The organism is Bacteroides sp. HMSC067B03, from assembly GCF_001811315.1.
GTDB lineage: Bacteria > Bacteroidota > Bacteroidia > Bacteroidales > Bacteroidaceae > Bacteroides > Bacteroides faecis.
This window is the reverse complement of sequence record NZ_KV804471.1, coordinates 1-57671: the sequence shown is the minus strand read 5'-3', so window position 1 is coordinate 57671 and position 57671 is coordinate 1. Positions and strand designations below refer to the sequence as shown.

44 protein-coding genes and 3 tRNA genes (1 of these 47 running past the window's edge) are annotated in these 57671 nt (G+C 40.9%); 16 read left to right on the top strand and 31 right to left on the bottom strand.

The features are described 5' to 3' along the window. Positions 1–741, bottom strand: the 5' portion of a protein-coding gene (locus HMPREF2794_RS24185; RefSeq protein ID WP_022302163.1) for a tetratricopeptide repeat protein. It extends 477 nt beyond the left edge of the window; the window shows 741 of its 1218 coding nt (coding positions 1–741); the start codon lies at positions 739–741; its stop codon lies beyond the left edge, outside the window. Between the two features lie 32 nt (positions 742–773). Next, complete coding sequence (gene gyrA, locus HMPREF2794_RS24180) at positions 774–3353, bottom strand: DNA gyrase subunit A (protein WP_010538010.1); 2580 nt, start codon at positions 3351–3353, stop codon at positions 774–776. 405 nt (positions 3354–3758) lie between these two features. Here gyrA and HMPREF2794_RS24175 point away from each other — a divergent pair, with 405 nt between their 5' ends. From HMPREF2794_RS24175 to HMPREF2794_RS24155, 5 genes are all read left to right on the top strand, one after another. Then, positions 3759–6284: an ATP-dependent Clp protease ATP-binding subunit gene (locus HMPREF2794_RS24175; protein WP_010538011.1), complete on the top strand. Its 2526-nt coding sequence runs from the start codon at positions 3759–3761 to the stop codon at positions 6282–6284. Between the two features lie 139 nt (positions 6285–6423). After that, positions 6424–8469, top strand: coding sequence for a molecular chaperone HtpG (gene htpG / locus HMPREF2794_RS24170; RefSeq protein ID WP_022300912.1), 2046 nt, complete (start codon positions 6424–6426; stop codon positions 8467–8469). Positions 8470–8638: 169 nt separating this feature from the next. Then, the gene (locus HMPREF2794_RS24165) at positions 8639–10939 is read left to right on the top strand and encodes a patatin-like phospholipase family protein (protein WP_055268881.1); all 2301 of its coding nucleotides are present in this window, start codon (positions 8639–8641) and stop codon (positions 10937–10939) included. A gap of 78 nt (positions 10940–11017) precedes the next feature. Further along, a tRNA-Arg gene (locus HMPREF2794_RS24160) sits at positions 11018–11091 on the top strand. Between the two features lie 19 nt (positions 11092–11110). Then, positions 11111–11187, top strand: a tRNA-Arg gene (locus tag HMPREF2794_RS24155). A gap of 302 nt (positions 11188–11489) precedes the next feature. On the opposite strand, the gene dapA is transcribed toward HMPREF2794_RS24155, so the two are convergent. Then, the gene (gene dapA / locus HMPREF2794_RS24150; protein WP_010538014.1) at positions 11490–12383 is read right to left on the bottom strand and encodes a 4-hydroxy-tetrahydrodipicolinate synthase; all 894 of its coding nucleotides are present in this window, start codon (positions 12381–12383) and stop codon (positions 11490–11492) included. Positions 12384–12442: 59 nt separating this feature from the next. Continuing rightward, the gene (gene ligA, locus HMPREF2794_RS24145; protein WP_010538015.1) at positions 12443–14443 is read right to left on the bottom strand and encodes an NAD-dependent DNA ligase LigA; all 2001 of its coding nucleotides are present in this window, start codon (positions 14441–14443) and stop codon (positions 12443–12445) included. A 76-nt stretch (positions 14444–14519) separates the two neighbouring features. On the opposite strand from ligA, the gene trmD reads away from it, so the two are divergent. Then, entirely contained in the window at positions 14520–15197 is a 678-nt protein-coding gene (gene trmD, locus HMPREF2794_RS24140; RefSeq protein WP_010538016.1) for a tRNA (guanosine(37)-N1)-methyltransferase TrmD, read from the top strand. A gap of 218 nt (positions 15198–15415) precedes the next feature. Here the strand turns inward: trmD and HMPREF2794_RS24135 are convergent, their stop codons facing one another. From HMPREF2794_RS24135 to HMPREF2794_RS24115, 5 genes are all read right to left on the bottom strand, one after another. Then, on the bottom strand, positions 15416–16327 hold the full coding sequence (locus HMPREF2794_RS24135) for a dihydroorotate dehydrogenase (protein WP_010538017.1): 912 nt from the start codon (positions 16325–16327) through the stop codon (positions 15416–15418). Further along, on the bottom strand, positions 16315–17091 hold the full coding sequence (locus HMPREF2794_RS24130; RefSeq protein WP_010538018.1) for a dihydroorotate dehydrogenase electron transfer subunit: 777 nt from the start codon (positions 17089–17091) through the stop codon (positions 16315–16317). The genes HMPREF2794_RS24135 and HMPREF2794_RS24130 overlap by 13 nt, the downstream gene beginning before the upstream one ends. Before the next feature lie 76 nt (positions 17092–17167). Further along, positions 17168–17638 (bottom strand): helix-turn-helix domain-containing protein, encoded by a 471-nt coding sequence (locus HMPREF2794_RS24125; RefSeq protein WP_029425551.1) that lies wholly within the window; start codon positions 17636–17638, stop codon positions 17168–17170. A gap of 1220 nt (positions 17639–18858) precedes the next feature. After that, complete coding sequence (holA, locus tag HMPREF2794_RS24120; protein ID WP_010538020.1) at positions 18859–19878, bottom strand: DNA polymerase III subunit delta; 1020 nt, start codon at positions 19876–19878, stop codon at positions 18859–18861. Positions 19879–19902: 24 nt separating this feature from the next. Further along, positions 19903–20679 carry an AMP nucleosidase gene (locus HMPREF2794_RS24115; RefSeq protein WP_010538021.1) on the bottom strand — a complete coding sequence of 259 codons (777 nt, stop codon included), beginning with the start codon at positions 20677–20679 and terminating at the stop codon, positions 19903–19905. 63 nt (positions 20680–20742) lie between these two features. Between HMPREF2794_RS24115 and HMPREF2794_RS24110 the strand changes: the two genes are divergently transcribed. Beyond that, a complete protein-coding gene (locus HMPREF2794_RS24110; protein WP_010538022.1) occupies positions 20743–21192 on the top strand; it encodes a type I restriction enzyme HsdR N-terminal domain-containing protein in 450 nt (149 codons plus the stop codon). A 123-nt stretch (positions 21193–21315) separates the two neighbouring features. On the opposite strand, the gene HMPREF2794_RS24105 is transcribed toward HMPREF2794_RS24110, so the two are convergent. From HMPREF2794_RS24105 to HMPREF2794_RS24085, 5 genes are all read right to left on the bottom strand, one after another. Then, entirely contained in the window at positions 21316–24462 is a 3147-nt protein-coding gene (locus tag HMPREF2794_RS24105) for an efflux RND transporter permease subunit (protein ID WP_083312180.1), read from the bottom strand. Positions 24463–24548: 86 nt separating this feature from the next. Then, on the bottom strand, positions 24549–25658 hold the full coding sequence (locus HMPREF2794_RS24100; protein ID WP_022301771.1) for an efflux RND transporter periplasmic adaptor subunit: 1110 nt from the start codon (positions 25656–25658) through the stop codon (positions 24549–24551). Between the two features lie 33 nt (positions 25659–25691). Next, positions 25692–27089 carry an efflux transporter outer membrane subunit gene (locus tag HMPREF2794_RS24095; protein WP_010538025.1) on the bottom strand — a complete coding sequence of 466 codons (1398 nt, stop codon included), beginning with the start codon at positions 27087–27089 and terminating at the stop codon, positions 25692–25694. 137 nt (positions 27090–27226) lie between these two features. Further along, the gene (locus tag HMPREF2794_RS24090) at positions 27227–28057 is read right to left on the bottom strand and encodes a zinc ribbon domain-containing protein (protein ID WP_010538026.1); all 831 of its coding nucleotides are present in this window, start codon (positions 28055–28057) and stop codon (positions 27227–27229) included. Positions 28058–28062: 5 nt separating this feature from the next. Beyond that, positions 28063–29157 carry a Nif3-like dinuclear metal center hexameric protein gene (locus HMPREF2794_RS24085; protein ID WP_010538027.1) on the bottom strand — a complete coding sequence of 365 codons (1095 nt, stop codon included), beginning with the start codon at positions 29155–29157 and terminating at the stop codon, positions 28063–28065. Between the two features lie 106 nt (positions 29158–29263). On the opposite strand from HMPREF2794_RS24085, the gene HMPREF2794_RS24080 reads away from it, so the two are divergent. Continuing rightward, positions 29264–29683, top strand: coding sequence for a DUF4891 domain-containing protein (locus HMPREF2794_RS24080; RefSeq protein ID WP_022301770.1), 420 nt, complete (start codon positions 29264–29266; stop codon positions 29681–29683). A gap of 37 nt (positions 29684–29720) precedes the next feature. Here the strand turns inward: HMPREF2794_RS24080 and HMPREF2794_RS24075 are convergent, their stop codons facing one another. The 3 genes from HMPREF2794_RS24075 to HMPREF2794_RS24065 are packed head-to-tail and all read right to left on the bottom strand — an operon-like array spanning position 29721 to position 31445. Next, the gene (locus tag HMPREF2794_RS24075; protein ID WP_010538029.1) at positions 29721–29999 is read right to left on the bottom strand and encodes a hypothetical protein; all 279 of its coding nucleotides are present in this window, start codon (positions 29997–29999) and stop codon (positions 29721–29723) included. Continuing rightward, positions 29996–30790 (bottom strand): ABC transporter permease, encoded by a 795-nt coding sequence (locus HMPREF2794_RS24070; protein WP_010538030.1) that lies wholly within the window; start codon positions 30788–30790, stop codon positions 29996–29998. Before HMPREF2794_RS24070 ends, HMPREF2794_RS24075 begins: the two co-directional genes overlap by 4 nt. A gap of 34 nt (positions 30791–30824) precedes the next feature. Further along, positions 30825–31445, bottom strand: coding sequence for an ABC transporter ATP-binding protein (locus HMPREF2794_RS24065; protein ID WP_070752918.1), 621 nt, complete (start codon positions 31443–31445; stop codon positions 30825–30827). An 86-nt stretch (positions 31446–31531) separates the two neighbouring features. On the opposite strand from HMPREF2794_RS24065, the gene HMPREF2794_RS24060 reads away from it, so the two are divergent. The 3 genes from HMPREF2794_RS24060 to HMPREF2794_RS24050 all read left to right on the top strand — a co-directional run bounded on the left by HMPREF2794_RS24060 (position 31532) and on the right by HMPREF2794_RS24050 (position 34185). Beyond that, the gene (locus tag HMPREF2794_RS24060; RefSeq protein WP_010538032.1) at positions 31532–32074 is read left to right on the top strand and encodes a ferredoxin domain-containing protein; all 543 of its coding nucleotides are present in this window, start codon (positions 31532–31534) and stop codon (positions 32072–32074) included. Positions 32075–32144: 70 nt separating this feature from the next. After that, entirely contained in the window at positions 32145–33260 is a 1116-nt protein-coding gene (locus HMPREF2794_RS24055; RefSeq protein WP_010538033.1) for an agmatine deiminase family protein, read from the top strand. Positions 33261–33300: 40 nt separating this feature from the next. Continuing rightward, positions 33301–34185: a carbon-nitrogen hydrolase gene (locus HMPREF2794_RS24050; protein WP_010538034.1), complete on the top strand. Its 885-nt coding sequence runs from the start codon at positions 33301–33303 to the stop codon at positions 34183–34185. 98 nt (positions 34186–34283) lie between these two features. Here the strand turns inward: HMPREF2794_RS24050 and HMPREF2794_RS24045 are convergent, their stop codons facing one another. The 4 genes from HMPREF2794_RS24045 to HMPREF2794_RS24030 all read right to left on the bottom strand — a co-directional run bounded on the left by HMPREF2794_RS24045 (position 34284) and on the right by HMPREF2794_RS24030 (position 39475). Beyond that, a complete protein-coding gene (locus HMPREF2794_RS24045) occupies positions 34284–34673 on the bottom strand; it encodes a GtrA family protein (protein ID WP_010538035.1) in 390 nt (129 codons plus the stop codon). Continuing rightward, positions 34670–36607: an LTA synthase family protein gene (locus HMPREF2794_RS24040; protein WP_070752916.1), complete on the bottom strand. Its 1938-nt coding sequence runs from the start codon at positions 36605–36607 to the stop codon at positions 34670–34672. Before HMPREF2794_RS24040 ends, HMPREF2794_RS24045 begins: the two co-directional genes overlap by 4 nt. A gap of 3 nt (positions 36608–36610) precedes the next feature. After that, positions 36611–38374, bottom strand: a complete 1764-nt coding sequence (gene aspS / locus HMPREF2794_RS24035; protein WP_010538037.1) for an aspartate--tRNA ligase — start codon at positions 38372–38374, stop codon at positions 36611–36613. Positions 38375–38449: 75 nt separating this feature from the next. Continuing rightward, a complete protein-coding gene (locus tag HMPREF2794_RS24030) occupies positions 38450–39475 on the bottom strand; it encodes a diacylglycerol/lipid kinase family protein (RefSeq protein WP_010538038.1) in 1026 nt (341 codons plus the stop codon). Positions 39476–39695: 220 nt separating this feature from the next. Here HMPREF2794_RS24030 and HMPREF2794_RS24025 point away from each other — a divergent pair, with 220 nt between their 5' ends. Next, entirely contained in the window at positions 39696–40880 is a 1185-nt protein-coding gene (locus HMPREF2794_RS24025) for a serine palmitoyltransferase (protein WP_010538039.1), read from the top strand. 109 nt (positions 40881–40989) lie between these two features. Here HMPREF2794_RS24025 and HMPREF2794_RS24020 read toward each other — a convergent pair whose 3' ends face one another. The 9 genes from HMPREF2794_RS24020 to HMPREF2794_RS23985 form a co-directional block, all read right to left on the bottom strand. Continuing rightward, positions 40990–41337 carry a lipocalin-like domain-containing protein gene (locus tag HMPREF2794_RS24020; protein WP_010538040.1) on the bottom strand — a complete coding sequence of 116 codons (348 nt, stop codon included), beginning with the start codon at positions 41335–41337 and terminating at the stop codon, positions 40990–40992. A gap of 31 nt (positions 41338–41368) precedes the next feature. Continuing rightward, positions 41369–41737, bottom strand: coding sequence for a hypothetical protein (locus HMPREF2794_RS24015; RefSeq protein ID WP_010538041.1), 369 nt, complete (start codon positions 41735–41737; stop codon positions 41369–41371). 394 nt (positions 41738–42131) lie between these two features. Further along, the gene (locus tag HMPREF2794_RS29830; protein ID WP_256375882.1) at positions 42132–42260 is read right to left on the bottom strand and encodes a hypothetical protein; all 129 of its coding nucleotides are present in this window, start codon (positions 42258–42260) and stop codon (positions 42132–42134) included. A gap of 83 nt (positions 42261–42343) precedes the next feature. Continuing rightward, positions 42344–44752 (bottom strand): ABC transporter permease, encoded by a 2409-nt coding sequence (locus HMPREF2794_RS24010; protein WP_070752914.1) that lies wholly within the window; start codon positions 44750–44752, stop codon positions 42344–42346. Between the two features lie 23 nt (positions 44753–44775). Then, positions 44776–47106: an ABC transporter permease gene (locus tag HMPREF2794_RS24005; RefSeq protein ID WP_010538043.1), complete on the bottom strand. Its 2331-nt coding sequence runs from the start codon at positions 47104–47106 to the stop codon at positions 44776–44778. 15 nt (positions 47107–47121) lie between these two features. After that, the gene (locus tag HMPREF2794_RS24000) at positions 47122–49467 is read right to left on the bottom strand and encodes an ABC transporter permease (RefSeq protein WP_070752912.1); all 2346 of its coding nucleotides are present in this window, start codon (positions 49465–49467) and stop codon (positions 47122–47124) included. 18 nt (positions 49468–49485) lie between these two features. Further along, on the bottom strand, positions 49486–50160 hold the full coding sequence (locus tag HMPREF2794_RS23995; RefSeq protein WP_070752910.1) for an ABC transporter ATP-binding protein: 675 nt from the start codon (positions 50158–50160) through the stop codon (positions 49486–49488). Positions 50161–50275: 115 nt separating this feature from the next. Further along, positions 50276–51526 carry an efflux RND transporter periplasmic adaptor subunit gene (locus tag HMPREF2794_RS23990; RefSeq protein ID WP_070752908.1) on the bottom strand — a complete coding sequence of 417 codons (1251 nt, stop codon included), beginning with the start codon at positions 51524–51526 and terminating at the stop codon, positions 50276–50278. 54 nt (positions 51527–51580) lie between these two features. Beyond that, positions 51581–53053, bottom strand: a complete 1473-nt coding sequence (locus tag HMPREF2794_RS23985) for a TolC family protein (protein WP_010538047.1) — start codon at positions 53051–53053, stop codon at positions 51581–51583. Between the two features lie 229 nt (positions 53054–53282). Between HMPREF2794_RS23985 and HMPREF2794_RS23980 the strand changes: the two genes are divergently transcribed. Together HMPREF2794_RS23980 and HMPREF2794_RS23975 are read left to right on the top strand one after the other, a co-directional pair. Continuing rightward, positions 53283–54659, top strand: coding sequence for a sigma-54-dependent transcriptional regulator (locus HMPREF2794_RS23980; RefSeq protein WP_070752906.1), 1377 nt, complete (start codon positions 53283–53285; stop codon positions 54657–54659). Further along, positions 54656–55933, top strand: coding sequence for a sensor histidine kinase (locus HMPREF2794_RS23975; protein ID WP_055268873.1), 1278 nt, complete (start codon positions 54656–54658; stop codon positions 55931–55933). Before HMPREF2794_RS23980 ends, HMPREF2794_RS23975 begins: the two co-directional genes overlap by 4 nt. 358 nt (positions 55934–56291) lie before the next feature. On the opposite strand, the gene HMPREF2794_RS23970 is transcribed toward HMPREF2794_RS23975, so the two are convergent. Beyond that, positions 56292–56486 (bottom strand): hypothetical protein, encoded by a 195-nt coding sequence (locus tag HMPREF2794_RS23970; protein WP_010538050.1) that lies wholly within the window; start codon positions 56484–56486, stop codon positions 56292–56294. Positions 56487–56633: 147 nt separating this feature from the next. Between HMPREF2794_RS23970 and HMPREF2794_RS23965 the strand changes: the two genes are divergently transcribed. Both HMPREF2794_RS23965 and HMPREF2794_RS23960 read left to right on the top strand, forming a co-directional pair. Next, entirely contained in the window at positions 56634–57371 is a 738-nt protein-coding gene (locus tag HMPREF2794_RS23965; protein ID WP_070752904.1) for a class I SAM-dependent methyltransferase, read from the top strand. A gap of 127 nt (positions 57372–57498) precedes the next feature. Then, a tRNA-Pro gene (locus HMPREF2794_RS23960) sits at positions 57499–57573 on the top strand. Positions 57574–57671: the final 98 nt, after the last annotated feature.

The window sequence follows — 57671 nt, the reverse complement described above, 5'->3', positions numbered from 1 at the left end:
CGGGAACTTTAAAATACCCTCTTCCAATGATTTAACCCATGCAGCTGTATCACCTTTAGCTTTATAAGCATCTGCCATCAATTGCATTGCAAATTTACCTCCATCCTTATCTTCCAAAGCAGCAGGAGCATACTTAATAATTGCATCTTTGTCTCCTACTCTGTCAGCAGCTAATGTTGCGTAATATGCAATTTGTGCCAGAAGAGTATCTGTTTTAGCTAAATTTTGTTCTGCTAACATAGGATAAGAAGCTGACTCTACGTATGTTGCAAAGAACTGCAAAGCTTCCTTATTCTTATCAAGGTTGAAGTATTGAATACCACCGTTAATCAAATTAGGACGCTCAACTAATATAGTTGAAGCATTTGCTTTTCTGTATTTGTTTTTAATTTTACCTTTTTCATTAGGTACTTGAGCTAAATCATCACATTTAGTATAATACTCAAACATTTTCAAAATGCTATTGTATGCCTTTAATGTGTCAAACGGCTGTTTCAAAACGCCTTTCTTGTCACGTTCTTCTTCGATAAAGCGTTTCTGAATAAATCCAGCAACGTCCCATGTGTCAGGAAGATCTTTAGTCTCAGGATTCTTAATAGCTTCATTAATCAGCTTTTCAGCCTGACCAAAATTCGGTTTTACATCACTGGCAATGCTTTTGGCTTCTTTTACATTCTTCATTTGAGCGAATGATAAGCTAACGGCCATCAATAAAACCATTGAAAATAATACTCTTTTCATGATTGTTGTTTGATTAATTATTAATATTATGTCTATTCCTCAATTTCGTTATTGTTTTCATCAATATCTGTGTCAACATCTGCATTGTCGACCTCCGGAGCGTCATTAGACAGATCGCTTACAATAGTACCTTCTGTTTCTTCTGTAGGAATTTCATCCTCAAGGCTTTCTGTCATGACTTTACATACAGAACCAATCTGGTCATTACGTTTTTCAAGATTAATCAGACGAACACCTTGAGTAGCACGTCCCATAATGCGAACATCAGCCACTTTCAGACGGATAGTAATTCCGGATTTATTGATAATCATTAAATCGTTCTCATCGGTCACTGACTTGATTGTTACCAACTTACCTGTTTTCTCGGTAATGTTCATGGTCTTTACACCCTTACCACCGCGATTAGTCTTACGATAATCTTCGATTTCAGAACGCTTGCCATATCCCTGTTCAGAAACAACCATTACAGATTCTGTTTCTAAATCTTTGATGCAAATCATTCCTATTACTTCGTCCTGGCCATCATTATCTAGTGTAATACCACGCACACCTGTTGCTGTACGCCCCATTACACGGACTGCAGCCTCATGGAAACGAATAGCCCGACCATTGCGATTAGCAATAATAATTTCATTATTACCATTCGTCATTCGAACTTCAATTACACTGTCATCCTCACGAATTGTAATAGCATTTACACCATTCTGACGTGGGCGTGAATATTGTTCAAGTAATGTCTTCTTGATAACACCTTTCTTTGTACAGAATAATACATAATGACTATTGATATATTCAGAATCATCCAGACTCTTAACACGCAAATATGCAGTTACACTATCATCAGAGTCGATATTTAACAAGTTTTGTATAGCACGTCCTTTGGAGTTCTTCGTTCCTTCTGGTATTTCGTATACTTTCAGCCAGTAACATTTCCCCTTCTGTGTGAAGAACATCATAGTATTGTGCATAGTAGCCGGATAAATATGCTCTACAAAGTCCGCATCACGGGTCTCTGTTCCTTTAGAACCTACTCCACCACGATTCTGTGCACGAAATTCAGTTAATGGTGTACGTTTGATATAACCCATGTGAGAAATCGTAATAATCATCTGATCATCGGCATAGAAGTCTTCCGGATTGAATTCTTCGGAAGAATATACGATTTCAGAACGACGTTCGTCACCATATTTCGCTTTAACTTCTAATAATTCATCCTTCATCACCTTACGACATACCTCATCATCAGCCAAAATGCTTTCCAAATAAGCAATCTGTTTCATGATTTCTTCGTATTCAGCATGAAGCTGATCTTGCATCAGACCAGTCAACTGCCGCAAACGCATCTCTACAATTGCACGTGACTGTATTTCTGTCAGATTAAAACGTTCTATCAAACCAGCTATTGCATCATTTGGAGTCTTGGCTGCACGAATGATACGGATAACTTCATCAATATTATCAGAAGCGATAATCAAACCTTCAAGGATATGGGCACGCTCTTTTGCTTTACGCAAATCGAACTGAGTACGACGAATAACCACCTCGTGTCTGTGTTCCACGAAGTATTTAATCATATCCCTCAGATTCAGCGTTTTCGGACGTCCATGAACTAATGCTACATTATTCACACCGAAAGAAGTCTGCAAAGCTGTCATCTTATACAACTTATTCAGTACTACGCTCGCATTGGCATCACGTTTTACATCAATAACGATACGCATTCCGTCACGGTCAGACTCATCATTTGCATTCGAGATACCTTCTATTCTCTTATCATTAACAAGATCAGCTATATATTTAATCAGTTCAGCCTTATTGACATTGTAAGGGATCTCAGTCACTACGATTTTATCATGTGTCTGTCCGGTTTCAATTTCCGCTTTCGCACGCATAACCACTCGGCCACGACCTGTCAGATACCCTTCGCGCACCCCACTTATACCATATATATAACCGCCTGTAGGGAAATCCGGAGCCTTGACATAATTCATCAATTCTTCCACTGTGATTTCCTGATTATCAATATATGCTTCACAAGCATCAATCACTTCCGAAAGGTTATGAGGAGGCATATTAGTCGCCATACCTACAGCAATACCAGAGGCACCGTTAACCAAAAGATTAGGGATACGGGTTGGCATAACTTTCGGTTCCGTCAACGTATTATCAAAGTTAGGTTCGAAGTCTACAGTTTCCTTATACAGGTCATCCATCATCGCTTCACCCAACTTGTTTAGACGAGCCTCCGTATAACGCATAGCAGCGGGGCTATCACCATCTACAGAACCAAAGTTACCTTGGCCATCTACTAAAGGATAACGCATTGCCCATTCCTGAGCCATACGCACCATAGCATAATAAACTGAAGAGTCTCCATGCGGGTGGTACTTACCCAGTACTTCACCCACAATTCTTGCAGATTTTTTATAAGGTTTGTCTGAAGTATTACCCAATTCCATCATTCCGTATAAAATTCTACGGTGAACGGGCTTAAATCCATCTCTAACATCCGGAAGGGCACGTGAAACAATGACCGACATGGAGTAGTCAATGTACGATGACTTCATTTCCTCCTCGATGTTAATCTTTATAATTCTGTCTTGTTCAAGCATTTAAAATGATTATTAATTATACATTGTATGGTCTGTGAAAAACCACGCTAAAGTACTACTTTTCCACGATATACGAAAGTTTTTCCGAAGAAAGTTTTTTTCTGCTTGAAGGACAGTCTATTTGTTCATATTTAGTTATTAAAATTAAAAATTCCAGTGAACGAATTGACTTCCAACCATTAATATTAGAAAAAGAAAAGAGAAAAAGAATAAATGCCATCATAAAAAAACATATTCACGAAAAACAGGGGACAATATTTGTTATACCTTATATATATAACTAAAAACATGGCATTTTATGGCACGCCATTTGTAGAGATAAGAAATAAAGCAAATATGCAATACAAACTTGATTAAATGCGTATATTTGCCAGTAAATAACCCCTTAGAAGAAAAGGAAAAAGTATGAATAATCAATTCTCACAAAGAGTTTCCGACATTATCGTCTATAGCAAGGAAGAAGCTAACCGATTGAGGAGTAGGCATATCGGACCTGAGCATCTACTTCTGGGAATGCTTCGTGACGGTGAAGGAAAAGCTATCGAGATATTGTCAAAACTCAACACCAATTTAGCTGCAGTAAAGCAGCAGATTGAAGCTCGGCTGAAGACAGAAGCTGATGATATGCTATTGCCTGACGCAGAGATACCGTTGTCTAACGACGCGGCCAAAATATTGAAAATGTGTATTTTAGAGGCACGTGGAATGAAAAGTAATATAGCTGATACAGAGCATGTTTTGTTAGCGATCCTAAGAGAAAAAAACAATATGGCAGCTTCCGTGCTCGAAGCTAATGACATTAATTATGTGAAAGTGTTGGAACAAGCTACATTACAGCCAGATGTAAATTCCGGCATGGGATTCACAGAGGACGATGATGACGAAGAAATGTCTTCTCCCCGATCCGGTGGAAGCGGTTCTGAAGAACGCCAGCAACAGGCGCAAACAGCTTCGAAAAAGCCTTCTAATGACACTCCTGTGCTTGACAATTTCGGTACAGATATGACAAAAGCGGCAGAAGAAGGACGTTTGGACCCGGTAGTAGGCAGAGAAAAGGAAATCGAACGTTTGGCTCAAATCCTCAGTCGGCGCAAAAAAAATAATCCAATTTTGATTGGTGAGCCTGGCGTAGGAAAATCGGCAATCGTTGAAGGACTTGCTTTGAGAATCATTCAAAAGAAAGTATCGCGTATCTTGTTTGATAAACGGGTGGTAGCTCTTGACATGACCGCGGTTGTGGCAGGAACAAAATACCGTGGTCAATTCGAAGAGCGTATCCGTTCCATTCTCAACGAGTTACAGAGGAATCCGAATGTGATTTTATTCATTGATGAGATCCATACAATTGTAGGTGCAGGGTCTGCTGCCGGCTCAATGGATGCGGCCAATATGCTGAAACCTGCATTGGCACGGGGCGAAATACAATGTATCGGTGCCACTACTCTTGATGAATATCGCAAGAATATAGAAAAAGACGGGGCCTTGGAACGTCGTTTCCAGAAAGTAATGGTAGAACCTACTACTGCTGATGAAACTCTTCAGATTCTGCGTAATATCAAGGATAAATATGAAGACCATCATAATGTAAACTATACGGATGAAGCCTTAGAAGCTTGTGTCAAGTTGACAGACCGCTATATTACGGACCGTAACTTCCCCGACAAGGCTATTGATGCTTTGGATGAAGCAGGATCACGTGTACATCTAACCAACGTCAACGTACCTAAAGAAATTGAAGAACAGGAAAAGCTCATTGAAGAAGCCAAAAGCAAGAAAAATGAAGCTGTGAAATCACAGAATTTCGAACTCGCTGCCAGCTTCCGCGATAAGGAGAAGGAACTTACTATTCAGTTGGATGAAATGAAACGGGAATGGGAAAACAGCCTGAAAGAGAACAGACAGACTGTTGATGCAGAAGAAATTGCTAATGTTATTTCTATGATGTCCGGTATTCCAGTACAACGTATGGCACAAGCTGAAGGAATCAAGTTAGCCGGCATGAAGGAGGACCTGCAATCAAAAGTCATCGCACAGGATCCGGCTATAGAAAAACTAGTCAAGGCTATTTTAAGAAGCCGTGTGGGATTGAAAGATCCTAATAAGCCCATTGGGACCTTTATGTTTTTAGGTCCGACTGGTGTAGGTAAAACCCATTTAGCTAAAGAATTGGCTAAATACATGTTTGGTTCTTCCGATGCGCTAATCCGAATAGATATGAGTGAATTCATGGAGAAATTTACGGTCTCACGTCTGGTTGGAGCACCTCCGGGATATGTAGGATATGAAGAAGGCGGACAATTAACAGAGAAAGTGCGTCGCAAACCTTATTCTATTGTCCTACTTGATGAAATTGAAAAAGCACATCCTGATGTGTTCAACCTCCTTCTTCAAGTGATGGATGAGGGTCGTTTGACTGACAGTTATGGCAGAATGGTTGATTTTAAAAATACAGTTGTTATCATGACTTCCAATATTGGTACTCGCCAGTTGAAGGAGTTTGGACGTGGCGTAGGATTTGCAACGCAAAGTCGCCTGGATGACAAAGAATTCTCACGAAGTGTCATACAAAAGGCTTTAAATAAATCATTCGCGCCTGAATTTATTAACCGTATCGATGAAATCATAACGTTCGACCAGCTTTCTCTGGAGGCTATCACAAAAATCATTGACATTGAGCTGAAAGGACTGTATGAGCGTATTGAATCTATTGGATATAAGCTTATTATTGATGACGAAGCAAAACGATTCGTAGCCGAAAAAGGATATGATGTGCAATTCGGAGCCCGCCCATTAAAGCGAGCTATTCAGACTTATTTGGAGGATGGACTATCAGAACTCATCATTACTTCTTCTTTAAAAGAAAAAGATGTAATTCAAATCTCGCTAAACAAAGAAAAAGGCGAATTGGAGATGAAAGCTATTGCTTCCTGAGAGAAGGTTTCCTAGATAAAACAAGTCATAAAATATGCCAGAATGTCAGACCTCAAGGTCTGGCATTTTTTTTGTCTCTATCTGAACAAATATCAATTAAAAACATTCTAATAAATAAACCAAAAAAATATACGTTATTATGCAAAAAGGTAATATTGGGGTTACAACAGAGAACATTTTCCCTATCATCAAAAAGTTCTTGTACAGTGACCATGAAATTTTTCTTCGCGAATTAGTATCTAATGCAGTAGATGCCACTCAAAAATTGAATACCCTTGCCTCTATTGGTGAGTTTAAAGGTGAATTGGGTAATCTGACAATTCACGTTGAATTAGGTAAAGACACTATTACTATCTCTGACCGTGGTATTGGTCTGACTGCAGAAGAAATTGAAAAGTACATCAACCAGATTGCATTTTCAGGAGCCAATGACTTTCTGGAAAAATACAAAGATGATGCAAATGCAATCATTGGACATTTCGGCTTAGGTTTCTATTCTGCTTTTATGGTTGCAAAAAAAGTAGAAATTATCACTAAATCCTACAAAGATGGAGCACAAGCTATAAAATGGACTTGTGATGGCAGTCCGGAATTTACTCTTGAAGAAGTAGATAAGGCAGATCGTGGTTCAGATATCATCCTATATATCGATGAGGACTGCAAAGAATTCCTCGAAGAAGCGCGTATTTCTGAGCTTCTAAAGAAATATTGCAGTTTCCTTCCCGTACCTATCGCATTTGGTAAAAAGAAAGAATGGAAAGATGGTAAACAGGTAGAAACTACTGAAGACAATATTATCAACGATACCACTCCCTTGTGGACTCGCAAACCGAGTGAACTGTCAGACGAAGATTACAAATCATTCTATACCAAGCTGTATCCGATGTCAGATGAACCACTGTTTTGGATTCATCTGAATGTAGATTATCCATTCCATTTGACTGGTATTCTTTATTTCCCGAAAGTAAAGAGTAATATTGAACTGAATAAAAATAAGATTCAGTTATATTGCAACCAAGTATATGTAACGGATTCTGTAGAGGGAATTGTACCCGACTTCTTGACTTTATTACATGGAGTTATAGATTCTCCGGATATTCCATTGAATGTATCCCGTTCTTATTTGCAAAGCGACTCGAATGTGAAGAAGATCTCGACCTATATCACGAAGAAAGTTTCCGATCGCCTGCAATCTATCTTTAAGAACGATCGCAAACAGTTTGAAGAGAAGTGGAATGATTTGAAAATATTTATCAATTATGGCATGCTAACTCAAGAAGATTTCTATGAGAAAGCGCAAAAATTCGCCCTTTTCACCGATACAGATAACAAACATTATACATTTGAAGAGTATCAGACTCTTATTAAAGATAATCAGACAGATAAAGATGGAAATCTGATTTATTTGTATGCTAATAATAAGGACGAACAATTCAGCTATATTGAAGCTGCCACAAATAAGGGATACAATGTCTTGCTTATGGATGGTCAATTAGATGTAGCTATGGTAAGCATGTTGGAACAAAAGTTTGAGAAATCGCGCTTCACTCGTGTAGACAGTGATGTTATCGACAACCTTATCATCAAAGAAGATAAAAAAGGCGAAACATTGGAAGGAGAAAAGCAGGAAGCCATCACAACTGCTTTCAAGAGTCAATTGCCTAAGATGGATAAAGTTGAGTTCAATGTAATGACACAAGCATTGGGAGATAATTCAGCACCGGTGATGATTACTCAAAGCGAATATATGCGTCGTATGAAAGAAATGGCAAATATTCAAGCTGGAATGAGCTTCTATGGAGAAATGCCGGATATGTTTAACCTGGTTCTAAACTCCGACCATAAGCTTATTAAGCAAGTGCTTGATGAAGAAGAAGCAGTTTGTCATCCTGAAGTAGCTCCTATACAAACAGAGATGAACAGTGTCAATAAGCGTCGCAATGAACTAAAAGACAGTCAGAAGAATAAGAAAGAAGAAGAAATTCCTACTACCGAGAAAGACGAATTGAATGACTTGGACAAGAAATGGGATGAACTTAAAAATAAAAAAGAGAACATCTTTGCAGGATATGCCAACAACAACAAGGTAATCCGCCAACTCATCGATTTAGCCCTATTGCAGAATAATATGCTAAAAGGTGAAGCATTAAATAACTTTGTGAAGCGTAGTATTGAGCTGATTTAATATCGCCCCTTTATTTATAACATAAATCAATGAAAGAGCATTCAACACTAAAACATGTTGTAATGCTCTTTTTTCATCATAAAACGAACGCTAAAATATCGATAATTTGGAAAGTATTGCATATATTTGAACACTAAATGATAAAAACTTCAATTGTTTGATTCAGGTTATGAGAAAAATACTTTTAGTGTTAATTGCTATATGGTTATTCATACCAACTGTCTGCGCCCAAAAAGTAGGTCTTGTTTTAAGTGGAGGTGGCGCTAAAGGATTGACACACATCGGTATCATCCGTGCCTTAGAAGAAAATAACATTCCCATTGATTATATTACAGGAACCTCTATGGGAGCTATCATTGGCTCTCTCTATGCGATGGGGTATTCTCCTGACGATATGGAAGAATTATTAAAATCGGAAGACTTTAAAAGATGGTATTCAGGACAGATAGAAGAAAAATACGTATATCATTTCAAAAAAAATGTCCCGACACCGGAATTTTTTAATATTCGTTTTTCGTTCAAAGACTCATTAAAAAATTTCAAACCACAATTTTTGCCCACAAGTGTGGTAAATCCCATACAAATGAATTTGGTATTTGTAGATTTGTATGCACGTGCTACAGCCGCATGTAAAGGTGATTTCGATAAGTTATTTGTCCCTTTCCGCTGCATAGCCTCTGATGTATACAATAAAAAGCAACTGGTAATGAAAAATGGAGATTTGGGGGATGCTGTCCGGGCCTCCATGAGTTTTCCCTTTATGTTTAAGCCGATAGAGATTGACAATGTTTTAGCATATGACGGGGGAATCTACAATAACTTCCCTACAGACGTTATGAGAGATGATTTTCACCCGGATATTATAATTGGGAGCGTTGTATCTACCAATCCTACTAAGCCCAAGGAAAATGACCTTATGAGCCAAATAGAAAATATGGTTATGCAAAAAACCGACTATTCTATTCCAGATTCAATGGGTATTTTGATGACATTCAAATATGACAATGTCAGTTTGATGGATTTTCAGCGAATAGATGAATTACACGATATTGGTTATAACCGGACCATAAGTATGATGGATTCTATAAAAAGCCGCATACACAGGCGGGTGAATCTAGATAATATACGTTTGAGAAGAATGGTATATCGAAGCAACTATCCGGAATTACGCTTCAAGAACATCATCATTGACGGAGCAAATCCCCAGCAACAGGCATACATTAAAAAAGAATTTCATAGTTCTGACAATAAGGAATTCACTTATGAAGACTTGAAAGAAGGATATTTCCGGTTACTTTCAGATAATATGATTTCTGAGATCATTCCACACGCTGTATACAATCCGGAGGATGAAACATATGACCTGCATTTAAAAGTTAAACTGGAAAATAATTTTGCCGTACGATTAGGAGGGAATATTTCCACATCCAATTCCAACCAAATTTATCTCGGACTCAGCTATCAGGATCTAAATTACTATGCGAAGGAGTTGCTTTTTGACGGACAACTTGGGAAAGTCTATAATAATGCACAATTTATGGCAAAGATTGACTTTTCTACGGCAATCCCAACCTCTTACCGTTTTATCGCATCCATCACAACTTTTGATTACTTCAAAAAAGACAAGTTATTTTCCAGAAATGACAAACCGGCATTTAATCAGAAAGATGAACGCTTTCTCAAACTTCAGGTAGGATTACCATTTCTTTTGAGTAAACGAGCTGAATTTGGAATAGGAATCGCCAGAATAGAAGACAAATATTTCCAGAGAAACATCATCGACTTTGAGAAGGATAGATTTGACAGAAGTCGTTACGATTTGTTCGGTGGCTCTATTAGCTTCAATGGTAGCACGCTTAATTCACGACAATACCCGACGCAGGGCTACAAAGAAGCCCTTATCGCACAGATATTTATAGGCCGGGAAAGATTCTATCCCGGCGAAGAAACCAAAGGAATTCAAATAAATAAAGAACACCATTCCTGGTTACAATTATCATATATGAAAGAAAAATACCATACGATGAACGAGCACTGGGTCTTAGGGTGGTATTTAAAAGCTCTGTATGCTTCTAAGAATTTCTCAGAGAACTATACGGCAACTATGATGCAAGCTGGTGAATTTTCGCCTACACAACATAGTAAGCTTACCTATAACGAAGCTTTTCGTGCCAATCAATTTGTGGGAGCTGGTATCCGCCCAATCTATCGTCTCAACCAAATGTTCCACCTGCGAGCTGAATTTTATGGTTTTATGCCTATTTATCCGATTGAAAGAAACTCATTAAATAAAGCATATTATGGAAAAGCTTTCTCTAAATTCGAATATTTAGGAGAAATTTCTGTAGTGTGTCAATTACCCTTCGGAGACATCTCTGCTTATGTAAATCATTATAGCTCACCGAGAAGGGAGTGGAATGTCGGGTTAAGTATCGGTTTCCAACTGTTTAATTACCGTTTCATCGAATAATTTTCCGCAAAAAAAGTCGCCAAACGCTTGCTAATTCGGGAAAAGTACGTATCTTTGCACCCGTTAAAACGAAACAATGGTCGCGTAGCTCAACTGAATAGAGTAGCTGACTACGGATCAGCCGGTTACAGGTTTGAATCCTGTCGCGGTCACTTCTACAATACTTAACAAGGTCGCGTAGCTCAACTGAATAGAGTAGCTGACTACGGATCAGCCGGTTACAGGTTTGAATCCTGTCGCGATCACCAAAATCCTCTGCATTTTTGCAGAGGATTTTGCATTTTCCCCCATTTCATCGAAGAAAATCGACATCAAGAAAGATATTTTAAACCGACCGCTTGATTACATTCAATCAATAGGATGTTTTTCTCAAACACTTCAATACTTATTTTCAAACATCAGAAAGTTTATCTTTGAACATTAGGAAGATTAGAATTTCACTCAAAAAAAAACCTCCACCACACTCGCATTAATTAAGAATTACGAGAGAGGGTGAAGGGGAAATATTTATAATAAGATGCACGGAAGATTAATACCTTTCCCGATCCTATCAGCATTTAATATTTAACTCGTTTAAAACCTTACGTATTGCCTCAAACGTTGTTATTCTTGTTGGAACAAGTGGCAATCGAAGCTTATTTTCGATCATTCCCATTGCATTCAACATTGATTTTACTCCAGCCGGATTTCCATCCACAAACAAAAGATCAAATAACTCAGTAAACCTGTGATGAATAGTAAGAGCATTAGCAAAATCCCCCTGAAGCGCCAAGCGTGTCATACGGCTAAATTCACGTGGGAAAGCATTACCGATTACAGAGATCACCCCAACAGCTCCCAATGTTATTAGCGGGAAAGTGATGCCGTCATCACCAGAAATAACATTGAAATTATCTGGTTTATTCTTGATAATATCATCCATTTGGGTAATGTTACCGGAAGCTTCCTTAATGGCAATTACATTGCTGAAATTGCGGGCAATGCGCAAAGTTGTTTCAGCCGTCATATTTACCCCTGTGCGCCCCGGGACATTATACAACACAATAGGGAGTTCTGTAGCTTCTGATATAGCTTTATAATGCTGATAAATTCCCTCTTGCGATGGTTTATTATAATATGGCACTACAGACAATATAGCGTCAACTCCTGTAAAATCGTCATTTTTTAATGTTTCTACTATTGCACGTGTGTTGTTACCACCTACACCCAATAAAATAGGAATTCTGCCGTTAACACGATCAATCACCATTTTTTTGATAGTCTTCTTCTCATCCTCGGTAAGAGTCGGAGTTTCGGCTGTAGTTCCCAGCACGCACAAGAAATCCGCATTATTCTGCAATAGATAGTCTACCAAACGCATCAACGCATCATAATCAACGCTTTCATCCTCTTTGAAAGGAGTAATCAGTGCTACCCCCATTCCTTTCAATTTAGTCTGTATCATGAGTTTTAATTATAATCTCTAATTTTATTAGGCGCAAAAGTACGAATATTTTTCATATCTTACGATATAAGTTTCAGAAATTCGTCCTCGCTTAGTATGGTTACTCCAAGTTTTTTTGCTTTTTCCAGTTTGGCTGGCCCCATATTGTCTCCGGCAAGGATAAAACTAGTCTTTGCAGAAATACTTCCTACATTCTTACCGCCATTTTTCTCAATAAGATCTTTGTATTCATCTCGCGAATGATGTGTAAACACACCGCTAATCACAATAGACTGACCAGCTAATTTATCCGTATACCCACTCATATCTTCTTCTCTGCGATAAAGTTGAAGTCCGGCTGCTTTTAACCTGCCAACTAACTCGCGATTGGACTCATTTGAAAAGTACAAAAGAATGCTCTTTGCTATTTTTTCCCCGATTTCATCGATACTTATCAGCTTTTCAAGGTCAGCCTGTTGCAGCTCATCAATATTCTCAAAAGACTTGGCAATTTTCTTTGCTACTGTCTCGCCAACAAAGCGAATCCCCAAAGCAAAAATGACACGCTCAAAAGGAACGGTCTTGCTCTGTGCAATTCCCGTAATAATATTCTCGGCAGATTTTTCTCCCATACGGTCCAGTCCTTTAATATCATCAGCTGTCAACTCATACAGGTCTGCCGTATTATGAATTAAGCCTAAACGATAGAACATATCCACCGTTTCAGGTCCCAATCCATCAATATTCATAGCTTTCCGACTTATAAAATGCTCTATTTTGCCTTTTATCTGTGGAGGACAGGCAGTTTCATTTGGACAATAATGAGCGGCTTCACCTTCATATCTTATTAATTTGCTGCCACATTCGGGGCAATTGGTAATGAACCTGACTTTCTCACCAAGCATAAAACTACGGGCATCTTTATCCACTCCTGTAATTTTAGGAATGATTTCACCTCCTTTTTCTACATATACCATATCTCCGATATGCAGATCAAGCCCTTCAATTATGTCCGCATTATGCAATGAAGCACGTTTTACAATCGTTCCAGAGAGCTGAACAGCATCTAAGTTGGCAACAGGAGTAACAGCGCCTGTTCTGCCTACCTGATAAGTAACCATATTCAACCGGGTTAATGCACGCTCTGCCTGAAATTTATAAGCAATTGCCCATCTGGGAGATTTTGCCGTAAAACCGAGATTCTTTTGCTGTCTCAAACTATTTACCTTTAAAACAATGCCATCGGTAGCTACCGGCAGATTCTTCCGTTCTACATCCCAATAATTGATAAAATCAAATACTTCTTCCAGTGTCTGACATTTACGTGTCAAATCAGATATTTTAAATCCCCATTTTGCAGCTTCCTGAAGATTTTCATAATGTCCGTCACATGGAAGCTTATCTCCCAACAGGTAATACAAATATGCATCCAACTTACGAGAAGCCACAACAGAAGAGTTCTGAAGCTTCAGCGTACCGGAAGCCGCATTTCTTGGATTAGCGAATAACGGCTCTTCACGTGCTTCTTTTTCACGATTCAACTCTTCAAATACCTCCCAAGGCATGAGAATTTCGCCACGTATCTCAAAAGAGGAAGGATAATTGTCACCATGAAGTACAAGTGGGATAGAGCGGATCGTCTTCACATTATCCGTCACATCATCACCCTTTTCTCCATCTCCACGAGTGACGGCACGAAGCAATTTTCCATCTTCATAGGTCAGAGAAATAGAAGTACCATCATATTTCATCTCACAGCAAATCTCAAAATCCTCATTCAACGCCTTTCGTACACGCTCATAAAAATCCGTGACTTCGCCTTCAGAGTATGTATTTGCCAAAGACAACATAGGATATTTATGCGCAACCTGGGTAAAATTTTTGTTGATATCACTACCGACGCGCATGGTAGGCGAATTTTCGTCTCTATATTCCGGATATGCCTGCTCCAAATCCTGAAGTTCTCGCATCTTATCATCAAAGTCTTTATCTGAAATTTCAGGGGCATTCAACACGTAATAATTATAGTTATGCCGATGAAGTTCAGCACGCAATTCCTCTATTTTTTCCTTTATATCCATATTTCTTCGATTGTTTAAGGCAAAAATACAGGTTTATCTTTGAATATTTGTACTTTTGCGAAAAATTATAAAGATTATGCGTATTGATATTATAACAGTTTTACCCGAAATGATTGAGGGGTTCTTCAATTGCTCTATAATGAAACGGGCTCAGGATAAAGGACTTGCAGAAATACATATCCACAATCTGCGCGACTATACCGAAGATAAATATCGCCGTGTTGATGACTACCCTTTTGGCGGATTTGCCGGAATGGTCATGAAAATAGAACCTATCGAACGTTGCATTAACGCTTTGAAGGCAGAACGAAACTATGATGAAGTGATTTTTACGACCCCTGATGGAGAACAGTTCAATCAGCCAATGGCTAACAGTCTTTCTTTGGCTCAAAACCTGATTATCCTTTGCGGACATTTTAAAGGTATTGATTATCGTATCCGTGAACATCTGATCACTAAAGAAATCAGTATCGGTGACTATGTATTGACAGGAGGTGAACTAGCAGCAGCAGTCATGGCAGATGCAATTGTCCGTATTATCCCTGGAGTGATTTCAGATGAACAATCTGCACTTTCCGACTCCTTCCAGGACAATCTGCTGGCAGCCCCTGTCTACACTCGTCCTGCCGACTATAAAGGCTGGAAAGTACCCGATATTTTATTATCCGGCCATGAAGCAAAAATAAAAGAATGGGAACTACAGCAATCTTTAGAACGCACCCGGAAACTTCGTCCTGACTTACTAGAAGACTAATGAATATATGTAAATAAAAACGACGGCAAGAAATTCAAGAAGTCTTACCGTCGTTTTTATTTATCTTCTATAAGAAAGACAAATCTGCTATTTTACTCTTCGGCCTAAATATCTTTTTCATCTATCATTCCCGTTAACGATTTTATTAGGCAAACTTTGGATAGCAAAATAACATTTTTCTTTCAGTTTCTATACGAAGGGTTATTGTATGTTTTCAATTATACCTCAAGTGCACCAATTATCTCTTTAACAGACTTACATCCGTGTCTCTCTAAGTAATCATTTATACCATCTTCAACTTTAATGGTAACAGCCGGATCTATGAAATTTGCTGTACCAATCTGGATAGCAGATGCACCAGCAAGCATGAACTCAACAGCATCTTTCCAGTTCATAATCCCCCCTAATCCTATGACAGGAATATTTACCGATTTCGCAACTTGCCAAACCATACGTAAAGCGATCGGTTTCACAGCAGCACCGGACATTCCCCCTGTTACAGTTGACAGAATAGGGCGCTTACGCTCCGCATCAATAGCCATTCCTAGCAATGTATTGATTAATGATACACTATCTGCACCACTTTCTTCTGCTGCGCGGGCTATTTCTGTTATATCGGTAACGTTCGGAGAGAGTTTAACGATAAGTGTCTTTTTGTAAGCAGCACGCACTGCTTTTACCACTTCTGAAGCACCTTTTGCTGACACACCAAAAGCCATACCTCCTTGTTTTACATTAGGGCACGAGATATTCAATTCTATAGCAGGAATTTTGTCAAGTTCATTAATAATCTCTGCAGTTTTCACATAATCCTCAATAGCAGACCCGGATACATTTACAATCATATTCGTCTGAATATCCTTTATACGGGGATATATCTGTTCAACAAAGTAATCAACACCCTTATTTTGCAGTCCTACAGCGTTTAACATACCAGAAGGAGTCTCTGCCATACGAGGATATGGATTACCTTCACGTTTGTGAAGAGTAGTACCTTTTACAATAATACCGCCTATTCGCGCTATATCAATGAAATCTGAGAACTCTTCACCATATCCAAATGTACCAGATGCTGTCATCACCGGATTCTTCATCTGTAATTCACCTATATTTACACTCAAATCTGCCATAGTAGTTTATTTATATTAAAAACAGGACCTTCTTTACATACACACAAATGTCCTTCTGTCGTATTTTCCACACAACAGAGGCATGCTCCGATTCCACAAGCCATTGTGTTTTCTAAAGAGACTTCACATTCTATCTGATTACTTTTGGCATATTTTGCCACAGCCATCATCATTGGTTTAGGCCCGCAAGTATAAATCTGCTCAAAACGTACCTGATTTAATATAGAATGCTGAGTGACATACCCTCTTTCTCCGTGACTTCCGTCTTCTGTGGTAGTATACACCTCGCCATACTTAGCGAATTCTTCCAGTTGCAGCAGATCTTTATCACTGCGGGCACCCAAAAGAAAGGTAGGCTTATGACCATTTTTCGCCAATTGCTCACCTAAATATAACATAGGAGCTGTTCCGACACCTCCACCTACTAATAGAAGCTTATCTGAAGGCTTTTGAGGTATTGTATAGCCATTTCCCAAAGGAAGTACTACATTGATCACATCGCCCGGATTTACTTCTCCTAAACGTCTTGTTCCATCTCCAATCAATTGAATAAGAAACCATACCTCGTTTTGTCGCTTGTCTACAAAATTAATAGAAATAGGACGGCGTAAAAAAGTGGTTAATGAACCGTCCACCCGAAGCTCAGCAAACTGCCCCGGCAACATTTCGGGCAGTAATGACTGAGAAGTCAATTTCAGCAACACATAGTTTGCATTCAATCTAATATTCTCAGTGACTGTCAGATCTAAAATAAATTTCTTCATGTATGGATATAAAAGTATAAATTCGTATTCCGGATGCAAAGATACAGGAATTTGCTCAAACCACCGATTTTACCTCTCATTTTTCAGGTCGAAAGGTTTCATAAGTATTATCATCAAAAAAGATTCTTATTTCAGTGATTTTTCTGGCAGGCTTTTCTATATACCTAATCTCCTGTTTTACAATCTCTTTGGGTGCATTTTCAGTACTTCTTAATGGCATTTCCTTGCGATTTTCCGGATTGAACGGCTCTTTGGACGAATTTACAGGATTCTCATCAAATAAAGAAGGCTGATAATCGCCACTGGAAGAAACTATAGAAGCATCTTCTACAGAAGCTATCATTTCACCTTTACCATAAAGCAGCCATTCAAGATTTACATAACTATAAGTCTGATGTACCTTCATTACAACCTCCAAGCTTGGTTTATTCCGATCATTCAAAATATGTGAGAGAGTGGACTGCTGAACTCCAATTGTCTCAGCAAAAACCCTGGGAGGAACTTTTTCTCTCTCCATTATCATTCTAATTCTGTCTTTTATTTCCATACAGCCTTTTCTTGTTACAATTGTATGTATTAAACATAGATTTCACAGAAATATCAACTATCTCTATGAATATACAAAGGTAAATATTACAAATCACAAATGCAAATTACAATTATAAAAATATTAATATCACAAAAGTATGCACATTATTACAAATGGAATATCACTCTTGTAAAACATGAAAAAACATACAAAAACAACTAATATATAAGATTTAATAAAGCCCAATAATCAACTGATAAACAGTCGTATAACAAACAAAACCAAGGAGATACACAAGAATTTCACAAAAATATAAGCCAATCAAATCACCTTTTTAGAGTAATAATTTAGAAATAGATGATATTTATATGATATACAATAATATAGTAGTATAAAGATAGAATGTTAACCGCCCTCCTATTACATCTATACACACATTATTATTAATGTAAATTACTGCATTTACTTTTGTACTCAGCATCGTATAATAACATTTGTATCGCGTTCACGAATATAAAATTCACAAACAAACAAATACGTTTATACAAAAGTAAATTTCAATAGTTGCAACAGCAATAAATCAAGGGATAAAATACGCCATTTACTTATGTATATTAAGAACTACTCAAATCTTCCTTTACATTTACCTCTGATCTAGCTCACAAATAGCAAATCCTTGCCATATTTCTGCATATTCGGTCGATTGATGATTTTTTTTCGATTCTAGAAGCATTATTTTCACAATAACAATCTATACTACAGCGGATTAAGCTCATTTTATCAATATCAAAATTTAGACTAACTAGGAAAAACATAGTAAAACACCTCAATTATTTTCCCGAATTATCAAAATGACATTTTATAAGTTTAGGAGAAAGAAGAGTCTCCCTCTATTTTATATAAAATCTATCTATGCCAATATGGTTTTCCATTCTATATTATAGTCTGAACGAAATCCGATTTTTTCAATTCTAAAAAATGATTATAGTATAAACTAAATAAGAGAAATACTGCTAAAAGAGAATTTAAATAGAGAAAGTGAAATTATTCAGATTCCTTTTCATGAATAAAAAATAAAGAGAAAAGAATAACTGATTCATTGTAAAATATTCACCTTAAAAAAGAGATTTGACTATGAGCTTAACCAAGTATTATTTGAAGCATACAAAAAAGGCATATACTTAATCTGCTTTACAGTAAAAGTATATGCCTTTTATTTATTAGAATATTCAGTTTCGCTAATGCAAAATTTTAAACACTAATTCACGAAGAATATCTCCGTCGGACATTGAACTGTTCTTCACTCCTTTTGATTTAGCATCAGCATATCGTATTTCACCAACAATCTGCATTGTCTTCACTCCACTATATTTGCGCATCGCAACAGCATAATCCCGAGCTTGCCAAGGAGTTCTTAATCCCAGCATATTGGCAATTCCCTGCTCCGACTTATCAGGTGCATAATACGCCAACATCAAGTTCGAATAAAAGCTGAACAACAGAGACAATGTCATTTGAATTGGATTCGTTTTTGGATTTTCCTCAAAGTATTTTATTATTTTATTTGCTTTCAGAATATCCTTTTCAACCAGAGCGCTTCGTAATTCAAAGTTATTATAATCTTTGCTTATGCCTATATTCTTCTCGATTTGTTCGGGAGTTACACGTTTCTGCCCCACAGGTAAAGTGATAATCAGCTTTTCCAATTCACCCGTCAAACGGCTTAAATCCGAGCCGACAAAATCAGCCAGCATAGCCGTTGCCTTGGGTTCCACATCTACTCCTTTCCGCTTCATATAAGAAGCAATGAAAGCTGGAAGCTGAGCATCTTTTATCTTCTTGGATTCAAACAGCACACCGGTCTTTTCTACTTCAGCAGCCAGTTTCTTTCTACGGTCCAACGTTCCGTGCTTATGACATATCACCAAAATAGTGGAATGAAGCGGTTTCTGAAGATAGTACGATAATTCTTCGATGTTTCGGACTGCTTGTGCCTCCTTGACTACTACTACCTGATGTTCAGACATCATAGGATAGCGTTTTGCAGCATTTATGATAGTCGCTACATCCACATCAGCCCCGTACACTACAGTCAGATTGAACTCTTTTTCCGTTTCGTTCAACACATTATCGGTAATGTAATCGGCAATTAAATCGATATAATACGATTCTTCCCCCATCAAATAGTAGATGGGACGATACTGCTTCGCCCTCAGTTCTTTGAGGATATCATCACAGGTCAGTTCTTGTTTTGCCATATATATTTTTAGAAAGGCCGGTGGTTACCAGTCGAATTTCAAGTGTTTTACAGTTTTCTTTGCATCAATAATCATGCGCAAAGAAGCAATGCCTATCTCGACATGCTCTTCCACATAATTCTTGGTGACCAAATTATCACTTTTATCTGTCTTCACTCCATCCGGAGTCATAGGTTGATCGGACACTAGCAATAAAGCGCCTGTTGGAATGTGGTTGGCAAAACCGCAACTGAACAAAGTAGCCGTTTCCATATCTACTGCCATTGCCCGGGTTTTTTTCAGATATTCCTTAAATACTTCATCATGTTCCCAGATACGGCGGTTAGTAGTGTAGACAGTACCCGTCCAATAATCGCGGCCATAGTCACGAATTGACGAAGAAACGGCACGCTGCAACATAAACGCAGGTAAAGCAGGAACTTCAGGTGGAAAATAATCATTGGATGTTCCTTCACCACGAATAGCAGCAATAGGAAGAATTAAATCGCCAATCTGATTTTTCTTGTCGATGCCGCCACATTTCCCCAAAAACAGGCAGGCTTTCGGACGAATAGCTCCCAATAAATCCATGATAATGGCAGCATTAGGGCTACCCATACCGAAGTTAATCATTGTAATGCCCTCGGCTGTAGCAGAAATCATATTGGCATCTCTACCCAAAATAGGAACATCAAATTGATTTGCGAAAATCTCTACGTACTTGTTGAAGTTAGTCAACAGAATATACTCTCCAAAATCTTCCAGGTTACGTTTTGTGTAACGGGGTAGCCAATTAGCTACGATTTCTTCTTTCGTTTTCATAATTATCTATTAAATTTGTGGTTCCAATAATAGAAACCGTTATTTAACTTACAAAAATAATAAATGTTATCGTTAAACCTACCAGTATTCGACACTAAAATAAACGTACGAAACGGAAAAAATGTAATTTTCGACGTGATTCGCAAACGATATGTCGCGCTTACCCCCGAAGAATGGGTACGTCAACACTTTGTTCACTTTCTTATTGCACACAAAGGATATCCGAGCGCGCTGCTTGCCAACGAGGTAATGGTCAAGCTGAACGGTACAACCAAAAGATGTGATACCGTGCTTTACCGGAGAGATCTGTCAGCGCGAATGATCGTAGAATACAAAGCCCCGCACATCGAAATCACACAAGCCGTATTCGATCAGATAACCCGCTATAATATGGTGTTGAAAGTTGATTATCTGATAGTAAGCAACGGAATGCAACATTATTGTTGCCGGATAGATTATGCACATCAGAGTTATACCTTTCTTCAGGATATTCCCGATTATAACATCCTATAAAAATGGTGTCACTATGTGCTTGGGATACTGACACTATACCAGACACATAGTATCAGTATCCCAAGCACATAGTGACACCATAATATTATTGATTTCAGATACGTTGCAAACGATATTCTATTTTTACATATTCGTATCTTTTTTCACATCATTATCCTTCTTCTTACTAAATCTTTCCTGCAATTTCTGCATCAATTCATAGAAGTTAGGAATATAAATCGTCGCTAATAAAGTATTCATTGCCATACCGAAAACGACCGCAGTCCCCAATGCTATACGACTCTGTGCACCGGCTCCGGCAGCGAAAAGCAAAGGCATCACCCCTAATACAAAAGCAAAAGAAGTCATCAGAATCGGGCGCAAACGAACATGTCCAGCTTCGTATGCCGCCTCACGAATAGAGTTTCCTTCGGCACGAAAATCACGGGCAAATTCTACAATCAGAATACCGTTTTTGGCCGAAAGTGCAACAAGCAGGATAATACCAATTTGTGTATAGACACTGACCGGAGTCCCCATGATCAGACAGCCTATCATCGCTCCCAGCAGAGCTACAGGCAACCCGATAACAGCAGCTACCGGACTGGTCCAGCTTTCATACTGCGCAGCCAGAACCAAGAAAGCTACAATTAAAGCCATAACCAAAACAACAGTAGTAGTATTTCCCGCCTGCGTTTCCTGATAGGCAACCGATGTCCATTCATAACCAAATTCGTCTCCCAACTGTTCTTTGAACAAAGCTTCCATTTCTTGAATAGCCTGTCCTGAGCTACTGCCGGGAGCTACGTTACAGGTCAGAGCAGCTGTCGAATACATATTGTAACGATTGATCTGATCCTGCCCCAACCGTTCTTCCACTTTGGTAAAGGAAGAAAGAGGCACCATCTCTCCTGCCGAGTTGGCAACACTTAGTTTTAAAACGTCATCAATAACCCGTTGCGCCTGGTCACGTGCTTCTATTTTCACTTGATAAATGTGGCCAAATTCAACAAAATCATTCACGTATGCCGCACCCATATAGTAACTTAATGTCGAGAATACATCATTTAGGGCAATACCCATGAATTGCACTTTATCACGGTCGATATTCAAGAAGTATTGCGGAACATTTGCCTGGTACTGGCTGGATACAGAAGCCAAAGCCGGTTTGGAATGATAAGAAGCAAGCAGCGAGTTAATAGCCTGTTGCATTTCCGTCGGCCCTAAATTTCTCCGGTCCTCCAGCTGAAGTTGCAAACCACCGGAGGCACCCAAACCGGGAATAGCCGGAGGTACCATAGCAAATGCCTGGCCAGCCTGGATTTCCATATACGCTTCCCCATTAAAACGGTCGACAACGACAGCAGCCGTATGCTCCTTCCCTTTCCTTTCATCCCAGTTTTTCAGAACAACAAAATAGGTAGCGGAATTGCTCTGCTCACCTCCTCCCATTACGGAAAAACCGGAGATTCCAATATAATTCTCCACTTCCGGATAAGAATCCAAAATAGCATTGATTTTATCCCCGACAGCTTGCGTACGCTCCAGACTGGCTGCCGGAGGGAGCTGAACAACAGCTATAAAATAACCATCATCTTCATCCGGAATAAATGTCGACGGCCAACGCATAAAGAGTATGATGGCAATAACCGTCAAAACAGCAAAAGACACAAAAGAAATGACCGGGCGCTGGAGCAACCACTTCACCGTGCTGTCATACACTCCCTGCGTTTTATCATACGCTTTATTGAATCCCTTGTATATAAAGAAATTAGATGGTTTGCTCTTTTCCAAAAACAACGCACAGAGAGCAGGTGTCAGTGTCAATGAGTTAAAACCACTCAATACTGTGGAAGCAGCAATTGTCAATGCAAATTGCTTATACAACTGACCGGAAATTCCGCTGATCATCATCGTCGGAATAAATACAGCAAGCAGCACAAGCACCACTCCGACAATCGGTCCTGTAATTTCTCCCATGGCTTTCGTTACTGCTTCACGAGTCGAATATTGTCCGGTTTCCAATAATCTCGAAGCATTTTCAACCACCACTATGGCATCATCCACAACAATGGCAACTGCCAGAATCAATCCGAACAAAGTAAGCGTATTGATGGAAAAACCAAATGCTGCCATGACTGCCAGCGTACCGATTAATGATACAGGAATGGTGATACAAGGAATAATAACCGCTCTCCAGTTCTGCAAAAACAAGAAAATTACCAGTACCACAAGCAGTGTTGTTTCAAAGAATGTCACCATTACCTCATCAATAGAGGCATGAATTACATCCGTTGTATCCAAGGTTACGTTATAGGCAATTCCTGCGGGAAAACTAGCTGCCATTTCCTCCATTTTTGCCTTCACCCCTTTTGAAACGTCCAGCGAATTGGAACCCGGTTGCTGATAGATAGCAATAGCTGCGGTAGGCTTACCTTTCAACCGGGATACTACATTATAAGAAGCAGACCCCAAATCTATTCGCGCAATATCTTTGAGACGAAGCATTGCCCCATCCTGTTCCCGACGAATGATAATATTTCCAAATTGCTCCGGAGAAGTAAGTCGTCCCTGTACATTAAGCGTATATTGAAAAGCGTTTTTATTGTCCTTTCCAATAGGTTGACCGATATAACCGGCGGACACCTCCATATTCTGAGATTGGATAGACTGATACACTTGTGCCGGAGAGATGTTCCGGATACGCATGGCTTCAGGGTCCAGCCAGATACGCATGGAGTAATCACCCGCTCCCATGACATTAACAGCCCCTACACCCGGCACACGCGATAACTGATCGACTAAATTCAGTTTTGCATAGTTAGTCAGATAAAGACTGTTGTAAACGGAATCCTGCGAAGTCATTGTCAAAAACATGACGATATTGGAAGACTGTTTCTGCACCGTTACTCCCTGCACCACTACAGGCTCCGGCAGGGAGGACTGTGCAACACTTACCCTGTTCTGGACTTGCACGGTAGCCATATCAATATCTGTACCGACGGCAAATGTTATTGTCAACGAATATGCTCCCGAAGAGGAAGAATTTGAAGACATATAAAGCATACCGTCCACCCCATTCACCTGCTGTTCGATGGGAAGCCCTACTGTTTGGGCTACAGTTTCGGCATTTGCACCGGGATAGACAGCCGACACTTGTACTGTCGGAGGCGTTATCTCGGGAAATTGCGCCACAGGTAATATATTGAGCGCGATCAAACCGGCTACCACAATGAGCAGGGCAAGTACGGTAGCAAAGATTGGTCGGTTAATGAAAAACTTAGAAAACATAATATATAAGTTTACGATTAATATTTAGTTAAGGACAAATAGTTACTTGCCTACACCGTTCGGGGAAAACCAACAAACCGATCATATCAAGGTATCGGCTTTATCTTCATTCCATCCCTGACTTTCATCAGAGCTTCGGTTACATATCGTTCCTGAGGTGAAAGTCCTCCCAATACTTGGCGTAAGGTATCATTAATCAATTGTCCTACCTCAATATGCCGATAACGTACTATATCCGAATCATTAACAGCATACAGGAATTTACCGAGCTGATCGGTTCCGATTGAAGCCTCTTTCACAAGAACTGCATGATCAGCCTCTCCATAAGGCAATGTAATGCTGACGTACAATCCGCTTTTCAATACCCCCTGCGGATTGTCAAAGTTGGCACGAACCATCAAAGTTCCTGTATTCAAATCCACGTTCGGTGACAGATAATCCAGTGTTGCCGGATAAGTTTCAGCCCCCTCTTTCCCCAACTGAACCATAATCTTCTGCGGGAGGCTCTTCGCCGATTGCTGATTATTCATAGACATCTCCAGCCATTGATTATCAGCGACATTAAAATACGCGTACATCTGGTCGTCCTTATAAATAGTGGCCAATGTGACCGGTTGCAAAGAACCGCCTACATAGCTGCCGACATCGACTGTCGATTTACTGATTGTCCCGTCAAAAGGAGCACGGACATAGCAATACCCTAAATTTGTACGTGCTGTACTTAAAGCAGCTTCCGCATTGCTGACAGCCGCTACCCCCTCTTTCACAGACGATTCCGACTGCAACACTTGTATCTTACTCACAGCATCACTCTTCACCGCCTCTTTCATCCGGCTATAATTATTACGAGCGTATTCCAGCTGCGCCTGAGCTGTTTTCAGTTCAGCTTCCGCCTGCGCCACTTTATCATTATATAAGGCAGGCTCTATTACAAACAGCAGTTGCCCCTTTTTTACCCGTCCGCCCGGTGTGTAAGAAACAGACTGTAATGTTCCGTTCACTCTGGCTACAAGATTTACAGTCTTCTCCGTCGTCAGATAGCCCGGATAATCTTTCGTCAAAGTGATATCCTTCACTATAGGTTTCGCTACGCTAATTGCCGGCGTCGGCATTCCCTTCATTGCCCCGGCGTTTTTTTTCTCCTTGCAACCAGTCAATACCGACAATACAAGAAAAATATACATTAGTTTTTTCATATCCGTTAGGTTATATTTTATTTATAGATTCTTTTATTCTCTCCAACCGCCTCCCAGTGCTTTATAAAGATTTATCAGTTGCAGTAACGAGCTTCCCTGCGCCTGTACCAATTGATTCTCATAAGATAACAGAGACCGCTGTGCATCAAGCACATTCTGGAAAGGAGAAAGTCCTTGTTTATAAAGTTCTAGTGAAAGCTTCAAGGTTTCGACACCCTGATTACGTACTTCCCGCAAAGCTACAATCTGCTTGATCGAATTCCGGTAGGAGTTCATGGCATTATCCGTTTCTTGTACTGCAGTCAGAACCGTCTGATTAAATTGATTGATAGATTCATCCAACTGCGCCTTCGCCAGTCTTGTTGCATTTATCAGTTGCCCCCCGCTAAAGATTGTCCAGCTCAATGAAGGAGCAATCTCATAAGTCATACTTTTGCTTTTCACCAGATCATTCAAATCACGGGCTGCATATCCAAACGAACCTTTCAGAAAGACCTTCGGCAACCAATCGGATTTGGATGCGCCGAGCAATGCGGCCTGAGCATTCACACTTCTCTCCGCACCTCGTATATCCGGTCTTCTCAGTAACAAATCAACCGGCATACCCACCCCTATCGGTTCCATGTAATCAGGCAAGGTTCCGGTGATTTCCAATACAGGGCGTATTTCCTGCGGATACATCCCCAACAAAACAGCCAGTGTCGTAATATATTGATTGATACCTGCTTCCAATTGTGGTATGGAGGCTTTGGTACTGTACAAAACAGATTTGGCCTGTGCTACATCCAGTTTGGCAACAAGTCCGGTATTATAACGTACTTCCGTGATTTTCAAAACTTCTTCCTGCGAAGCAACATTCTTATTTACCACTTCAAGTTCCTGTTGCAATTCCCGCAGGTTAATATAGGCTGAGGCTACTTCTGCTGCCATAGACACCATAACCGCTGCATACTCTTCTTTACTGGCAGCAAAGTTTTCTTTTTGTGCTTTTACCCGCTTGCGGATACTGCCGAAGACATCGATTTCCCAGCTCATACTAACTGCAGCATCATAATAATGCTCGGTAGATTGAGGTAAACTACTGGTATTTCCACTGGTTTCCTGTCGGGTCCACCCGGCATTCAGTCCGATAGATGGAAAGAAATTTCCGCGCTCTGCCCAAAGGTTGGCACGTGCGGCGGCTATACGGTTAATAGCCATTGCTACGGAGTAATTTCGGTCTACTGCCAAAGCAATCAAAGAGTCCAGCTTGGTGTCCTGAAAAGACTTCCACCAGTGATCGTCCACCGGAAGAGTCTGTTGAAACACTGTTCCACTCTCTTCCCATTCTTTAGGAAGAGGAGTATTCAAATAGCGGTTCACTGTTTGTCCAACCGCAGTTACAGTCGAAAGAAACAAAAGGAGTGATACACTCCACGCTCGTACATTCATATTCAGTTCAGGTTTTTATGAAATGAAAAGATAACAATTCAAGGTTAGGTTTGTTTAGAAGGACAGTAAAGTTAGAAGAAACAAAAAAAGCCCCGCACAAATGCGGAGCTTTCGAATATAGATTCAAACTTAGTATCTTATTCAGCTGTTTTTCTTCTGATTGCTCTTTTGGTAGTAGTAGCCGGAGCTTCCTCTACTTTATGTTCAATCTGTATACCAGCCAATTCCGGGTCGATCATGATACGTCCGCAATATTCGCAAACGATCACTTTCTTACGAGAACGGATATCCAGTTGTCTCTGAGGCGGAATCTTGTTAAAGCAACCGCCACATGCGTCACGCTGTACATATACAACACCCAATCCATTGCGAGAGTTCTTACGGATACGTTTGAACGACTGCAACAAACGCGGTTCGATCTTAGTTTCCAGATCTTTAGCTTTATCTCTCAGTTTTTCTTCTTCCTGTTTGGTTTCAGAGATAATTTCGTCCAGTTCACTCTTCTTCTGTTCGAGGTCTTTCTGTCTTTCACTGAGTATTTGTTCGTTCTTAACTACTTCAGCTTCTTTCTCTTCTCTGTCTGCGCTGAACTCTTTGATTCTCTTTTCGCAAAGTTCGATTTCCAGACTCTGGAATTCGATTTCCTTTGTCAGGAAATCATATTCACGGTTGTTGCGGACGTTGTCTTGTTGTGACTTATATTTTTCTACTGAAGCCCTTGCCGTTTCAATTTCTACTCTCTTGCCTGCAATAGCAGATTTCAGTTCATCCACTTCAGCTTTGATCTTGTCGATACGGGTACTCAAACCAGCGATTTCATCTTCAAGGTCCTGCACTTCCAATGGAAGTTCACCTCTCAATGTCTTGATTTCATCAATCTTAGACAACATAGTTTGCAGTTGGAACAGTGTTTTCAACTTCTGTTCTACCGTCAACTCAGTCGGATCTTTTTTTGCTTCTCTAGCCATTTTACTTATAAATATTTTATGGGATTCGTATTTATTTTACTCAATTGGAGCGCAAAATTAGGAAATAAATCCCGGATTATGGAATAAAAAATTTCTTTTGTATATTGTTCGCTTTCGTAATGACCGATTTCTGCCATCAGGATATCTCCTTCGTGGCCAAAATAATCATGATACTTAATTTCACCTGTAATAAAAACATCAGCTCCCGACCGGATGGCCTGTGAGAGCAAGAATGCTCCTGCACCCCCACACAATGCCACTTTCCGTATTTCCCTGCCTGTCAGTTTATTATGACGCAGGCATCCTACTTCAAACGTTTTCTTTATACGTTTCAGGAATTCCAGTTCCGTCTCCGGCTCTTCCAGTTCGCCAACAATTCCCGATCCTGCCTGTGTCCAGTCATTTTGCAACAGATACAAGTCGAATGCAGGTTCTTCATAAGGATGAACAGACAACAGCGTTCTGATTACTTCTGACTTTTTGAATACAGGAAGAATGGTTTCTATTCTCACCTCTCCTTCGCGATGAAGCTCCCCTATTGTTCCACAGAAAGGATGTGTTCCTTCTTTGGCACGGAATGTTCCTTCACCTTCCAGATTGTAGCTGCATGAGTCATAATTGCCGATATTGCCGCAACCGGCAGCAAAAAGTGCATTTCTTACCATATCAGCCTGAGCGGCAGGAACAAAAGTCACCAGCTTCATCAGGCTATTTTCCTTCGGCTCAAGAACTTTCAAGTCTTTCAGCCCGATCTTTTCGGCTATCTTATAATTCACCCCACCCTGTGCATTGTCAAGATTGGTATGTGCTGAATAGATCACAATATCATTCTTTATTGCTTTCAGTATACAGCGTTCCACATAATCTTTGCCGGTAATGGATTTATAACCTTTAAATATTAAAGGATGATGCGATATGACGAGATTGTATCCCAACGCGATAGCTTCATCCAACACAGCTTCGGTAACGTCAAGACACAACAAAGCCCCTGTTGCTTCCGCATCTGTCAATCCGATTTGCAGGCCGGCATTATCAAAACCGTCTTGCAATGGCAGAGGCGCGAATCGTTCAAGGGCGCTTACTATTTCCTTAATTTTCATTATTTAGAGAAAATTTGGTTGCAAATATAGCAAATAAAATAGGAATAAACTCCTATGTTATCGTTTTTTTAGTAAATTTGTCGCATATCCTTTAATTTAGAACACGATGAAAACAATTCTATCCTGCTGTTTAGTAATTATTTTGGCTGTTTCCTGTCAAATGAAACAGAAACAGAATCAGAATTCCGATGATTCCATCGCTGAAAACATGAGCGTTGATGGTACGGAAACTTGCATAGTAGATACGGTAAAGGCTACCGCTATCTTTTGGATAGACAAAGCAGAAGCCAAGCATTGCAAAGATTCGGGGCTCCGTACGATTAAAGCGAAAGTATTTATTCACGAAGATGGAAAGGTTGAGTTTGAGTCTTTCGTCAAAAAGCAATCCATTGGTTTAGAAAAGTATATACGCCATCATCTTGATAAATTCCAAATTTCAGAACGGATGTTGAAAAGCGGATATATACAGCCAGGAGAACAATTCGTTCAGCTTCGCTGCATGCGGGAGAAGCTGAAAGGAAAGTAACCACTCACCAGATTTCTTTTGGGAAGCGAATCTCCTTTTATTTGTGAAACTTCATCTGCACCTTATTTTTCAGTGCATATCGCTCATCCACGACTTTGTTTGTAGGAAAGAAAGTGAAAATAAGACGCCACTCTCCTTCTGTATAGACAAATTTGCGACCGCTTGCACCACGAAGAATTGCCCGGTATTTCTCCCATAAGAAGGTCTCGATACGTTCCGGCATTTCATTTCCAATTGCCGGGAACTCCACGGTAATGAAAAAATGCGGGATGGACAGTTCTGCTACTTTTTGGAATATCCGGTCAATGATTGTCATTTCTTCGTTTCTTTCGTTACTTCCAACAGTTTCCCGTATGCATCAAAGGAGCGTCGGGAAGCCAGTGAAATGGTTATCATCAGTGATAACATAGATGCCGTAAAGGTGATTACCATGATCATCATCTGATATTTAATCGCTACATTCGGACTACTGCCTCCCAGAATCTGTCCGATCATCGTACCCGGAAGAGCGACCAGTCCCATCACTGCAATATTCGCGATCAAAGGGCTGAACGACTTGATAATAGCTTGTTTTATAAAGGGAGCCTGAGCTTCCTGCCGTGTGGCACCGTTCCCCAATAAATAGCGATACAACTGCTGTTCCCGTTTCAATCCGCTATAATAGGTATTCAATGCGATCACATTACTCGAAAGCATATTTCCCATTAAAATTCCAAATACCGGAATAAAGTATTGAGCGCTGAATATGTTATCCAGCTGGAGGACAATACCGATAAAATACAATCCCACCACTACCACACTGCAAAAAAAGCCTACCGAGATAGGGATCAGCAGAATGCTCCGTTTCAGTTGAGTACGTACCAGTGCTGTCTGCCCGGCAACGAATATCATAATAATCACCCAAAGGAAATTGATCCAAGGATTATTCCATAAGAAAAGATATTTCAGATAGATGCCGATAAAAAACAACTGGACAATCATTCGAAGCGTACCTGTCACAGCAGGTTTCAGCAAACCGGTCCTGAATTTCCAGAGATAAAAGAATGGAATGGCAAGCAAAAGCAGGCCGATAAACAAATTATAGTATGATATGTCGATGGTTCCCAAAATAAATCCCCTTTATGCTAGTATTAAATTTCGTTTATAGTTCTATTAAATAATGACAGCCCGAAGCAAAGTCTTTATCGTGGGATACAGCTAATACAGCCGCCCCCTTCTCTGCCTGCCGCCGGAAGAAAGCCAGCACTTTGTCCGTCGATCCGGCATCCAATGCCGATGTCGGTTCATCAATAATAATCAAAGGCTTGTTGAGCATGGCAGCTACTGCCAACATGATACGCTGCCGTTGTCCACCAGAGACTTCATTCACCCTCTTCGCATATAAATCATGCTCCAGTCCCAACTCATCAAAATAATCATAAAGCCTCTCTTCCGAGAAAGGAGCAGAACGATTAATTTTCAGGTCAAACGGAAGAGCCACCATTTCCTTTACCCATTCAAAGGGTAAAGCCAATTCCTGTGGAATCCATGCAATCTGCCGGCGGACTATATCAATCGTTGATTTGTCCAGCAAGGTATCCCCTACTTTGATAGTCCCTTCCCTCAAAGGAACAAAACCCATCACCGCATTCAGCAATGAAGTCTTTCCGCAACCGGACTGTCCTACAATACAGGCCGTTTCTCCCCTCTCCATATTCAGATTTAACCCGGAGAAAAGCACTTCTGTCCCAAAAGCGATACAAGCATTGTTGATATGTAGCATGGCGTTTTCAATTCTTTCTTTCCGGCAAAGGTACTATTTTCTTGAAAAACGTTATCTTTGCCTCACTAATTAATTCGAGAAAAGTTATGATACTGAATGAAAGAGATGCCCGTCACGAGCATATATTACAGGTAGCACGCCAGATGATGACCGCCGCACGTACTGCTCCGAAAGGGAAAGGAATAGATGTCATTGAAGTGGCTTTGATCACGGATGAAGAAATCAAACTGCTGTCGGACAAAATGATAGCTATGGTAGAAGAACACGGCATGAAGTTTTTCCTTCGGGATGCCGACAACATCCTGAGTGCCGAATGTGTTGTACTGATAGGTACACGCGAACAAGCGCAAGGATTGAATTGCGGACATTGCGGATTTGCGACATGTGCCGGACGTACGGAAGACGTCCCCTGCGCATTGAACAGCATCGATGTAGGCATCGCCATCGGTTCCGCCTGTGCCACAGCAGCCGATATGCGTGTAGACACACGTGTCATGTTCTCAGCCGGACTGGCAGCACAACGCCTTCATTGGCTGAAAGACTGCAAGATGGTTATGGCCATTCCGGTAAGTGCGTCTTCAAAGAATCCGTTCTTCGACCGGAAACCGAAACAGGAAGCTAAAGCATAACAGATGTGTCAAAAGGATGATACATCCTCATTTTATAAACTGATTTTATAACTAAATAGATTATAATCTAATGGGAATCATGGTTGGACTTCCCAGCCCCAGCGGCTCGGAAAAAGATTTGCAATTGAACTTTGGTAAGAATATGACTGTACAGGTAGAGATGAGAGCACCTCATTTGCCTGCCGAATGGCACTTGCAAAGCGGCATACAGCTGACATGGCCGCATGCCGGTACAGATTGGGCCTATATGCTGACAGAAGTACAAGAATGCTTTGTAAACATTGCCAAAGAAATAGCAAAGCGTGAGTTATTATTAATTGTGACTCCTGAGCCCGAAGAGGTTAAGAAGCAGATTGCCTCTACCGTAAACATGGACAATGTACGCTTTCTGAAATGCGAAACGAACGATACATGGGCACGCGACCACGGAGCTATCACCATGATAGATACCGGCAACCCTTCCCTGCTCGACTTTACCTTCAATGGCTGGGGATTGAAATTTGCCTCCGAGCTGGACAATCTGATCACCGGACAGGCCGTAAAAGCCGGAGCTCTGAGAGGTCAGTACATCGACTGCCTGGACTTCGTTCTTGAAGGAGGCTCTATCGAAAGTGACGGCATGGGCACACTGCTTACCACCACCGAATGCCTGCTCTCTCCCAACCGGAACGGAAAACTGAATCAGGTAGAAATAGAAGAATACCTCAAATCAACTTTCCATCTGCAAAAAGTGCTTTGGCTGGATCACGGCTATCTGGCCGGCGACGATACCGACAGTCACATCGATACCTTAGCGCGTTTCTGTTCCACAGACACCATTGCCTACGTAAAATGTGACAACAAAGAAGACGAACATTATGAAGCATTGCGTGCCATGGAGGAACAATTAAAAACATTCCGTACATTGGCAGGAGAACCCTACCGCCTGCTGGCATTGCCAATGGCAGACAAGATAGAAGAAGACGGTGAACGGCTGCCTGCCACCTATGCCAATTTCCTGATTATGAATGATGCCATCCTTTACCCTACTTATCAGCAGCCGGATCACGACCGGAAAGCGGCAGAAGTATTGCAGCAGGCATTCCCTGAACATGAAATCATCGGGATTGACTGCCGGGCATTAATCAAACAGCACGGTTCCCTGCATTGTGTTACGATGCAATATCCGTTAGGCGTTATCCTATAACGGACTTTTCAGTCAATCAGCATATTAATAATTATTCATCATGAGAAAGATAAAAGTAGGATTAATCCAACAATCCAATACCGCAGACATTCGGGTGAACCTGATGAACCTTGCTAAAAGCATTGAAGCGTGTGCCGCTCATGGAGCGCAACTGATCGTGCTGCAGGAGCTGCACAATTCGCTTTATTTCTGTCAGACAGAAAACACCCATCTGTTTGACCTTGCTGAACCTATTCCCGGACCATCCACAGGCTTCTACTCCGAACTGGCAGCTGCCAATAAAGTAGTGCTCGTTGCTTCACTCTTTGAAAAACGTGCGCCGGGACTGTATCACAACACGGCTGTCGTTTTCGACCGCGACGGAAGCATTGCCGGAAAATACCGGAAAATGCACATTCCGGATGATCCGGCCTATTATGAGAAGTTCTATTTTACTCCCGGAGACATCGGTTTCGAACCCATTCAGACTTCCCTGGGGAAACTGGGCGTACTGGTATGCTGGGATCAGTGGTATCCGGAAGCTGCCCGACTGATGGCTCTGAAAGGTGCCGAACTTTTGATCTATCCTACCGCCATCGGCTGGGAAAGCAGCGATACGGATGACGAAAAAGCCCGTCAGCTCAATGCATGGATTATCTCCCAGCGTGCTCACGCAGTTGCAAACGGGCTTCCGGTTATCTCCGTCAATCGTGTAGGACATGAATCCGACCCTTCCGGGCAAACCAACGGTATCCAGTTTTGGGGAAACAGTTTCGTAGCCGGACCACAGGGAGAGTTTCTGGCACAGGCAGGCAACGATTGTCCGGAAAATATAGTCGTTGAAATAGACATGGAACGTTCGGAGAACGTCCGCCGTTGGTGGCCCTTCCTCCGCGACCGCCGAATTGATGAATATGACGGGCTGACCAAACGGTTTCTGGATTGAAGAATGACACCATGAACGATAGATAAAACAATACAGAGGTCCGCAAGAGCAGAAGCCTGAACGGCAACTCTTGCGGACCTCCGCACTTATATCCTCTTTTATTGGAAAGTAATCTTCTTATTAGCGATAAAATTAGCGGCCCCGTAGATAAACAATCCCAAGAACTGAGCCAGATACTCATTGACATCCAACCCTTCTACCAACAAAACAAGGAATAAAAACTGCGCAGTGTAAGCTACACCGAAGGCAGAACAGAAAAACAATATTTGTTTCCATACATTGTTCTTCCTCTTTTCTACAGGAAATATCCAATACTTGCACCAGATAAAATTATGAATCTGGGCTATAACATACGCTGTTACGTTAGCTACCATATAGTCTCCTTCGAATGACATTTCTCTCATCATCAGCCACACAACAAGGGCCATGATCAAAGCATTCATCGTTCCGATGACTATAAAGCGAAATATGCGCACCGATTCTTTCATTTCACCACAAGTTCGTCGTTATTCATCCGTATCATGTACTGCTGGATGATTGCTTTCAGTTCATCCTCCATCGACTGCTGCACATCCACCTGTCCCAGAAGATTATGTTCCAACAGTTTATCCGTCTTGAATGCATACATGGCTACGGTGTTCCGGCCATCAAACTGCAATAAATAATCACCTTTAAAGAACTGATAGATTCCATTGATATAGTTGACAGCATAAGTATCCTCGGCAGGCGTATTCAGCAAATCACATCCAAAGGAAACGAAAGGCTTGTCGTACCCTAAATAGCCCAATACGGTAGGCATAATATCAATCTGCTGGGCAATCACGTCTTTGCGGAAACCTTTCAAGTCACTTCCCGGCTGATAAAACACGACAGGAACAGAGAACAATCCGCTCTCCGTCTCATATTCCGGACGTTCCGGAGAGTTTGTATGATCTGCTGTGAAAACGAACAGAGTATTCTTGTACCACGGTTCTTTTGATACCTTTTCGAAGAATAGTTTCAAAGCATTGTCCGTATATCCGATACACTGGCGAATAGGTTTGTTTCCTTTCGGGAAAACACCTTCGTATTCCGCCGGAACTGCAAACGGATGATGGGAAGAAAGGCTGAACAGTGCAGCAGCAAAGGGTTGCTGAAAGCCGGACAAGGTATTGCCAAAGAACTGAAAAAACTTTTCATCCCAAATTCCCCAATGGCCGTCAAAATCCTTGTTGTCCGGATTAGCCTCATTATACTCCGTACGACCGAAGTAATGAGTATATCCTGCCGTCCGCGCAAAAGCCTCGAATCCCATGGAACCGTTATCCGCCCCATGAAAGAAAGCGGTATAATATCCTTTTTTACCCAGTTCTCCGCCTATACTGGATACTGTATTCAAGGAAGAAGGCGTCAGAAAGAACGGCTCTATAAACATCGGGATTCCCGATAATACGGAAGGCATTCCATCGATACTTTTCATTCCGTTAGAGAATGAGTATTTAAAAGTCAGCCCTTCAGCCATCAATGAGTCAAGGAAAGGCATATAGCCCTTGTATGTCCCATTGTCCAGTTCTTCATTCAGGAAGCCGCTGTTCTCTTTGCTGAAACTTTCCAGAATAAAGACAACGACATTCAGCGGTCGGAACTGTACACTATCTGCAGGCATGTGCACGGGAGTGTACAAAGCCTCCATTTTCTCTTTATCGAAGTATTGAGGGATGGCAAATGAAGTCTTCCCAAACGTACGGAAGATAGAAAAAGGCGTATTCAGTACGATTCCCGTCTCCATCGGGCGGTCTACATACTTATTGGCGTTGCTGATTGTAATAGGACGAACCATACCGGTAAATCCACCGCGCATTCCGCCGATGCACAAGTACACTCCAAGCGCCAAAGTAAGCAAATGAACGCCATAATAAAGCGGCAGGCGGTCTACCTTTACCGGCTTCGGCTTGCGATACAGCTTGAACAGGGCATACCCGAAGGCAATGGCAAACAGAGTCAGATACCAATGATTCACCAATTCTGTCCCTATAATATCTCCCAGATTCCCCTCATTCTTGAATTCACTGAATACAGACGCGGTCGTTCTCCGATGCGTATATTGGAAATAAACCGTATCCATCAGGTTCATTATAATGACAATCAGGTTGGTTGTCACAAAAATCCCCTTGATTATCTTCTGATATACCGCATTTTCCTTATAATGCAATGGAATCAGCATCAAGAAGATATACAAAAGATTCGTATAAAGAATAGCTGAAGTATCAAACAGGAATCCTCCTTCAAACATCCTCCAGATTCGTCCGGCAGTAAGATCGGAAAAAGCCTTCAGATTTTCTATCAGAAAGATGACACGACAGAGAATAAAGCACCCCATCACCAATAATAAATTAATTATAAGTGACAGGGTGGTATTATAAAGAGAACGATATTTGTTCATCGTTTACTTATTTTCTTTGATATCAACGATCAGGTTGAGTTCATCAAGTTGAGTCTGATCAATTTCAGAAGGAGCATCCAACATTACATCACGTCCTGAGTTATTTTTCGGGAATGCGATACAGTCGCGGATAGAATCCAGACCAGCGAAAAGAGAAACCCAACGATCGAGTCCGTATGCCAGACCACCGTGAGGAGGTGCACCATACTTAAATGCGTTCATCAGGAAGCCGAACTGAGCCTGTGCCTTCTCCGGAGTGAAGCCCAGAATCTCGAACATTTTGGCTTGCAACTGGGCGTCGTGAATACGGATTGATCCTCCACCAACTTCCACACCATTGACAACCATATCATAAGCATCGGCACGTACGGCAGCCGGATCAGTATCCAGCAATGGAATATCTTCTTCTTTCGGATGTGTAAACGGATGGTGCATAGCCATCAGACGGCCTTCTTCCTCGCTCCATTCGAACATCGGGAAGTCAATAACCCAAAGGCAAACAAATTTATTCTTATCACGCAATCCCAACTGTGCTCCCATCTCCAGACGGAGTTCGCAAAGTTGCTTACGTGTTTTCATCACGTCGTCACCGGACAGAATCAGGATCAAATCACCCGGCTTGGCACCAAATGCTTCTTTCATCTGTTGCAGCACTTCTTGTGTATAGAACTTGTCCACACTCGATTTCACCGTACCGTCTGCTTCTACACGAGCATAAACCATACCTTTCGCACCAATCTGAGGCTTCTTGACGAATTCAGTCAGAGCATCCAGTTGCTTGCGGGTATAAGTTGCCGCTCCTTCTGCACAGATACCGCCTACATAAGCAGCATTATCGAATACTGAGAAACCATGTCCTTTCATGATATCCATCAGCTCTACGAACTTCATGCCGAAACGCAAATCCGGTTTATCGCTACCATAATATTTCATAGCGTCTGCCCAAGGCATGCGCTGGAACGGTTCAGTCAGTTCAACGCCACGAAGCGTCTTGAACAGATGTTTGGCCATTCCTTCGAAAGTAGAGATGATATCTTCCTGCTCTACGAAACTCATTTCACAGTCAATCTGTGTAAATTCCGGTTGACGGTCGGCACGCAGGTCCTCGTCACGGAAACACTTTGCAATCTGGAAATAACGGTCGAAACCGGACACCATCAGCAACTGCTTCAGAGTCTGCGGAGATTGAGGAAGTGCATAGAATTGTCCGGGATTCATACGTGAAGGCACCACAAAGTCACGTGCACCTTCCGGAGTAGAGCCGATCAATACAGGGGTTTCTACTTCTATAAAGCCCAGGCTATCAAGATACTTACGAACTTCGATCGTCATCTTATGACGCAATTCCAGATTAGAGCGCACGGCATTACGACGCAAATCCAGGTAACGGTATTTCATGCGGATATCATCGCCGCCGTCTGTATTATCCTCAATCGTAAACGGAGGAGTCATGGCAGTATTCAGAACGTTCAGTTCGGAAACGATAATTTCAATGTCTCCTGTAGGAATGTTTGCGTTCTTGCTGAAACGTTCATTCACTGTTCCTGTGATCTGAATGACGAATTCACGACCCAGTTTATTGGCACGGTCGCAAAGTTCAGCATTAATTTCTTCATTAAAAACCAATTGGGTGATACCGTAACGGTCGCGAAGGTCAATGAAAGTCATACCTCCCATTTTACGGCTGCGCTGTACCCATCCAGACAGCGTGATTTGTTTATTTACATCGGAGATTCTCAGTTCTCCACATGTGTGCGTTCTGAACATATTTTCTAATATTTATGATATTTTTCGTTAAGTAGCTTGCAAAAGTACACAATAAATCAGAATTCGGCATTTATTTCAGACTTTCTTTGTCAGCTTTTTCAATATTTTCTTGTTTTTGTCTGTTATATTGTCCACGATTGCCTCGTTAATCAGCTTTATTCCGTTCACATATTCCTGTGCCCTCTGCAGAACATTGGCTGCATCTTTTTCTTCTGTCTTCGGAACCACTACCCGCAGTCCGCTTTTGATAAGTTCGATATTCACTTCTGCCTCCGTCTGCATCGGATCACCGTCAAAATGCACGACTCCCGGTGCAGCCCGGCGGATGCACAACTTCTTACAACGGAATGTCTTGATCCGACTGTTTTGATCGATTGTTTTATTGAATAACTGAAAAGCGAGCGAAGGCACATCCAGAACGGTGAAAGGTTCCAGAATCGTCACATCCAGCAAACCATCCGTCAATGTAGCCTGCGGGGCTATATAGGCATTATTTCCATATTGTGATGCGTTTCCGCAGGCAATCAGAAAAGCTTTATACTTACTGACTCCGTTTTCTGTTTCCAGTTCATACGTTTCGGGCTGATACTTAAGACTTTCCTGCAATGTCTTTTCCAGATAGGTCAACGGTCCGCGCTTACCGGCATGGGCAAACTTCAAACTGACAAATGCATCGAACCCTACTCCACACGTACAAAAGAAATCTGTGCCGTTGATCTTACCATAGTCTATTGTATCCAGACACCCCTCGTTCAGCACTTCCAGTGCCTTTTTAGGTTCCATGGGTATATGCAGATGCCGGGCCAGTCCATTACCCGATCCGCATGGAATAATTCCTAATGCGGTATCCGTATGTACCAGCGAACGAGCTATTTCATTAATTGTTCCGTCCCCCCCGATAGCGACCACCACGTCTGCTTTCTCTTCCGCAGCTTTGGCGGCTATCTCTACTGCATGACCGGCCCTTTCTGTATACACTACTTCCCAAGTGTATCTCGCCTTATCTATTTTTTCATCCAGCAAGCTAAGAATCAATTCTTTACTTTGTGTTCCCGAAATAGGATTGACGACGAATATTATTCTTTTCATTCTTTCGTTCATGCTAATCTTTGTCAATTGTAGACGACAAAAGTAATACAAATATATTAAATTTTGAGCTATTAGAGGTTTCTAATCTCATGAGAGCAACTTTTTTCTTTTAAAAAGAACAGATAAAAGCAAATTTTGTTATCTTTGCCCCCTGTTTTAAACACTTGTTAAGATAAAAGGAAATTGGATCATCAGCGAATGATCTGAGTATGAGTATAATAAATTATAATTCATGGGATTATTACAAGAGAAGTTAGCTAAATACGACCTGCCACAGAAATTTATGGCACAGGGCGTTTACCCATATTTCCGTGAGATTGAGGGAAAGCAGGGTACAGAAGTAGAAATGGGCGGACAACATGTGTTAATGTTCGGGTCCAACGCGTACACTGGCCTTACGGGAGATGAAAGAGTGATTGAAGCAGGTATCAAAGCCATGCGTAAATACGGTTCCGGTTGTGCCGGTTCACGTTTTTTGAATGGTACGCTCGACCTTCATGTTCAACTAGAAAAAGAACTGGCTGCCTTTGTGGGCAAAGATGAAGCACTCTGCTTCTCTACCGGTTTTACGGTTAATTCCGGCGTTATCTCATGTCTGACTGACCGCAATGATTATATTATATGTGATGACCGTGACCACGCATCTATCGTAGATGGCCGCCGTCTCTCATTCTCTCAGCAATTAAAATACAAGCACAACGATATGGCGGATCTGGAAAAGCAACTTCAGAAGTGCAATCCGGATTCAGTCAAACTGATCATAGTAGACGGTGTGTTCTCTATGGAAGGTGATTTGGCTAATTTGCCCGAAATCGTTCGTCTGAAGCACAAATACAATGCTACTATCATGGTAGACGAAGCTCACGGTCTGGGTGTATTTGGAAAACAGGGACGTGGTGTTTGCGATCATTTCGGTCTGACTCACGAGGTAGACCTGATCATGGGTACTTTCAGCAAGTCACTGGCTTCCATCGGTGGTTTCATCGCCGCTGATTCTTCTATCATCAACTGGCTGCGCCATAATGCACGTACTTATATTTTCAGTGCATCCAATACTCCGGCAGCAACAGCTTCTGCTTTGGAAGCTCTGCACATCATCCAGAATGAACCGGAAAGACTGAACGCTCTGTGGGAAGCAACCAACTATGCTTTGAAGCGTTTCCGTGAAGCCGGTTTCGAGATTGGCGCTACCGAATCTCCCATCATTCCTCTTTACGTACGTGATACGGAAAAGACTTTCATGGTTACCAAATTAGCTTTCGACGAAGGTGTATTCATCAATCCGGTTATTCCACCGGCATGTGCTCCACAGGATACATTGGTACGTGTGGCACTGATGGCTACTCACACTAAAGAACAGATAGACAGTGCGGTAGAAAAGTTAGTAAAAGCTTTCAAGGCTTTAGACCTTTTGTAGTCAGCACTTAATACCTTATAAAAAGAAGCTGCTTTCCTCTTTGTCATATTTTCGGGAAAGTAGCTTTTTTTATTTTTATACGTGAAGGTATTTCACTTCCCTGGTCATTTTATTTCTGTTTCGCATAACGGATTTCCATCCCCTGATTATCCAGAATCAAAGAATCGGGCGTCAGTTTCTTGATAGCCATCGTGTCTGCAAATTCAATTGTCTGTCCATTGCCAATACTTTTTCCTGTCAGAACCAATTGGTCTCCTTCTTGTTTCCAACTTTCATAAACCAGTGTAGCCATATTGACAGAAGAAGCAATACCACCCTCCTCTATATTAATGCCTTGTACTTGTCCTTCCATTCCCGGTACCGGTTCTACCCATGCACCCACAATTGATGTGGAGTTGCCCCCGCAAGCAGCCAATAAGCTCGTCAACAGAGTGGCTGCCAACATTTTCTTTTTCATTTTTCTTGTTACAGTTAGATTATAAATAAAATTAGTTGTCCGATTCGGCCTTTTTACCAATCACCGTCACTTTCTTTGCTGTAGGTATCGTACTCGATCCCGGTTCTTCCTCTTCTTCGATATAGTCCACCCGAACCGTATCTCCTGATTCGAAACCACTGACATCGCCCGGTTCCTGATCCATTGTACTGACAAACAGGGTATCTCCTTCTAGAGTGACCAGCATGAAATTATGCATGGAAGCATCTCCTACTACTCCGGTTATTGTTTTCTCTTCTTCTGTTGGGGCAACAGTCAGACTATCTACATTTTCTTGTTCCGTAGTCTGCCCACTTTTCGACTGACATGCACTAAAACCAATCAAAGCAATAAGCCATATAAAAACTCTCATCTTGTTCATATGTATTCCATTTGAAATAAAATAAAGAATATTGCAAAGATAATTTTTTCTAATGATCTTCTCTTATAAAAGCAGAAAATCATTTCATTTTAAATACGAAATAACCCATGGAAGCATAAGTTGCCAATGCACCGCCATTACCGGACACGCACCATCCAACCTACTGTATATTAATCCATATGATACGGGCTTTAATAGTATAACAAAGCCTTATTAATAAATTTTGTAAGGTACATACCCTCGTTCCATGTACGTGAAGCATTCGGATCACGTATGTGAGCCCATGGGATCATACACGTGAAACGATGGGACCACGTACGTGAAACGAAGCGATGTTACTGGCAAAAACAATAAACAAGCATTGATAACACCTTAAAGAACAGATCATTTAGTGCTAAATGTCGTAGCTGGTCTCCGGTAAATACAGTCGTTCCAGCAAACAAAACAAGGTAGCAAAAGTGACGGTAAGAATCCTCTCAGATGTTACCATCACCTTGCCGTCACCGCTTGCCATTACTCCCATTTATTTGATTTATAAAGATTTAGTAAGAAAAGTGACAGATGACGGCAAAAAAGGACGTTTTTATCTTCCAGTAGTATCTTACTTTATTCACTTTTCATTATCAATGCCGGATTAATGCGGACAGCTTTGCGTACCTGCCAGAGTAATGTACCCAGAGAGATAAGCAAAGTAAGAATGAAGCCTGTCAAAAAAATCCCTGCTCCTATCGGAGCCTTCACTGCAAAGTCTTTGGTATAGTCATCAATCATATAATAGACCAAAGGAATAGCGACAGCAAAGGCAGCTCCCAAAATATAAAGATACTTCCTGACCAATAACAGAGCTATCTGTTTACCCGTAGCTCCGTTTACTTTACGCAATGCAATCTCCCTGTAGCGCTGACGAATGTCATACAATGACAAACCGAATAGTCCAAGACAGGAGACACAGATAGCCAGTCCGGCAAAAGTGACGTAGATGTGGGTTGTTCTCTTGTCATCGTCGTACAGCTTCTTCACTTCATCTTCTACGAATGAGTATGTAAATTCGCCTTCTCCAATCACTTCTTGATGAAGTGCTTTCAGAAACTCAATGGCCTCCTTACGCTTTCCTTCAGCAATTGTAGCGATCAGCGGTTCTGTAGAATTACCACCTTCTTGATATAGAATAGCCAACGGGACATCTCCTTTAGATAAATGTCCGGTCCGGAAATCTTCTATCACCCCTACTACCTCGAAAGGAGGATTTTCTGCTAAGTTCACTCCCTGGCTCCACCACAAACGCGACTCTGGCTGTAATGAGGCTTTATCAATATTCTCTATCCGGAATAACTTCCGGGCCGTTTCATTGATTATCATTTTATATTGGACAAACTGATCCTCATCATTCCATCCTCTTCCTTCTTTCAATTTCAGACCAAACATCTGCATATAGCCTTTATTTGCATGAAGAACAGCCATTTTATGTTTCTCACCATTGCATTCTACATGAACATATGGCTCCAACTGAATAGGTGCTTCTCCATACTCCCACGATACAAATAAAGGGCACCCATCCATTTTCTGCTTAATGATTTGTTCCTTATGCTGCTCCAAATCATGTGCTTTTTGCCATTCTTCATCACTCGCATATGCTTTATTCATCGTTTCATGTGAAAGGAACTGAGCCGATATGATATTTTTTGTCTGATATCCCAAGTCTGCATGAAGCATCGTATATAATTGGCGGACAAAGAACAGTGCAATCACTATCAGGCTAAAAGTAATCACATACTGGACAAACAGGAATATGACACGGGAAATAATCGAATGCCCTCCAACACTTACAGAACGCAAAGAAGTGATTGGAGAAGAATAATTATAACGTAAAAAAGGGAAAACAGACGTGACTAAAGGCAACCCAAATAACAGAGCCAAAGACAGAGATAAGTCGAATAATATATCAGATTTCACAGGAATAGCATATACCGATGCGAATAAACCGGCAGTTACTTCTATCAGCATCCAAATAATCAATAAAGCAACAGCAACCATACATACATTCTCTGCATATATCTGAGTAAATATCCGGAGACTACTTGCTCCATACACCTTCTTAACCCCAAATTCACGTGCCCGCTTTAAAACGATAACGGTATAAATGTTGATAAAATTAAAAATACCTACTAAAAGTAACATACAAGCCACCACAGACAATACAGTTACATGGTCTTTATTTCCCCGCATAAAAGCTGCTGACGTCGAACGCACTGTTTTATTAAAATACAACTCCTTCAAAGGAAGTAGTTTATACTGTATAGGTGAACTGCCAAAGCAAAACAATGACTGCGGTTTAGATATCTTTTCATTATACTTTGTAACGTCTGTTCCATTCGTCAAACGTACTATGCAAAATCCCATTCGGCTCCAACTTACATATTCTCCCTGATCAACAGGAGCTATCAGATCAAATGACAGAGAAGATTTTGTACTCGGTTCATCAATGATTCCCCGAATGGTAAGCGTAGTGCCGACTGAAGAAGTTAATTGTTTACCTAACGGATCTTCATCTCCGAAGAGATGCCGGACATATTTTCGGGTAATGATCACATCATCCGGTTTTTGAATGGACTTAATTCCGGAGATCACCGGATAATCCATCAACTTCAGAAAGACACTATCCGTTACCAAAACATTAGCCAGATAACGGTGGTTATCAACCATAATAAAATCATCTTCAAAAGAGACACAATAGGTATATGCCTCTATCTCCGGATTCTTCAAAGGATCTATAAAGTTAGGATCATGATTCCAGTCTGTATTGTCGATGATTGAAGCATTACCATTACTCCATTGCACTGTCAATATAGACAGTTGATCCAAATTTTTACAGAAGCGATCAACTGTCAGTTCCTGATGAATATAGCGTACTATTATCAGCGTTGCAGCCACACTGACTGCAAGCCCGATAATATTAATCATCGTATAAGTTCTGAAGCGGAATAAAGTCCTGATAGCAGACAATTGGTTCTTCATATTACTTTTATTTAATAATGATGTTATTCGCTCTTGATTACTTCTGCCGGATTTTGGCGGGCGGCTTTCCATACTCTCCAGATGATGCTAAGAAATATAATAAGTAGCATACCGGCAAATATTCCTCCATACATCCAAAAGCTTATCGGCGTCTGCTTTACATATCCTTCAAGCCAGTGTTTCATAATGAGGTAGCCTAATGGGAAGGCCGTGAATGACGAAATGATAAGGAGAATCAGATACTCTTTAAAGAATAAATTCAAAATAACCTTTACACTTGCACCGTTTACTTTCCGAATAGCAATTTCTTTCCGACGCTGTTCGCATGATAACGTCACTAAGGAAAATATACCAAATACGGCAATGATGATACAGATAAAAGAAACAACACTCAGCAACTTAATCATCGTATTTTCCGACTTCATAAAATCGTTATACCTCTCTTCCATATTAATCAGAAATAGGTCTGCATTCGGATTGACCTTATGTGCCTCTTCTTTTAGTTTTTTAGAAACGGTATCCCATGTACCTTCCTTAAACTTAAAAATGAAATTCCCTCTATCCTTATTACTACCCAAAGAGAAAACAGCGGGAGTCACCGGATGTATGGGAGCATTATAACAGATATCCTTAATAACTCCCTTTACCGTACATACCTCATCAATGCCCATACGTATTTTCTTTCCTATCGGCTGATTCCATCCGAAAGCCTTTACAGCAGACTCATTCACTACAACCGCCTCTTTTCCGTCTTTCTCATCCAGCATACTGCCTTCAATAAGTCCGACCTGGAAAAAGTCTGCAAATTCCTGATTGATTGTTTCACTTTCTACATTTACGCGTTGTTCTTTATCTGCTTGACCTTCCCATTCATTTACTTCATGTGTAGAAAATATCATTTTAGGGATAGGAGTATAAAAGCCATACAGACGTTCTGTGATATCAGGCATCTGATCCAGTATTTTCTCAAACGGAACATTCTCAAATCCATAAGTAGAACCAATTACTCCTACATTATGCCTTTCCAGTCCGAGCTCATTAGAATTCAACAGATAGTTTAACTGCTTCATCATGACCAAAGTGCAAAATACAAAACCGATACTAATAAAGAGTTGAAACAAAATACTTGCTTTATAAAACCAACCGGAAAGATGAAGATTTGATTTGTGTCTGATACTGTCAAGCAAAGTCCGTTTGTTGGCATAGTATACAAATATGGCAGCAATTCCCGTTGTCATCACAAGCAACGACAGGATATACAGACTTACTTCACCATAGAAAAATGAAGTACTCTCGTCAATCTGCGACAAGCGTTTAAAAACAGGCAGGATCAGTTCGAGCAACATAGCTCCTATGCCCGATGATATAACAAGTAACAATATCAATTCAGAAAGAAGCAATGACAACAGGCCGGCATTGGAAGCCCCGTTCACTTTTCTCAATGCCAATTCACGTTTACGCATCCGAATACGGGTAATCAGCATCGTTAAATAATTGCATAGTCCACAGATGATAACTAAAACCCCAATACATGCAAAAAGACGCACATGATTCAACTTGACATTCACATTTTCTTGTGGATGAGTACTTCGTAATGTTGACAAGAGAGCGATAGGAGTAGATATGGTCTGCTCATGCGAATCTTGTTGTACCTTATATTCTGCCAGTCTCTGTTCCAACGCTTTTATGTCGGTATCGGGGTAAACACGGAAAAGAGTATGACATTGCTGCCTTCCCCAATGTGCTTCCCAGTCTGGATAAGGTAGTAGAATATCAAAAGGATATATAGAGTGCCCTTCCCACGACTTCACAACCGCGACAATTGTCATTTCCGCATGATCATTTTCCGGTAAGGTTATTTGCTTGCCAATTGGTAATTCATCTCCGAATATTCGTTTGGCCGCTTTATCAGTTATAGCAATCTGGTTCTTTCCCAGCCTTAACTGATTATCTCCATTCAACACAGTTATGTTGAACATAGAGACAAAGCTGGAATCGACATTTAACTGCATCATCTGATACTCTGTCTTCTGATATAGTACCGGCTCCGCTTCAGAACCCGCCATCACATGACATGCTTTCTCCACCTCCGGGCAGTTCTTATCCAAATAATCTGCCAATAAACTGGATGAAAGATAAGAAAAGCCATCTCCCTGCAATGCAAATTTATTGCCTGCCAAGTAGATGCGTTCTGATCCCTCATGAAAGTCATCATACGTCATTTCATAACGTATCCACAGCACTGATAACGCAAAACAGGTAAAACCAATTGCCAGACCGACAATACTTACGATACTCTGCGTTTTGTACTTTATCAGATTACGAAAAGCTATTTTCAAATAATGATATATCATAGCATTGTGTTTATGTTATTCGCTTTTGATTATTTCTGCCGGATTTTGGCGGGCAGCTTTCCATACTCTCCAGATGATGCTAAGTAAAAGAATAATAGCTACCACCACAAAGATACCTATGTATATCCAGCCATCTATTGCCGTTTGCCTTACATAATTATCAATCCATTTCCTCATCACAGCGTATCCTACAGGGAATGCAATAACAGCAGCAATGATCAGCAACAATAAATATTCCCGGAAAAACAGATGGAGGATATGACGAATTTGTGCTCCATTCACCTTTCGTATAGCTATTTCTTTTTGTCGTTGTTCACAAGAGAGCGTCACCAATGAGAAAACTCCGAATACAGAAATAATAACGCAAACCAACGATACAAAACCCAACAGCTTCATCAGTGCATCTTCAGAGCGGAGATGTTTATTGTATTCCTCTTCTTCATTGAACAACCGCATATAGGCATTCGGAAATTCTTCTTTGTGCAGCTTCTCTATAGCCGCACGACATTCATTCCACATACCTTCTCTAAATTTAAAAAGAATGCTGGCACGATTCAACAGATATTCTTGTGCTTTAGGATGCTGAAAGGCAACCAGCCCGGGTTCACTCGTAGGAGGCCGGTAACTTAAGTTCCTGACTACTCCAACGACCTTGTATCCACGGCGTTGACCATTCTGCTCATAATAGAAGCTTTTGCCCAAAGCTTGTTTCCACCCAAACTTGTGGCACGTATTCTCATCTATCACAACTTCATTTCCTTGATTCTTGTCTGATATAAACTCCCCTTCAAGTAATTTCAAATCATAGAATTGAAAGAACTCTTCTTTGCCAGGTAACATGCCGACAGTTACAGCTTCTTCCACCACTTTCGGCGAATCATCCCAGTTGTTTATCTCGACATACATCATCGGTCCTGTAGGAATAATCGGGAAATATGAAGGAGGCAAAGTCTCCGTTACCATAGGCAAAGCCGCTATCTTTCCCGGCCATTGCTTAATGTCTCCATTCCACAAGGCTACATTGCCAATATTATGACGCTCCATCCCTAAATCCGTATTCTTCAGAAAATAAAGCTGCTTCATCATGACAACCGTACAAAAGATAAAAGCAAGACTGACAACCAACTGCATGATGATTCCTATCTTACGAAACAAATAAGGTCTGGCAGTTACCACCTTCCCTTTGATCGCTTCCTGCAACGTCCGACGACGAAAATAAGATAACGGAATCTGCGCAAACAGGAAAGACAAGATGATTACAACCAGAAGATACACCATAATCTCCCCGTAGTAGGAACCAGCCTCTATCTGCGTAAAATTCAGGAATCGGGACATACTCAGTTCTATCATCAACAGTCCGCATAGCAGGGCAATGCATAAAATCAGGAACAGTTCAATGCCAAACTGAACCGACAAGGAGGCATTACTCGCACCATTTACTTTACGAAGTGCCATCTCACGACTGCGCATGCAGAGCCGACTGATATAAAGCGTCAGGTAATTGAATAACGAACAGATGATAACCAATCCGCCTGCCAATGAGAAGTAAAAAATATAACTGAAAGAAATGACGACATCTACTTTGGAAACATAATCCGAATAACGCAAAGCTGAAACAGGTGTTATCAGCAGTTTCGAGAGTTCACTTTCCTTGGGGATATTCAACAAATCGATGCTATCTATCTTCTTTTGAAAAGTATCCCTGTCCACTCCTGCACGAACACGAACAAACAACTGTTCTCCTTTGCTGCCCCAACGTGGATAATGTCTTGCCGAAACCAATACACTGTATGGTATATTAGAATGACGGGACCATCCGCTCACAATGGCACCTATCTTACGGGAACGTCCGTTCAGCTCCACTTCTTTTCCCAAAGCATCTTCTTCATTACCGAAAAGTTTTCGGGCAAACTCCTCTGTAATAGCAATTTCCGGGTCATTCTCCTTCAGGAAGTTGACCGTACCTTTCAGTAACTGTATATTGAAAAAGTTCATGAAAACAGAATCTGCCGCAGCCATTACTACTTCGTGCTCATTATCTCCCATACGAAATTTCATTTCCCGATATATGGAAGTGGAAGCAGCAGCTTCAATCTCCGGCATTTTCTCCTGCAAATAACTCGATAAAGGGTAAGGAGTGGAATTGGATATGCTACCCGGAGAATCAGTATAATGCGCACGTACCATATAGATACGGTCGGCTCCCTCATGGAAAGTGTCGTAAGTCATTTCATAACGAATCCATAAGACAGACAGCGCAAAACAAGTGAAACCGACAGCTAATCCAATGATACTGACAAGGGTCTGTGTCTTGTATTTTGCCAAATTGCGAAAGGCTACTTTCAAATAGTGTTTTATCATGATACCTTATTCAATATATTACATGCTGACTTCCGTTACTACCTGACCATCAAACAAATTAATGATACGGTCGGCATAACCTGCATCGTGCTGTGAGTGTGTCACCATAACAATGGTGGTTCCTTCTTTATTCAACTCACTCAATAGTCCCATCACTTCTTTGCCATTCTTTGAATCCAGATTACCGGTAGGCTCATCGGCAAGGATCAGTTTAGGATTGGCAACTACTGCACGGGCGATGGCAACACGTTGTTGCTGCCCTCCGGAAAGCTGTTGCGGGAAGTGTTTGCTACGATGAGTGATAGCCATCCGTTCCATAGCAGCCTCAACTCTCTTTTTACGTTCGGAAGCTGAGATACCCATGTAGAGCAGAGGCAATTCAATGTTTTCATAGACATTCAATTCATCTATCAGATTGAAACTCTGAAAAACGAAACCGATTACCCCTTTGCGAAGACTGGTGCGCTGAGATTCTGTATATTTGGATACTTCGGTTCCATTCAGGTAATACTCTCCCCCTGTCGGATTGTCCAATAGTCCAAGAATATTGAGTAATGTTGACTTTCCACAACCGGAAGGTCCCATAATGGCAACGAACTCACCCTGTTTCACTTCGATGCTCACATTATTCAATGCCCAAGTTTCTACCTCTTCGGTTTTGAAAATCTTCTGTAAATTAATAGTTCTGATCATAATAGTATATTAAAAAAATTATAGCATTCATTCCTTATCTTGTGCTTCCACTAGTTTCTAAATACTACTTTAAAATAAAACTTTATCATAATATATTAAAATCGTGTCCGAGTTATTAATTTAATACCAACTCCTCCGCATCGCCAAAGGTATCATATCCCGTCGTAATTACCCAATCTCCCGGTTGTAAACCTTCTGTAATTTCGTATTGCTGCGGATTCTGGCGACCAATACTTAATGGCGCACGGATCGCTTTTGTCTTCGAAGCGTTCACTTTATAAATCCATTGTCCTCCCGTGGACTGATAAAAATTGCCGCGTGGAATAATGAGCGCCCGTTCCGGTTGCCCCAGTTCTATCTGCACACGGAAACTCTTACCAACCCGCACATTATCGGGCATATCCCCCGTAAAGACCAGATCAACATCAAACATACGATCTTTTACCTCAGGTACCACTTTCGTTATTTTCAACGGGTATTTCTTTCCCTGATAATTGACAGTGGCCGGAAGCCCGGTAGTTATCCGGTCAATATAATATTCGCTAAGCGAAGTATGTATCTTATATTGATCGAGTACCTTTATTTCAGCAATGCTTTCACCGGAAGAAACCTGTTGGCCCGGAGTAACTCTGACAAAGCTAAGTTGTCCTTTTACAGGAGCCGTCACCACCAGATTATCCAATCGCTCGTGAGTACGTTCATATTTTTTGCGTTCCCGTTCCCGATCATTGCGAATCAACTCTTTACGAATCATCGTAACGGCAGAATCATGTCGCAAACTTTCTTGTTGCAAGGCTGCGTTTTTCTGCTTATAGTTATACTCATCCTCAGCAACTTGCAGTTGTGCCTTACTCTTTACTCCCATTTGAAATTCTTCCCGATCAAGGGCTATGCTCTTTTTCAGTCGTTCCAGCTCGTAACTGTTCGTCAGAGCTTGTTGCTTCAAGTTAAGGCTCTTCTGCTCCATCTCTATCTCCTGTTCCTGATAGGTAATCATTTGCTTCTCCCATTCGTCACGCTGGTCTTCAATGCTGCGAAGCAAATCCGGATTGGAAAGGATAAGAATGGTATCTCCCTGCTGAAGCAGACTTCCTTCCTCGCCAACGATGCTTTCAACGCTTCCTGCTTCACGGGTGTTGACTTTAATGGTCAATATCGGCTGAATCAGTCCTTCTACATCTACATATTCCATAAAATTATCCTCTTTGACTTCCGCTATCTGAACATTCTCGGCGTCAATACGCAATTTTCGGGGACCTAATGACAAGATAACTACATAACCCAGAAAGGCGGCAAATAAAAGACCTCCCATCAGATAGTATCTATAACGAATGTACCACGGTTTCTTTTCTAATTTTATATCCATGATCTTATATGGTATTTTGTGTTTTTATTGGTTATATATTCAATCATTAATTTTCTATTCAATAAGAAGATTATAATCCTCTGTCAGCTGTTCATTCCGTTCGAAATCATAAAGTGTCATACTGCGGAGCGTATAGTATAAACTCCAGTAATTGTATAAAGCCGAAACATAATTACGGCGGGCACTATCTTTTTCTGAAATAGAAGCATTTAAGTCGAGGATGGTAGACTTCCCCAATATATAAAGCTTACGGGCAACTTCATTTCTTCGTTGAGCCGTTTCGTCTGTGCGGGCGGCAATACGCACCCGCTGTGTCTGCAGATTAAATTGTTTCACTAATTTGCGGATATTCAGTTCAAAATCCGTCCGGTTTTGTTCCACCTGAGTATAAACCAGGTCACGGTTAGAACGCGCTACCCGCACCTGCCCTTTACCGCGTCCCCAATCTAAAATAGGAAGAGAGATACTCAGGCTAACATATTGTTGATCCAGCAGATTCCGATAAGCATCCGGCAGGTTATCGGCAGTCTGCGTCAAACCGAAACGAAGATATATGTCTGCTTTCAAACCTGCATTAGAACGGGCTCTTGCCACGGCACTTTCACTTTCCAGTTTCCGACGTTTCATCGTTTGAATGTCCGGACTGTTTTCGTACGCCAATGCCAGTGCTTCATTCAGATTGACACTGAAATCCGGAACCTGCGGACTGATACGTACACGAAGCTCACGGTCTTCTTGTATACCCAGATAAGAACGGAGTTCCTGCATACAATTATCCATTTCGATACGGGCATTCATACGATTTGTTTCTTCTGTCAAGCGATTGAGTTCCAGTTGCAGCATTTCATTCTCTGTAATCGTACCTATATTATAACGCCCTTGGGCATAGCGATATAATGTATCGGCATTGGCATAATTAAAAGAAGCAATGTCATAATTACTTTGTGCAGTGGCCAATGCGAAGAATTTATTAATCGCATTGGCAGAAACCAATTCTAATGTCTCCACATAACTCTTCTTTGCCTCCTGATAGCGCACCGGTTCAATGCGTTTATCCCATTTCAGACTATTGTAACCAAAAAGAGACTGACGATATCCTATCATCACGGGTGAAGTTTGCCACGAATATTTATGTTCGCTAAATAAATCCATACGCTGGGCAGAAGTTTCAAGAAAGAGAGAACCTCCGGTCCAAGGGATGTTTTGTGAAAGATTCAAAGTGAGGTCTGTATTCAACAAATTCTGTTCGACAAACTTAACCGAACCATCTCCCATCGTTATTTTATTAATAGCACGATTAAGGTTGGGATCGGATGATAAATTCAAAGAAGGCAAATAATTAGCACGATAATATTTATAGTTCCAGTAAGAAGACCGGAAACTGTGACGGGCAGTCTGTGCATCGGGAGATTCTAGCCGTGCCATATTCACCACTTGTTCCAAAGTCAACTCCATGGTTTGATTTTGAGCAGCCAGTAATCTTGTCGACAAAATTCCAATAGTTATATAGATTATTCTCAGGTTCATTCTTCGTTTTATTTACTATTTGCTATTCAAAACCTATGCCATTGCTATATCACTCTATATATCAGCAATATACGATTTAACAGTCATAACAACATGTGTGCAGATACGCACAAATTTAGTGCGCAATCGCACATACAGCACATGATTATTATCTATATCTTTGCCCTTGGAACATAACATCCATCAAAAGTATGAATGAAAAACGACGAATCTAACAGATTACTGAGATATGGAAGAAGTAAACAAATTAGGTAAGATACTTATAGTAGACGACAACGAAGATGTACTCTTCGCTCTTAACCTGTTGCTGGAGCCTTATACGGAAAAGATAAAAGTAGCCACTACTCCCGACCGTATCGAACATTTTATGACGACCTTCCAGCCCGATCTTATTTTATTGGATATGAATTTCAGCCGCGATGCTATTAGCGGACAGGAAGGGTTTGAAAGTTTGAAACAAATATTGCTAATCGATCCGCAAGCTATTGTCATTTTTATGACAGCATACGCAGATACGGATAAAGCTGTACGAGCGATTAAAGCCGGTGCGACAGATTTTATTCCCAAGCCGTGGGAAAAAGAAAAACTATTGGCAACGTTAACCTCCGGTATACGGTTGCGTCAATCTCAGCGAGAAGTTACTATCTTAAAAGAACAAGTAGAAGTACTCAGCGGTCAAAGTTCTCCGGAAGGAGATATTATCGGCGAATCTCCCGCTATGCAGGAAGTCTTCACAACCATCAACAAGCTAAGCAACACGGATGCCAACATTCTGATTCTGGGCGAAAACGGAACCGGCAAAGACGTAATTGCCAGACTCCTGTACCGCTGTTCACCGCGATACGGCAAGCCATTTGTAACCATCGACCTGGGAAGTATCCCCGAACAATTATTCGAAAGCGAACTATTCGGATTTGAAAAAGGCGCTTTCACCGATGCCAAAAAGTCAAAGGCTGGCCGGATGGAGGTGGCCACCAATGGCACTTTATTTTTGGATGAAATCGGCAATCTTTCACTTCCCATGCAGTCGAAGCTGCTTACAGCTATCGAAAAGCGCCAGATCAGCCGTTTGGGAAGTACACAAGCCGTGCCTATTGATGTCCGCCTGATTTGTGCCACAAATGCAGACATTCGCCGCATGGTAGATGAAGGAAGCTTCCGTCAGGACTTACTATACCGTATTAATACAATTGAAATACATATCCCACCGCTACGCGAACGTGGAAATGATGTTATTCTGCTCGCCGAATATTTTCTGGACCGCTACGCACGCAAATATAAAAAGGAAATGCGCGGTCTGACACGAGAAGCCAAAAACAAACTGCTGAAATATGCATGGCCAGGCAATGTGCGGGAGTTGCAACATACGATGGAACGTGTAGTAATCTTGGGAGACGGTTCTTTATTAAAACCCGAAAACTTCCAATTCCACGCTACCCCCAAACAAAAGAAGGAGGAAGAGACCGTTTTGAACCTGGAACAAATTGAACGACAAACCATTGAAAAAGCCATGAAACTTAGTGAAGGGAATATTTCCCGTGCTGCCGAATATTTAGGTATTACCCGTTTTGCCTTATATCGCAAACTTGAAAAACTAGGCTTATGAAACGATTTGCAATCAGAGTGGTTTTACACATTTTATTGATAGTATTGCTTTCTATCGGTAGCTATCTGTTATTTCAAAAACAGTTATGGTTCAGTACTACTATTTGCATGATATTGCTGATAATTACCGCCGTGCATCTCTACCGCATGCAGTTCAAGCAAATCGCTCTTTTGCGACGGCTGACAGACGGCCTTCGCTATAATGATATGATGCAAACTTTTCACCCGCCTTTCAAAAATAAAATAATGAATGAATGGGCGGAGGAACTTTCGGATACTTTAAAAGACTTTCGGGGAAAGTTACTGGCAGAAGAGATTAAGCACCAATACTACGAAAACTTATTGAATAAGGTAGATACGGCAGTACTTGTTGCCGACAAAGCCGGGCATATAGAATGGATGAATCAGGCAGCCGTCACTCATTTAGGACAAATATCTCAGTTACCGGAGAGCTTACTGAAAGCTTCTGCTACCAGTGATACACCTGTTATTCGTATCGAACAGAATAATACTGTGCTGGAAATGGCCGTCTCATGCACCACATTTGCCACTCAAGGAAGAGAACAGCAGTTGATCAGCTTAAAAAATATTCATTCGGTACTGGAACGCAATGAAATGGAGGCCTGGCAAAAGCTAATACGTGTACTGACTCATGAAATCATGAACTCTATCACACCTATCATCTCACTTTCGGAAACATTAAGTGAAAGAGGAATTCCCAGCCAACCCGGAGAGAAAGAATATTCTGTTATGCTGCAAGCCATGCAGACCATTCACAGGAGAAGTAAAGGATTACTAGAATTTGTAGAGAACTATCGCCGCCTGACACGAATCCCTACTCCTATCCGCACACAGATTTCTGTTGCAGAATTATTCACGGACTTAAAAAAGTTATTTCCGGAAGAAGAGTTTCAGTTTGAAGCTCCCTCACCCGAATTGAAATTAAATGCAGACCGGACACAAATAGAACAAGTTCTTATCAATCTGCTGAAGAACGCTCGCGAAGCATGTAATCGGAAACTTGATAAAAATATTCAGGTAAAAGTAAAAAAACTCTCTACCGGAAACACTGCATTAACGATATCTGACAATGGAGAAGGCATTCTGCCCGATGTGCTGGATAAAATATTTGTTCCTTTCTTTACTACCAAAACATCCGGTTCGGGCATCGGATTAAGTTTATGTAAGCAAATAATGACTCTACATGAAGGAAGTATCAATGTAAAATCGGAAGTAGGCAAAGGAAGCAGCTTTATCCTCACTTTTCCCAAATAAGAGTTATGGATATTTGTACCGTGATGTGCTATTTTTAAGATTATATTGAAAAAAGGTTGCGCTAAAAGCTATGAACCAAAAAACAAACTGCATAAACAAATGCAATAATATGCAAAAACACAGACTGATATTGTATAAAACAGGTTAATATATGCACTATGTTGTACGACTAATGTGCTTGTTGGTTTAAAAGGAACACCTCGTTGGTTTAAAACCAACGCTTGCTTCCTCAGTGAGGAAGCTATTTTTCCTTGATAAAAAAGAGATAAAAAGCCAATCTAAGGCTTATTTTCATCTAAGTCATCAGCATTACAGGGCATATAAAAAGTAGCATAATGATTGTCATTCAGTATTTCAATCATCCTCTGCTACCCAAACTATTTGTATCAGGATTCAATTCCTTCACAGCTTCTTTTACCGCTTTCTGAGTCGGTTTTCGATAAGCTTCCACTTGTTGAACCGGAACGATCTCATTGACCATTCTTTCATATCCTTTTTGTTCTAACAAAGGGATTTCCTTTTCATTCGTTTCTTTTTGCTTTTTTGTTTTCATATGGCTTTTTTATTTTTAGTTTTCTACTTTGAAAACAGAAAACAGCAAAGGATAGTTCATCCTATCTGATTTTATTTTCAGTTAATTCATACCAATAATCGCACAAATGCATATATTTGTTCATCTAATATAACCCTCATGTAAGTTATGAAAAAAAATAAATATGACGATGATCGTTTCTTCAGTCAATATGCTCAAATGTCCCGCTCTGTAGAAGGATTGAAAGGTGCCGGAGAATGGCATATATTACAGAAAATGTTACCGGATTTCATCGGCAAAAGAGTACTGGATCTAGGCTGTGGATTCGGCTGGCATTGCATCTATGCTATTGAGCATGGAGCAAAAAACGTGACCGGAATCGATATTCCCGAAAAAATGTTGGAAGAAGCGCAGAAAAGAAATTCTTCCTCATTCATTGAATATAAATGTATGGCTATTGAGGATTTCGATTTTCAACCGGAGACTTATGATATTGTAATTAGTTCATTGACATTCCACTATTTGGAATCTTTTATTAATATATGCCGCAAAGTGAGCAGTTGCCTTACTAAAGGAGGCTCTTTTGTCTTTTCAGTAGAGCATCCGATATTCACAGCCTATGGTAATCAGGATTGGTACTACGATCAAGAAGGAAAGCCTGCTCACTGGCCTGTAGACCGCTATTTCAATGAGGGTAAACGTACTGCCGTTTTTTTAGGCGAAGAAGTTGTCAAGTATCATAAGACCTTGACTACTTATATCAATAGCCTTCTTCAGACCGGATTTGAGATATGTGAATTAATAGAACCGGAACCGAGTAAGATTATGCTGGATACTATCCCGGAAATGAAAGATGAACTTCGACGTCCAATGATGCTTCTTATTTCTGCCAAGAAAAAAAGTTAACTTGCAAACTGATGAATTTCAGTCGATTGTAAATTAACCCATAAAAAACATTCATTTAGCTATTGATAATTAAAAAATACTCCCTATCTTTGCACCGCTTTTGAAAAGAACAACCCTTTAAAAGTAGCGGGGTGTAGCGCAGTCCGGTTAGCGCACCTGCTTTGGGAGCAGGGGGTCGTGGGTTCGAATCCCGCTACCCCGACTACAAAGAAAAGAGGGAGTTCGGTTAAAAGTTTTCGGGGTGTAGCGCAGTCCGGTTAGCGCACCTGCTTTGGGAGCAGGGGGTCGTGGGTTCGAATC

Bases quoted from the DNA above. Each gene is read 5' to 3' on its own strand.
- HMPREF2794_RS24010 (WP_070752914.1), bottom strand. From the start codon at position 44,752: ATGAAGAACCAATTGTCTGCTATCAGGACTTTATTCCGCTTCAGAACT.
- aspS (WP_010538037.1), bottom strand. From the start codon at position 38,374: ATGTTCAGAACGCACACATGTGGAGAACTGAGAATCTCCGATGTAAAT.
- HMPREF2794_RS24100 (WP_022301771.1), bottom strand. From the start codon at position 25,658: ATGAAAAAACTAATGTATATTTTTCTTGTATTGTCGGTATTGACTGGT.
- gyrA (WP_010538010.1), bottom strand. From the start codon at position 3,353: ATGCTTGAACAAGACAGAATTATAAAGATTAACATCGAGGAGGAAATG.
- HMPREF2794_RS23995 (WP_070752910.1), bottom strand. From the start codon at position 50,160: ATGATCAGAACTATTAATTTACAGAAGATTTTCAAAACCGAAGAGGTA.
- HMPREF2794_RS24135 (WP_010538017.1), bottom strand. From the start codon at position 16,327: ATGGCAGATTTGAGTGTAAATATAGGTGAATTACAGATGAAGAATCCG.
- HMPREF2794_RS24015 (WP_010538041.1), bottom strand. From the start codon at position 41,737: ATGAACAAGATGAGAGTTTTTATATGGCTTATTGCTTTGATTGGTTTT.
- HMPREF2794_RS24165 (WP_055268881.1), top strand. From the start codon at position 8,639: ATGAGAAAAATACTTTTAGTGTTAATTGCTATATGGTTATTCATACCA.
- HMPREF2794_RS24000 (WP_070752912.1), bottom strand. From the start codon at position 49,467: ATGATAAAACACTATTTGAAAGTAGCCTTTCGCAATTTGGCAAAATAC.
- dapA (WP_010538014.1), bottom strand. From the start codon at position 12,383: ATGATACAGACTAAATTGAAAGGAATGGGGGTAGCACTGATTACTCCT.
- HMPREF2794_RS24075 (WP_010538029.1), bottom strand. From the start codon at position 29,999: ATGACAATCATTGACCGGATATTCCAAAAAGTAGCAGAACTGTCCATC.
- HMPREF2794_RS23975 (WP_055268873.1), top strand. From the start codon at position 54,656: ATGAAACGATTTGCAATCAGAGTGGTTTTACACATTTTATTGATAGTA.
- HMPREF2794_RS24090 (WP_010538026.1), bottom strand. From the start codon at position 28,057: ATGGCTAGAGAAGCAAAAAAAGATCCGACTGAGTTGACGGTAGAACAG.
- HMPREF2794_RS23965 (WP_070752904.1), top strand. From the start codon at position 56,634: ATGAAAAAAAATAAATATGACGATGATCGTTTCTTCAGTCAATATGCT.
- HMPREF2794_RS24030 (WP_010538038.1), bottom strand. From the start codon at position 39,475: ATGAACGAAAGAATGAAAAGAATAATATTCGTCGTCAATCCTATTTCG.
- HMPREF2794_RS24175 (WP_010538011.1), top strand. From the start codon at position 3,759: ATGAATAATCAATTCTCACAAAGAGTTTCCGACATTATCGTCTATAGC.
- HMPREF2794_RS24005 (WP_010538043.1), bottom strand. From the start codon at position 47,106: ATGATATATCATTATTTGAAAATAGCTTTTCGTAATCTGATAAAGTAC.
- HMPREF2794_RS24115 (WP_010538021.1), bottom strand. From the start codon at position 20,679: ATGAAAACGAAAGAAGAAATCGTAGCTAATTGGCTACCCCGTTACACA.
- HMPREF2794_RS24050 (WP_010538034.1), top strand. From the start codon at position 33,301: ATGAGAAAGATAAAAGTAGGATTAATCCAACAATCCAATACCGCAGAC.
- HMPREF2794_RS24125 (WP_029425551.1), bottom strand. From the start codon at position 17,638: ATGGAAATAAAAGACAGAATTAGAATGATAATGGAGAGAGAAAAAGTT.
- holA (WP_010538020.1), bottom strand. From the start codon at position 19,878: ATGGCAAAACAAGAACTGACCTGTGATGATATCCTCAAAGAACTGAGG.
- HMPREF2794_RS24130 (WP_010538018.1), bottom strand. From the start codon at position 17,091: ATGAAGAAATTTATTTTAGATCTGACAGTCACTGAGAATATTAGATTG.
- HMPREF2794_RS24025 (WP_010538039.1), top strand. From the start codon at position 39,696: ATGGGATTATTACAAGAGAAGTTAGCTAAATACGACCTGCCACAGAAA.
- HMPREF2794_RS29830 (WP_256375882.1), bottom strand. From the start codon at position 42,260: ATGGGAGTAATGGCAAGCGGTGACGGCAAGGTGATGGTAACATCTGAG.
- HMPREF2794_RS24040 (WP_070752916.1), bottom strand. From the start codon at position 36,607: ATGAACAAATATCGTTCTCTTTATAATACCACCCTGTCACTTATAATT.
- HMPREF2794_RS24080 (WP_022301770.1), top strand. From the start codon at position 29,264: ATGAAAACAATTCTATCCTGCTGTTTAGTAATTATTTTGGCTGTTTCC.
- HMPREF2794_RS23985 (WP_010538047.1), bottom strand. From the start codon at position 53,053: ATGAACCTGAGAATAATCTATATAACTATTGGAATTTTGTCGACAAGA.
- HMPREF2794_RS24060 (WP_010538032.1), top strand. From the start codon at position 31,532: ATGATACTGAATGAAAGAGATGCCCGTCACGAGCATATATTACAGGTA.
- HMPREF2794_RS24105 (WP_083312180.1), bottom strand. From the start codon at position 24,462: ATGTTTTCTAAGTTTTTCATTAACCGACCAATCTTTGCTACCGTACTT.
- HMPREF2794_RS24065 (WP_070752918.1), bottom strand. From the start codon at position 31,445: ATGCTACATATCAACAATGCTTGTATCGCTTTTGGGACAGAAGTGCTT.
- HMPREF2794_RS23990 (WP_070752908.1), bottom strand. From the start codon at position 51,526: ATGGATATAAAATTAGAAAAGAAACCGTGGTACATTCGTTATAGATAC.
- HMPREF2794_RS24095 (WP_010538025.1), bottom strand. From the start codon at position 27,089: ATGAATGTACGAGCGTGGAGTGTATCACTCCTTTTGTTTCTTTCGACT.
- HMPREF2794_RS24110 (WP_010538022.1), top strand. From the start codon at position 20,743: ATGTTATCGTTAAACCTACCAGTATTCGACACTAAAATAAACGTACGA.
- ligA (WP_010538015.1), bottom strand. From the start codon at position 14,443: ATGGATATAAAGGAAAAAATAGAGGAATTGCGTGCTGAACTTCATCGG.
- HMPREF2794_RS24020 (WP_010538040.1), bottom strand. From the start codon at position 41,337: ATGAAAAAGAAAATGTTGGCAGCCACTCTGTTGACGAGCTTATTGGCT.
- htpG (WP_022300912.1), top strand. From the start codon at position 6,424: ATGCAAAAAGGTAATATTGGGGTTACAACAGAGAACATTTTCCCTATC.
- trmD (WP_010538016.1), top strand. From the start codon at position 14,520: ATGCGTATTGATATTATAACAGTTTTACCCGAAATGATTGAGGGGTTC.
- HMPREF2794_RS24085 (WP_010538027.1), bottom strand. From the start codon at position 29,157: ATGAAAATTAAGGAAATAGTAAGCGCCCTTGAACGATTCGCGCCTCTG.
- HMPREF2794_RS23980 (WP_070752906.1), top strand. From the start codon at position 53,283: ATGGAAGAAGTAAACAAATTAGGTAAGATACTTATAGTAGACGACAAC.
- HMPREF2794_RS24055 (WP_010538033.1), top strand. From the start codon at position 32,145: ATGGGAATCATGGTTGGACTTCCCAGCCCCAGCGGCTCGGAAAAAGAT.
- HMPREF2794_RS24045 (WP_010538035.1), bottom strand. From the start codon at position 34,673: ATGAAAGAATCGGTGCGCATATTTCGCTTTATAGTCATCGGAACGATG.
- HMPREF2794_RS23970 (WP_010538050.1), bottom strand. From the start codon at position 56,486: ATGAAAACAAAAAAGCAAAAAGAAACGAATGAAAAGGAAATCCCTTTG.